Annotated in this window: 37 protein-coding genes and 2 pseudogenes (1 of these 39 running past the window's edge); 23 read left to right on the top strand and 16 right to left on the bottom strand. The window is 41.4% G+C overall.

The genetic code is table 11. From position 1 onward, the window contains the following. Positions 1-81 precede the first annotated feature (81 nt). Both FE394_RS04830 and ydgH read right to left on the bottom strand, forming a co-directional pair. Positions 82-1,473, bottom strand: a complete 1,392-nt coding sequence (locus tag FE394_RS04830; protein ID WP_319925268.1) for a basic amino acid/polyamine antiporter — start codon at positions 1,471-1,473, stop codon at positions 82-84. Between the two features lie 318 nt (positions 1,474-1,791). After that, positions 1,792-2,745, bottom strand: coding sequence for a DUF1471 family protein YdgH (gene ydgH / locus FE394_RS04825; protein ID WP_319925267.1), 954 nt, complete (start codon positions 2,743-2,745; stop codon positions 1,792-1,794). A 551-nt stretch (positions 2,746-3,296) separates the two neighbouring features. Here ydgH and FE394_RS04820 point away from each other — a divergent pair. The 11 genes and pseudogenes from FE394_RS04820 to FE394_RS04770 all read left to right on the top strand — a co-directional run bounded on the left by FE394_RS04820 (position 3,297) and on the right by FE394_RS04770 (position 23,039). Next, complete coding sequence (locus FE394_RS04820) at positions 3,297-4,094, top strand: Thoeris anti-defense Tad2 family protein (RefSeq protein WP_319925266.1); 798 nt, start codon at positions 3,297-3,299, stop codon at positions 4,092-4,094. A 508-nt stretch (positions 4,095-4,602) separates the two neighbouring features. Then, on the top strand, positions 4,603-6,135 hold the full coding sequence (gene pntA, locus FE394_RS04815) for a Re/Si-specific NAD(P)(+) transhydrogenase subunit alpha (protein WP_319925265.1): 1,533 nt from the start codon (positions 4,603-4,605) through the stop codon (positions 6,133-6,135). A 10-nt stretch (positions 6,136-6,145) separates the two neighbouring features. Continuing rightward, positions 6,146-7,534, top strand: a complete 1,389-nt coding sequence (gene pntB / locus FE394_RS04810) for a Re/Si-specific NAD(P)(+) transhydrogenase subunit beta (protein ID WP_319925264.1) — start codon at positions 6,146-6,148, stop codon at positions 7,532-7,534. 575 nt (positions 7,535-8,109) lie between these two features. Beyond that, positions 8,110-8,325, top strand: a pseudogene (locus FE394_RS04805) (DDE-type integrase/transposase/recombinase); the annotation flags it as partial. 53 nt (positions 8,326-8,378) lie between these two features. Then, positions 8,379-8,531: pseudogene (locus tag FE394_RS04800) on the top strand (IS256 family transposase); the annotation flags it as partial. Positions 8,532-9,005: 474 nt separating this feature from the next. After that, positions 9,006-13,016 carry a C-type lectin-like domain-containing protein gene (locus tag FE394_RS04795; protein WP_319925263.1) on the top strand — a complete coding sequence of 1,337 codons (4,011 nt, stop codon included), beginning with the start codon at positions 9,006-9,008 and terminating at the stop codon, positions 13,014-13,016. 9 nt (positions 13,017-13,025) lie between these two features. Continuing rightward, positions 13,026-13,454, top strand: a complete 429-nt coding sequence (locus FE394_RS04790; protein ID WP_319925262.1) for a hypothetical protein — start codon at positions 13,026-13,028, stop codon at positions 13,452-13,454. Next, the gene (locus FE394_RS04785) at positions 13,447-14,697 is read left to right on the top strand and encodes a hypothetical protein (RefSeq protein ID WP_319925261.1); all 1,251 of its coding nucleotides are present in this window, start codon (positions 13,447-13,449) and stop codon (positions 14,695-14,697) included. The genes FE394_RS04790 and FE394_RS04785 overlap by 8 nt, the downstream gene beginning before the upstream one ends. A gap of 15 nt (positions 14,698-14,712) precedes the next feature. Continuing rightward, entirely contained in the window at positions 14,713-15,369 is a 657-nt protein-coding gene (locus FE394_RS04780) for a hypothetical protein (RefSeq protein ID WP_319925260.1), read from the top strand. Positions 15,370-15,373: 4 nt separating this feature from the next. Then, the gene (locus FE394_RS04775) at positions 15,374-17,848 is read left to right on the top strand and encodes a pentapeptide repeat-containing protein (protein WP_319925259.1); all 2,475 of its coding nucleotides are present in this window, start codon (positions 15,374-15,376) and stop codon (positions 17,846-17,848) included. Positions 17,849-17,912: 64 nt separating this feature from the next. Then, entirely contained in the window at positions 17,913-23,039 is a 5,127-nt protein-coding gene (locus tag FE394_RS04770; RefSeq protein WP_319925258.1) for a type I polyketide synthase, read from the top strand. A gap of 294 nt (positions 23,040-23,333) precedes the next feature. Here the strand turns inward: FE394_RS04770 and FE394_RS04765 are convergent, their stop codons facing one another. Further along, a complete protein-coding gene (locus tag FE394_RS04765) occupies positions 23,334-23,861 on the bottom strand; it encodes an AAA family ATPase (RefSeq protein WP_319925257.1) in 528 nt (175 codons plus the stop codon). Positions 23,862-24,226: 365 nt separating this feature from the next. On the opposite strand from FE394_RS04765, the gene FE394_RS04760 reads away from it, so the two are divergent. Next, complete coding sequence (locus FE394_RS04760; protein ID WP_319925256.1) at positions 24,227-25,186, top strand: SDR family NAD(P)-dependent oxidoreductase; 960 nt, start codon at positions 24,227-24,229, stop codon at positions 25,184-25,186. Positions 25,187-25,268: 82 nt separating this feature from the next. Here the strand turns inward: FE394_RS04760 and FE394_RS04755 are convergent, their stop codons facing one another. Next, positions 25,269-26,552, bottom strand: coding sequence for an arsenic transporter (locus FE394_RS04755; protein ID WP_319925255.1), 1,284 nt, complete (start codon positions 26,550-26,552; stop codon positions 25,269-25,271). A 62-nt stretch (positions 26,553-26,614) separates the two neighbouring features. After that, positions 26,615-26,968, bottom strand: a complete 354-nt coding sequence (locus FE394_RS04750; RefSeq protein ID WP_319925254.1) for a metalloregulator ArsR/SmtB family transcription factor — start codon at positions 26,966-26,968, stop codon at positions 26,615-26,617. Positions 26,969-27,263: 295 nt separating this feature from the next. Here FE394_RS04750 and FE394_RS04745 point away from each other — a divergent pair, with 295 nt between their 5' ends. Then, positions 27,264-31,475, top strand: a complete 4,212-nt coding sequence (locus FE394_RS04745; RefSeq protein WP_319925253.1) for an amino acid adenylation domain-containing protein — start codon at positions 27,264-27,266, stop codon at positions 31,473-31,475. A gap of 155 nt (positions 31,476-31,630) precedes the next feature. Here FE394_RS04745 and FE394_RS04740 read toward each other — a convergent pair whose 3' ends face one another. Then, complete coding sequence (locus FE394_RS04740) at positions 31,631-31,795, bottom strand: hypothetical protein (protein WP_319925252.1); 165 nt, start codon at positions 31,793-31,795, stop codon at positions 31,631-31,633. 435 nt (positions 31,796-32,230) lie between these two features. Here FE394_RS04740 and FE394_RS04735 point away from each other — a divergent pair, with 435 nt between their 5' ends. The 3 genes from FE394_RS04735 to FE394_RS04725 all read left to right on the top strand — a co-directional run bounded on the left by FE394_RS04735 (position 32,231) and on the right by FE394_RS04725 (position 35,564). Beyond that, positions 32,231-32,980: an SDR family oxidoreductase gene (locus FE394_RS04735; protein WP_319925274.1), complete on the top strand. Its 750-nt coding sequence runs from the start codon at positions 32,231-32,233 to the stop codon at positions 32,978-32,980. Between the two features lie 597 nt (positions 32,981-33,577). After that, positions 33,578-34,495, top strand: a complete 918-nt coding sequence (locus FE394_RS04730) for a tyrosine-type recombinase/integrase (RefSeq protein WP_369292843.1) — start codon at positions 33,578-33,580, stop codon at positions 34,493-34,495. Positions 34,496-34,685: 190 nt separating this feature from the next. Then, a complete protein-coding gene (locus FE394_RS04725) occupies positions 34,686-35,564 on the top strand; it encodes a DMT family transporter (protein WP_319925251.1) in 879 nt (292 codons plus the stop codon). A gap of 75 nt (positions 35,565-35,639) precedes the next feature. Here the strand turns inward: FE394_RS04725 and uspE are convergent, their stop codons facing one another. Next, complete coding sequence (gene uspE, locus FE394_RS04720) at positions 35,640-36,584, bottom strand: universal stress protein UspE (protein WP_319925250.1); 945 nt, start codon at positions 36,582-36,584, stop codon at positions 35,640-35,642. Positions 36,585-36,711: 127 nt separating this feature from the next. After that, complete coding sequence (locus FE394_RS04715; RefSeq protein WP_319925249.1) at positions 36,712-37,467, bottom strand: FNR family transcription factor; 756 nt, start codon at positions 37,465-37,467, stop codon at positions 36,712-36,714. Positions 37,468-37,735: 268 nt separating this feature from the next. Between FE394_RS04715 and FE394_RS04710 the strand changes: the two genes are divergently transcribed. The 4 genes from FE394_RS04710 (at position 37,736) to FE394_RS04695 (ending at position 43,401) form a co-directional block, all read left to right on the top strand. After that, positions 37,736-38,632 (top strand): dimethyl sulfoxide reductase anchor subunit family protein, encoded by an 897-nt coding sequence (locus FE394_RS04710; protein ID WP_319925248.1) that lies wholly within the window; start codon positions 37,736-37,738, stop codon positions 38,630-38,632. Positions 38,633-39,005: 373 nt separating this feature from the next. Further along, the gene (locus FE394_RS04705) at positions 39,006-40,955 is read left to right on the top strand and encodes a pyridoxal phosphate-dependent decarboxylase family protein (RefSeq protein WP_319925247.1); all 1,950 of its coding nucleotides are present in this window, start codon (positions 39,006-39,008) and stop codon (positions 40,953-40,955) included. A 600-nt stretch (positions 40,956-41,555) separates the two neighbouring features. Continuing rightward, positions 41,556-42,401 (top strand): TauD/TfdA dioxygenase family protein, encoded by an 846-nt coding sequence (locus tag FE394_RS04700; RefSeq protein ID WP_319925246.1) that lies wholly within the window; start codon positions 41,556-41,558, stop codon positions 42,399-42,401. Position 42,402: 1 nt separating this feature from the next. After that, entirely contained in the window at positions 42,403-43,401 is a 999-nt protein-coding gene (locus FE394_RS04695) for a hypothetical protein (RefSeq protein WP_319925245.1), read from the top strand. A gap of 91 nt (positions 43,402-43,492) precedes the next feature. Here the strand turns inward: FE394_RS04695 and FE394_RS04690 are convergent, their stop codons facing one another. Together FE394_RS04690 and FE394_RS04685 are read right to left on the bottom strand one after the other, a co-directional pair. Then, a complete protein-coding gene (locus FE394_RS04690) occupies positions 43,493-44,272 on the bottom strand; it encodes a class I SAM-dependent methyltransferase (RefSeq protein ID WP_319925244.1) in 780 nt (259 codons plus the stop codon). Between the two features lie 25 nt (positions 44,273-44,297). After that, a complete protein-coding gene (locus tag FE394_RS04685; protein ID WP_319925243.1) occupies positions 44,298-44,912 on the bottom strand; it encodes a LysE family translocator in 615 nt (204 codons plus the stop codon). A gap of 121 nt (positions 44,913-45,033) precedes the next feature. Here FE394_RS04685 and FE394_RS04680 point away from each other — a divergent pair, with 121 nt between their 5' ends. Further along, positions 45,034-45,951, top strand: coding sequence for a LysR family transcriptional regulator (locus FE394_RS04680; RefSeq protein WP_319925242.1), 918 nt, complete (start codon positions 45,034-45,036; stop codon positions 45,949-45,951). Here FE394_RS04680 and FE394_RS04675 read toward each other — a convergent pair. Further along, on the bottom strand, positions 45,944-47,152 hold the full coding sequence (locus tag FE394_RS04675; RefSeq protein ID WP_319925241.1) for an MFS transporter: 1,209 nt from the start codon (positions 47,150-47,152) through the stop codon (positions 45,944-45,946). The genes FE394_RS04680 and FE394_RS04675 overlap by 8 nt on opposite strands. A gap of 241 nt (positions 47,153-47,393) precedes the next feature. Further along, positions 47,394-47,945, bottom strand: coding sequence for a GNAT family N-acetyltransferase (locus FE394_RS04670; protein ID WP_319925240.1), 552 nt, complete (start codon positions 47,943-47,945; stop codon positions 47,394-47,396). A gap of 331 nt (positions 47,946-48,276) precedes the next feature. Here FE394_RS04670 and FE394_RS04665 point away from each other — a divergent pair, with 331 nt between their 5' ends. Continuing rightward, positions 48,277-49,137, top strand: coding sequence for a helix-turn-helix domain-containing protein (locus FE394_RS04665; protein ID WP_319925239.1), 861 nt, complete (start codon positions 48,277-48,279; stop codon positions 49,135-49,137). A 23-nt stretch (positions 49,138-49,160) separates the two neighbouring features. Here FE394_RS04665 and FE394_RS04660 read toward each other — a convergent pair whose 3' ends face one another. Then, positions 49,161-50,060, bottom strand: coding sequence for a LysR family transcriptional regulator (locus FE394_RS04660; RefSeq protein WP_319925238.1), 900 nt, complete (start codon positions 50,058-50,060; stop codon positions 49,161-49,163). Positions 50,061-50,178: 118 nt separating this feature from the next. Between FE394_RS04660 and FE394_RS04655 the strand changes: the two genes are divergently transcribed. After that, complete coding sequence (locus FE394_RS04655; RefSeq protein ID WP_319925237.1) at positions 50,179-51,354, top strand: MFS transporter; 1,176 nt, start codon at positions 50,179-50,181, stop codon at positions 51,352-51,354. Between the two features lie 196 nt (positions 51,355-51,550). Here FE394_RS04655 and FE394_RS04650 read toward each other — a convergent pair whose 3' ends face one another. The 3 genes from FE394_RS04650 to FE394_RS04640 form a co-directional block, all read right to left on the bottom strand. Further along, a complete protein-coding gene (locus tag FE394_RS04650) occupies positions 51,551-52,120 on the bottom strand; it encodes a DUF7000 family protein (protein ID WP_319925236.1) in 570 nt (189 codons plus the stop codon). 397 nt (positions 52,121-52,517) lie between these two features. Then, positions 52,518-54,014 (bottom strand): trypsin-like serine peptidase, encoded by a 1,497-nt coding sequence (locus FE394_RS04645; protein ID WP_319925235.1) that lies wholly within the window; start codon positions 54,012-54,014, stop codon positions 52,518-52,520. Positions 54,015-54,202: 188 nt separating this feature from the next. Continuing rightward, positions 54,203-55,618, bottom strand: partial view of an autotransporter domain-containing protein gene (locus tag FE394_RS04640; protein ID WP_319925234.1) — the 3' portion only. 1,635 nt of this gene lie beyond the right edge of the window; the window shows 1,416 of its 3,051 coding nt (coding positions 1,636-3,051); its start codon lies beyond the right edge, outside the window; the stop codon is at positions 54,203-54,205.

Here is a 55,618-nt window from a genome sequence, read left to right as displayed (position 1 = left end):
TGGCTAAAGCCATAAAATAAGAGGAGAAATTTTACTTCTCCTCTTATTAAATCGGTTTGGTGTTGTTTGGTGTTGAAAAAATTATTTCATTAACAACCAGCTAGCTGGGATAGTTGTTAGAAACAGAACCACAATAGCTGATACTTCCATCATATTTAACGGTGTTCTTGCTTTGTTTTGCTTGCGAGCATATAGAAAAACTAATAATCCGGGAGCATATAGCACAACAGAAAGCAGTAAATTCATTAAACCTGATGCATAAAGCAACCATAAGCCATAAGTACAAGCACCGATAGCTATTGCTAATAAAGCTCGGCTACTGCGTTCAAAAGCCACTTTCATTAAAAAAGCGCCCACCAGAAAATAGGGCACAAGGATCATTTCTGAAGCAATAGAAAGTAATGTGTTGTAATTACTGCCACTTAACCAGATTAAAACCAAAAAGATCTGAACTACACCGTTTGTTATCCAAAGTGATGACTCAGGCGCTTTTTTGTTGTTTTGTTTATTAAATTCCTTCGGAAACGAACCGTGTAAAGAAGCAATGAAGGGGACTTCTGCGGCCATAATCGTCCAGCTCAGATAGGCGCCGCAAACAGAAATAATCAAACCAGCAATAATCACGATTTTGCCTGTAGCCCCCATTAATCCAACCATTAGATTAGCCATCGAAGGATTACGCATATCAGCTAATTCAGGACGAGTAACTAATCCCAATGAAAGTAGGGTAACGAGCACATAAACGCTTAATGCTGAAATAACGGCCATAATAGTTGCGAGACCGATATCTTTACGTTTCTTGGCTCGGGCTGAAACCACAACAGCACCTTCAACGCCAATGAAAACCCACAAAGTGATTAGCATCGTATCTTTAACTTGCTGCCAGACAGGAACGTCCATTTCAATACCAGTGAAATCAAAAGAGAACACATCCATTTTGAAAGCAATGACAGCCAAAACAATAAAAATACCTAGCGGCAATAGTTTTGCCATCGTTGCCAACTGGTTGACTACCGCAGCAGTTTGTACCCCGCGTAATACCAACCAATGAACAAACCAAAGTAAGATAGATTCACCAATCAACGATTGCCATGTATTTCCATCACCGAAAATCACTGAATGTTCGGTATCCGTAAAAAAACTTAATGCCGCAAAGACAATAACTAAATAAGAGACATTAGCGATAATGGCGCAAAACCAATACCCCCAAGCAGAACAAAATCCAACTAACTCCCCAAATCCTTCCTTTGCATAAGTAAAAATACCGCTGTCCAAATCAGGGCGAAGACGTGAAAGCAAAAGCAAGGACGTGGCTAAAAAGAGAATACCTATGCCTGTTATTCCCCAACCAATCATTAATGCAGAAGGACTGCCAACCTGTGCCATGTTTTGTGGCAAACTGAATACTCCGGCTCCAACCATAGAGCTGAGTACTAGTGCTGTCAGAGACGCTAGGCCTAATTTCTTTTCCAAAGATACGTTCCCAAAAATAATATAATCAACGCGATTAGCCAGAACAGTTGTCCTGAATACCGAACACATATTGGGCATTTTTAGTCAATAAACCTAAAAAAACAGGGGGATTCTACGGAGTGAAAGGATTGTATGCAATGGGTGACTATGCAAAAAAATATAAATTTTATGCATAAAGCTATGGTCCTCGTAAAATGTCACTTTGTTAAAAAATGTTTCTTCGAAGACAATGGTCACAAGAAATAATGAAAGGAACAGAATAAAAAAAGGCACAAAAATCTTTATGCCTTGTTCATAATCTGGAAAAGAGAGTTCTGATTATTTGAATAAATCAGCACTGATGGTGACATTACCACCATTAGACTGCCATTCTCTCGTAACGTGATAGTATTTTGCGCCTTTCTCTACCGCACGCTTTGCAACCTGATAAGAAACTTCCGGTGCAGTAGTGTAATAGCCAGAAAAAGTGATGGAATCAAAGGGAACCATTTGAGCAGCAGATGCTTTATTCAATTCTTGAATTTTTGCTCCGTTAGGTAGGGTTACAGTGTAGCGTCCACCTTTTGATGTCTGGGTTTCAAAAAAGCGTCCAATCACATTGCTTGTTGAAGTTGAAGAAGCAACACCCGGGATCTCCACTTTTTTAGCCTCTTCACCACCTTGTGCCAGAGCTTGGCGTCCAGCGTCAGAATCGGCAGGGATGACTGCATCATTAGATTGAATTTCACGTTTTGGTGCGTCTTCTTTATAGACATAGGCTGTGACTATCTGGTTTCCACCATTATTTGGGGCAATGTCACGAACTATAAAGAAAGATACCGCATCTTTCTTTTTGGCTGCTTTGGCAATAGCTTCTTTCATATCAGGGTCAGTAGGGTAATAACCATTTACTGTTACTGTATCGAAAGGTTCCAAAGTGGTCGCTTCTGTTTTAGGTAACTCTTTGATACCAAGATAGATACGGTAATTTGTTGTTTTATCTGCTTTTTCTGCATCTTTATGATATAAATCAGCTACAACACGCAAATTACCACGTCCATTGAGATCGTCTAGGCTTTGGATATAAAAACTCTCAGCGCCTTTTTTATCCGCCTGACGAGAAACAGCATCAGCCGCTTCATAAATTGCATTAAAACGACCAGTGACTGCGATTCGCTCAAAGGGTTTAAGCTCTGCGGCTTGTTCTGGGGTCAATTCTTTAGCCGCATGTGCAGCAGTAATCGAGGTTAATGAAAACACCGCTGTAGCGATGATCGTTGTCTTCAGCTTCATAAAAAATCCTTTCGCCTTGCGCATTAAAATATTTATAACGTGCTGAACATTGTTATGTATCACATAGAACGCAATTATTTACATGTAATAATGCCATACATTCTCATATTCACATAATTATTCACGGAACTTCATTTATTCTCGTGATTTTAAATGATTATTTTTCCATTGCTACCCCTATGACATTCAATGTTATTCATGAATTTTCATCTTGTTTCATGAGAAATGTGCAGATGATTGCATACATGACCTACATTAAAACCAATATTATTTTTTGAGGGAAGTGTTATGTCAATAACTGATTAATGATCAATGACAAACCCCAAGGAAAAATGGTCACTAAATCCGATAGAGACGACTTGTCTGTTCGTGTTTAACTCGACAACATACCGCCTGTGTCGCCTATAAATCACTCACCACCTGTCAAATTATAAGCCTTTCTGTGGATGGAGATTGATTGAGATAATGCCTAAATTAAGTAAAATTTCAGTGGCTTAGCCGTAGGATGAAATGGCCTTTAACTTTATTTAACAAATATAAATGAGGTATTTATGTCTGAAATTAATAAGCCAGAGAATACTGATCCTAATAACCCATTCAATCAAAAGCAAAAGCAATATCAGGCCAACGATGACAATAGCAATGTACCTTGGGGATCTTTCCCATGGGCGCTACTCCGGGTGTATTCGGGAAAATCTGTTACCCGTTTTGGTTGGATATCTAAAGTTAATTATATAAAGCTTATTCCAAGGTCAACGCGTGATAATGGAACCTATACTCTACCTCAGATTTGGATATGTGACGCATATAGTGAACAAGTTTGGACGCCAACCCAAGAAGATTTGATGGCGAATGATTGGGAACAGTTATCAGAATCAAAAGAGTATGAGATGAGTTTCGATCTCACTGTGGGAAGTGATGGTTCTAGATGGGGATATTCTTATGACCCCCGCGGTAAGCCTTTACATGGTTATTTTGGTAAGTTTCAGATACTTCCAAATAAGAATAAGGATGATATCACGAACAATATTATAGGTTCTTTTGCTTTCTACTACGATGTGACATCAGTAGATCCTATTATTCGGTGGAGTATAACAACTGAACCGAATAACAAAGCCTTAAATACAGTACTGGAACTGTTTAAATATAATTATCTTGCTATAAAAGCCGACAATGTATTCTATTATTTAGGTAAGTCATCAGATCCATTGATAGATAAAAATAATGTTCCTGGTGATGTTTATCTAGCTGCCAATATATATGATGAAAGTGATGACATAGACAGATTCGGTAGTTTATTGGAGAAATCAGTAGGAAAAACCATCCGCATTTATTGCTATTGGCGGTAACTATAAACTTATTTACAGGGCTTACCTTTTTCCTGAACTCAAGGCTGCGCTCCGGCATGGCCTTTTTCGTATTTACCATCGCAATCACCCTAATCATATCCCACCTCCGTATCCACACTGTACATCAAAGCCAACTATCCAGCGTCTAAAACCACTCCCAGCTCCAGCATGGATCCTACAGTGGTAACAGCTTTTGCATTTCTACTTTAAATTTTCCTTCATTTTTTCTATATAACCAGCATAGAATCAATTTCTATAGAATGTATTGAGTGTATTCTTATAGTTTGTACAATTGCGATTTTTACATACACGTGTACTTTTTTGTATTTATTAAATTTTATTTTTTATGACATTATTATGCTAGGTTATTGATATTATTTTTTGGTTGTTACTATTTTTTGTTTTATTGATAGGTCTTGCTGATTGAAGCAATAAAGTCAATCTAATCGTTAAATAGGCTTCAGCAGGTAATAATCGGTAATATTTCATTCTTATAGAAGGAAAAATTATGCATATTGGTGTACCAAAAGAGCGATTTTCCAATGAGGCTCGCGTTGCTGCCACTCCATTAACCGTGGAACAATTGCGTAAGTTGGGATTCATCGTTACTGTTGAGACGGGAGCAGGGCGGCTTGCCAGTTTTGATGATATCGCTTATCAAAAAGCAGGCGCCGAGATTGTAGAACATCACCAAGTTTGGCAATCAGACATTATTTTTAAAGTGAATGCTCCTGAAGATAATGAAATCGCCTTAATGAAAGAAGGGGCTACGTTAATCAGTTTTATTTGGCCAGCACAGAATCCGGAATTAATGGAAAAGTTGTCCGAACGCCAGATTACAGTTATGGCCATGGATTCCGTCCCGCGAATTTCCCGCGCTCAATCCTTAGATGCCCTCAGTTCAATGGCGAATATTGCGGGTTACCGTGCCATTGTTGAAGCCGCCCATGAATTTGGACGTTTTTTCACGGGGCAGATTACAGCAGCAGGTAAAGTACCACCAGCCAAGGTCATGATCATCGGAGCGGGTGTTGCAGGTTTGGCCGCAATTGGTGCTGCGGGTAGCCTCGGTGCAATTGTTCGTGCTTTTGATACACGTCCGGAAGTGAAAGAACAAGTACAAAGTATGGGTGCTGAATTTCTGGAATTGAATTTCAAAGAAGATGCCGGTAGCGGTGACGGCTATGCAAAAGTCATGTCAGAAGCCTTTATTAAAGCAGAAATGGAATTGTTTTCTGCGCAGGCGAAAGAGGTTGATATCATCGTTACTACCGCGTTGATACCGGGGAAACCAGCACCACGGCTTATCACCAAAGAAATGATCGATTCCATGAAGCCTGGCAGTGTGATTGTCGATCTGGCTGCCCAAAACGGTGGTAACTGCGAATATACACAAGCGGATCAGCTCATCGTGACACCAAATGGTGTAAAAATTATCGGTTACACTGATTTACCGAGCCGTTTACCTACTCAATCATCACAACTCTACGGAACCAATCTGGTTAATTTGCTGAAGTTACTGTGCAAAGAAAAAAACGGAGAAATCACCATTGATTTTGACGATGTCGTTGTGCGTGGTGTCACAGTGATTAAAGAAGGAGAAATCACATGGCCGGCTCCTCCGATCCAGGTTTCTGCCCAACCCGCCACCACACCAGCATCGCTGAAGAAAAATGATAAACCAGCAGAAAAACCGACATCTCCGTGGCTGAAATATGGAGTGCTCGCACTGGCTATCATTCTGTATGGTTGGCTGGCACATGTTGCGCCAAAGGAGTTTTTATCTCATTTCACCGTATTTGCTCTGTCTTGTATCGTAGGTTATTACGTTGTCTGGAACGTCAGTCATTCATTGCATACACCATTAATGTCTGTCACCAATGCTATTTCAGGAATTATTGTCGTTGGAGCAGTATTACAAATTGGTGAAGGGGGATGGGTAAGTTTCTTCTCATTTATTGCCGTGTTAATTGCCAGCATTAATATTTTTGGTGGCTTTACTGTCACTCAACGTATGCTGAAAATGTTTCGTAAAGGATAAGGGGTAACTTATGTCGAACGGAGTGGTTACTGCGGCATATATTGTTGCCGCCATTTTATTCATTTTCAGTCTTGCAGGGCTTTCCCGTCATGAAAGTTCCAAACGAGGGAACATTTTCGGCATCGTCGGGATGGCGATCGCGTTGGTTGCGACTATTTTGGGGCCTGACGCCGGTAAAGTTGGCTGGATTATTTTGGCAATGGTCATCGGTGCTGTCATTGGTATTCGGCTTGCTAAAAAAGTCGAAATGACTCAGATGCCGGAATTGGTTGCTATCCTGCACAGTTTTGTTGGTTTGGCAGCGGTTTTAGTGGGATTCAATAGCTTCATCACCCATGATATTTTTGCCACTCCGATTATGGAGAATATCCATCTGACGGAGGTTTTCCTTGGCGTATTCATTGGTGCGGTGACATTTACCGGTTCAGTTGTGGCATTTGGTAAATTGCGCGGAAAACTCTCTTCCAAGCCATTAATGTTACCACACCGGCATAAACTCAATTTGGCCGCGTTAATCGTATCCTTGATATTGATGTTCACCTTTATCAGAACCGAAAGTATTGGTTTACAGGTTTTCACGCTGTTGTTAATGACCATGATCGCACTCGCTTTTGGCTGGCATCTCGTTGCCTCTATCGGTGGTGCAGACATGCCCGTCGTTATTTCGATGCTGAACTCGTATTCAGGTTGGGCAGCGGCAGCGGCCGGATTCATGCTAAGTAATGATTTACTGATTGTCACTGGTGCCTTAGTGGGTTCTTCAGGGGCAATTCTTTCTTATATTATGTGTAAAGCGATGAACCGTTCTTTTATCAGCGTCATTGCCGGAGGTTTTGGTTCTGACGGCATTGCAACAGATGAAGAACAAGAAATGGGTGATTATCGTGAAACAACGGCGGAAGACGTCGCTGAACTGTTGAGAAACTCCACGTCAGTGATCATTACTCCGGGCTATGGTATGGCAGTTGCTCAGGCGCAATATCCAGTTCATGACATTACAGCGAAATTGCGGGAGAAGGGCGTGAATGTTCGTTTTGGCATTCACCCAGTTGCAGGACGCCTGCCGGGTCATATGAACGTATTGCTTGCTGAAGCTAAAGTTCCTTATGACATAGTTTTGGAAATGGATGAAATTAATGATGACTTTGCTGAAACAGATACAGTCTTAGTTATCGGCGCCAATGACACTGTAAACCCTGCTGCCCAAGAAGATCCTTCCAGTCCTATTGCCGGAATGCCGGTATTGGAAGTTTGGAAGGCCCAGAATGTTATTGTCTTTAAACGTTCTATGAATACAGGTTATGCCGGGGTACAAAACCCATTGTTCTTTAAAGAGAATACTCAGATGCTGTTTGGTGATGCCAAAGATAGCGTAGGAGCAATCCTTCGGACTTTATAGCTGAATAACATCACTCCTTAATAATCACCTAGGGCTTTGTGTTATAACACAAAGCCCTTTTTTACTAACATGAGGTAACCTAAGTCCGTAGAACGTAGAACGTAGAACGTAGTTTTAATCTGAGGCTAAATATTTTTGAGGATGATGATGAAATTGTATTAAATAATATTTTCAGTGCGATATGACTATTTGTATTTAATTGTTTTTTGACACACAAATAAAAAAAGCAAATAATGACCACTAACAATAATGTGTTAGTATGGTCATAAATGACTTTAATTCTATTTTTATAACTATGATTACTCATTATAATTCAAGGAATTTTTATTTAAAGGCTAAAGCCCTACCTTACTTTCCATTTCAAAAAATATTTATTGAATAGTGTATATCTAAAATATAGATATGCTGTTTCCCTGTATTAAAAAATAATAGTTGGGAACATACATTATCTAATATCTCATTTTCTGTATAAAAACATTTTCGGAACATTTATTTTTTCCTCTCTGTGAAAGTAAAGGGTTTAAGGTGTTTTACAGTAGTTAATAACAGAATGAAAATAAATAAATCACTTCCAAATCCGGCAAAACAAATACCTGAATAATCTGATAGAGCAAGACCATCGAAATATCAAACGACGGGTGCGAGCGATGCTTGGGTTCGGCTCGTTCAGAAGAGCCCAGACCCTGCTGGTAGGAATTGAATTGGTGCACATGATACGCAAAGGGCAGTTTCAACATCCACAAGGGCAAGGATTGTCATCGGCACAACAATTCTATCTGCTAGCAGCCTAAAAAATCAGCAAGCCGACTTTCTGATAACTTTCAAACCTTAATGCAACACAACCTTTCCGAATGAAAACAGTCTGATGAAACTGCTTTATCTGGGGCTTCGCAATGCACAGGAAAAATGGACAATGCCAATACAGAGCTGGAATCTAACGCTGTCGCAACTCTATATTTACTTTGAAGGGCGTTTGGATAATGTGATAACGTTGTAACCGCTAAATTAACGTGACACAGAATTCTGAACGCACTCTTAATTTAACTCATGCTAATAACATCGGATAATAAAGATTTAAAATTGAAACCATTAATTAGCTAACATTATTACATGTATAACAATGAGTTGAAGGAGTCTATGTGTAGCATAATTATGAATTGTTATTTAGCTATGCGTCACATGAATATCTTTTTTAACTGATGAATATCTTTTTTAACTGATGGAAAAAGCTTGAAATTGCATTAATATTATTAATTGTATAGCTTAAATGTCACATTCAATTGATTTTTGTAAAGTAGATAAATCTTTTTTCACTTAGTTTCAGGTATTTATCATTTAAAAAATAAGTTTATAGGCGGATGTATTCATTCTCATGGGAATTATTTTTCGGGGTTTTCCGCCGAATTATTTATACGGTTATTGAGTATTTATTGTGATAACAAAAATAGTCATTTAGAGAGATAAAATCCAAATGAAAACGCATATTCTACATTTTGACCTAGCTCAAGGCCATTTACGTACCCAATCCAGTCAATTAACCCTTTGGGTTGGTGAATATAATATACCGTTACAAGAACATGATGAGTCAAGTTTAGCCAGAGCAGCTGGAGAAAATCCTGCAATAGATATGGTTCTGCGTTACGGTTCACACAATATTAGCCATTTCGCGGAGGTATCTGAACACTATTTTTTACCTCATCACGTTACGCTAATTAAAGTGGTTGGTGATAAATCCGGGCCTTATCGTTCTTCGTTACCGGTTCTTTACCATCTTTCTTACCATATCCCTAATGCTCATTTACGTCGTTATGCCAAACGTAACATAGAAAAACTGGCCGTAAATAATATAGCGGCGGCTTTGCCAGGTAAACTTAGCGCTCTCGGTGTTAATAGCCAACATTTAGCACGAAACCCTATTCATTGTAGCGATTTGTTGGTTGCGGCTAATGAAGTGAAAACACCATGGGAGGTTGCCTGTTCTATTGTGTTTTCCCACCCGGAATTGTCTAACAGTCAGGCTTATGCAGCATCAATTGTGATGAATGCACATATTGCCCCACCGCAGGAAATAGACCCACAGCAATATAACCGGGTTTATGAATTGGCTATATCAATATCGAGTCAGGGACCTGCGACAGAGACAAGCGGTTTTGCTACTTATGGCCAATTGGTTGACCCTGATGGCAACAAGATGGTTTACGAATTTGACTGGGTGGGTCAAGATGGGCAGGTGATTTTCGCCGAAGGTGATCCGGTGATGCAATATAATCTATCGGATGAAACAGAGAATTATTCAGGATCACCGGCCTCTAATGCGCTGAAAACTTCACATAATGATACCCGTTTGCAAAATCATAACTGGAGTGTCAGCCAAAGTGCGTCTCTCGACGTTACCGAATTCAAAGATCAAGCTTCAGTATTGAATGCTCCGCGAAATACCAGTCAAATTTGGACAGCCACTAACCGTACACCTAATCATGGTATGGATGTGTATCCTGACAGCATCCATTACGATCCCGGCCAGAGCCATTTTTCCATTGATTTTAAGAATAAATATTTACGTCAATTAGGTGTTTATATTCAATTCTTTAAAGACACTCAGATGAAACAGCCGATCGATAATCCAACAGTTGATGGTGATTGGCCGTTTTATTTCCCTAAAGAATTGGCGGCATTATTCGAAACGCCATCGCAAAAAGCCCTTGGGGTGTTGGCTAACGTCAATACGATCATGGGAATTCCGATGCCCACTGATCCCACTAATTTTGGTTTGCCTTGGCCGGCTGAAGCCCAAGCCGCTAAGTTCTTGTTTGGCGGTTTGGGAACTTCCCGTTGGGATAACCCGATTGTTTGGCCGGGTGTGATTTTAACCGGTATGTTCCAGTACGGTATTCCGTCTCTGATTATGTTGGCTGGCGCCGCAGTGACCAATACTCAGTGGTATAAAGATTTTATTTCTAATAAAGATAACGTTGCCATATTAGCAGGTATTGCTTTCCCATTGATTGTCGGTGGTGCCGCTGTCGGTTCAGCGTTATTCAATACTAAAAAAGCACTCACCATTTTAGCCAGTATTGGCATTGGTATTTTGGCTAAAAAAGGGCTGGAAGAGTTAGCCACTTATGTGACAGCCCAGATAGCAGCCAGTGCAGCGGCTCAGGCGGTTCCTGTGGTGGGTTGGGCATTTAGGATTGCTGCAATTGCGCTAGATTTGGCTCAGATTGCAGTGACTACAGGGGAATTGCTCTCTACGCCAGCCACTTTGGAAGTGGATATCAAGCGCCAGATGACGTTGGCTTTTACCCTGCATCCCGATCCAGCTCATGGTGAAGTGGGGCGCCCAGAAACCGCAATCTGGCCGCCGGTGGGAGTGCAGTGCCAGGTGACAGTCGAATATACCAACGGCACCTACTACACCCAGACTATTCCATTACCTACAACCGGTTCCAATACGCCGCTAATTTTTAATTTCAATTCGGTTGGTTGGGGTGGAACCCTGAAAATTAAGGCTAATGTTTATTCCGCTACTGGTTGGTTAGCGGGGAGCTACGTCAGTGAGCTGCTGAATGCGCAACCAGACGATCATAATGAAGGCATTATGCACGTCAGTAACAATATAAAAGAGATGTTGGTGCCTCTGACTCAGGTGACGCAATACGAATATTGGGAACAGCTGTCTTACGATAGCGATAAAAAAGAGTATCAGTGGATTGAAGGCAGTGTGCCGTTGGAAACCCAATCTTCAACCAATTGCAGCAATGTAGGTAATAACATCTGCAAGCTGGTCAATATGACAATACTGAATTCAGATTATCAGGTGGGTTATTGCTACCAGGCTTCCGGTCAGAATATCCCACTGGAAGATCCATCAAGCCCTCCAAATAGCGGTCAGATGTATGTGTTGCAAAACATTTCCACTTTGAGCAACGACATGCTGAATGAGCGTTTGAAATTATCCGAGGTGGGTTTCAAAGTACAACCCCTGATCAGCTATAACAGTTTTAGCGAAGGGCCGGACGACAAAACCATCACCCCTTATAACTTTATTATTGACTCACGATTCGGCGAATATCACTTGCGTCGAGTGGACCTGCGCGACGGCAAACATGATTTTAGTTTGCCGGATAATCCGCTGTCTTGGGGATCGTTTACGATTCCTCATCTAGATGCAATGGTGGTTCATCCGAGCGGTTATGTTATTGCAGTCAGTTGGCAATACAGCAAGATGCAGATCCTGCCGTTGGGTGATCAGGGTTACCAGGATGCTCAAGCACCTGCGGCCCAGATTGTCTCTGGCGAGGGGATTCGACAAGGGCTCATGCATGGGCCAATTGCCCTGACTGTCACGCCAGATGGTCGCATCTTATTATTGGAAACAATCAATACCCGTATTCAGGCGTTCGATACTAAAGGGAACCCATTCCCAAGTTTTCCAGGGGCAAAACTGTTTAAACTACCTACTGCTGAGTACCAGGCAACACTGGATGCCCAGATGTTCTCTCCTGCATTACAACAAGCATTTCGTGAACAAGGGCTGACATTCTTGTTTAGTAACAGTGATCCGAGCTTTATTCATTCACTGGATGCCGGAGTGCTGGATGAGCAGATTATTGCTGCCTTTGCTGAGGACGGGATCTATCTGAGTTATAACCAGACCGCAGACGGTAATATTGACCCAGTTGGTAGCACAACGGTTGATGTGATACAGCAAGGACAGAGCTGGTTGGTATATGATCCGCAGAAACCCGCAACTTACACGCTAACGGCTCAAGGGCCAACGGTATCCGTATATAACGATTTGAGTAACGTGCGGGTCATTGCTATCGGTCAAGGTGTCAAATGGCAAATTGATGATCTTGCTGGCGCCCGCTCTTGGTTGTTAACTCTTGATGTAACGAATCCTGCTGAAATTATAGTCGCTGATTATCTGTCCTATATGCCGCTGAATAAGCCAGCCGGAATAACTTATCTGGATATAGCGGTTGAATCTAAGGGATATATTTATATTTTGTCGCACCGTAATCAAGGGCGCGATCCAACAGACTATATCCTTGATATCTATGAGCCTGACGGTAAGTTCCTGGTCACTGTCCCTGATTCAACGCTGGTACCTGATCCGACTAAACGCCAGCATATTGTGGCGGCGCATTTGGCGATAGCTCCCTTCCGTACCTTGGTGGCGATGAATTACGGCAAGTTCCTGGGGGAAAATCAACGTACTCAACCGCAAATCAGCCAGTGGACACCAACCACACCGATATTCGATCTGGGTATCGATCAATTACCGATATTCCAGCAACCCGATATGGACAAAATCCATGTAGTCTTTGCTGAAAACAAACATCCTCTTAGTCATCAGGCAACTATCGAAACTATCAATAAAAATGGTTATTTCATCATTACCGATGTTGATACCCGTTACCCGGTCATTTCTACAGTAGATGGCAATAATTTGCAGATTATTTCTGTCTACAGTTTCTAGGAGAAAAATATGTTATTAAAAAGTTATAGTTCAGGATTTAAAACGATCTTGCAATTATTAGGTCTCTCGGAGAACGATGTAACGGAGAAAGTCGTTATTCCATCTTCGTCGCAAGGCTCTTTACGGCCTGACGACCCACAATCGTTGGCTCATTCTTACCAGTCAAAAGTGTTGTCAGCAAAGGATCTGTTAACCCTTTCTGGTATCCCCCCGGTTGAAGCGCCGATAAAATTTCCGGCAACCGTTGATGTTTTTGCGATTGGAAAATTGGTGATTGCTAATGGTGAGATTTTGGAAATTAGCAGCTCAAATTCACAGCCGATTGTAGTAGCGGTAGACACGCTGGTGCTTGAACAGGGTGGACAACTGATATGTGACGCTAATGTGATCTTAAATGTGCAAACTTATACCCAAACTGAGGAGAATACCCATGAATAAAATGAAATCTGTTGACGAAACTTTGGCTATGTTGCGTGAGCATTATCATTTGACCGATACAGAACGGCAGCCAAAACAATTGAAAACTTCGGACTTTGACGGGCCGGTAATATTTTCTCACGATCCAAAAATGGCTACGGTGCCACCCGCGTTTTTTACTGTACAGACTATACAGGAGTTGAAGGAGCTTGGCGGGGTGCCTGACAGTGAGTATGGCCCGGGCGGAATGGAACCCCATCATCCATTACCTGAACCCTATTCAGCTGAACGGTTGGCGAATGTCACCGGTAATCATGCTGATATATGTAAAGCTTTCCGTGCTTATATCTATGGTTATTCTCCTTTGGTCAAAGATTATGAAGATATTCTGAACGCTAAACGTTTTCCGATGAAAGTCGCGATATACAGTGGTAAAGATATCGTTGTCACCTCGAGTAACCAATTGATTGTTGGAGATAAAAAGAGTCACGGCACGCCTGTTATCTTGGTGTTTAATAAGATAACGATTGAACCTGGCGGTAAGATTATTCATTTGACTAATAGCACCATTAAAGCGAACGAAATTGTCATAACAACTCCAGATGATAATGATGATAAACCCATTGTAAATATTGGAGGTGACGGAGGCAAGGGTGGAAGCGGAAACAACGGTTCTGATGGAAGAGACGGCAGCAATGGTAATGCTGGTAAAGATAATAAAAACTCCTGTGCAACTCAGGCTACGGACGGTACCGCAGGTGGCAGTGGCACTGATGGCGCCGGAGGAAGTGATGGCAGTAACGGTGAGGATGCGGGTGATGTTCATTATAACTTAGTTGTCGTTAAAGGTTTTGTGAATATGATGACACAAGGCGGTAATGGTGGTGATGGCGGTAACGGTGGTAATGGTGGTAATGGTGGAAAAGGGGGGAATGGCGGCTCTTCTACCAGCGAATGTAGGGCTGGTAATGGCGGCAATGGTGGTAATGGCGGCAACGGTGGTAGATGTGGTAATGGTGGTAATGCGGGCGCTGGCGGTAACATCTATTTTACTTATAAGGACGAGAGTGCGACGTTCGGGGCTGAGGCGCTTGGCGGTACCGGTGGTAAAGGCGGCAATGGTGGTTCTGGGGGAGCTGGTGGTGGTGGTGGTTCGGGTTATATCGGTGGTAGCCCAGGTAAGGGTGGTTCATCGGGGACCACAGGAGCTGCCGGAAAAGCCGGTGCTGTAGGTTCAATTTATATCAACGGCAAAAAACAATAACCGCAAGGAGGAGTTATGGTCGCAGATATTCAAATTTTGGGTACTAACGGTGTGAATGGTGCCTATGGAGCCAATGGCGCTGATGGTCAACGAGGTGCTGATGGCCAGAATGCTTCTCGTCGTAAGCCACCCACTGCCGGTAGCTCTGGTGGCGATGGTCAATCTGGTCAGAGTGGCCTGGATGGTCAATCCGGTTCTAGCTGGTGGTTTGCCCTGCGTTGTACCCGTTTTGACGTACAGAGTGTCGTACGCATTGGCAATAATGGCGGTAATGGCGGTGATGGTGGCATAGCGGGTTACGGTGGCAATGGGGGGGATGGCGGTAATGGTGGCCGTGGTAATTCGTTATCGTCAGGCAAGCCGGGGGGGATCGGCGGTAACGGTGGCAATGGTGGCAATGGCGGCAATGGAGGGGATGGCGGCGATGGCGGTCATGTTTGGGTTAGATATAACCAGACTAGCTTACCAAAACCGGTATCTGCCACTTCTAATGGCGGGAATGGAGGACTCGGTCAGCCCAGTGGTGCCGGGGGGATTGCCGGGCGCGGCGGGGTAAATGGTGACGGTTCTCATGCATCCGATGGAGAATATGGTATTGGAGGGATTAGCGCCAGCGGTGGTCAGGCTGGGAGTGCTGGAAAGGTTTCTGTAAATCAATTGCTGCGAGGATAATGACATGAGTGAATCCAGATCTTTTGCTGGCAAATGGCAATTTGCATCGGCTTCTGGCCAACTGATTACTGTTCAGGCGGATGGTACGCTTGGGCTGTCAGCCAAGCAATCAGGGGCGATTAATCAAATGATTAATGCTTATGGCGTTACTGGCTTTTGGTTACAGGTGGGCAATGGTCGATATTTGGCTGCGAGCGGTAATACTCCTCAAGCTAATCAACCGCGCGATGGTACGGTTGCTGAGATCCGGTTGGAAGAGGTAGGAGGATCTGGATTTCGCCTGCGCCGTATCAGTAATAGTGGTGACAGCTATTTGGTGGCGCAACAATCTGGGCTGATTTGGCAGGCAGTCACTAGCAGTCCGCCTCTGTCAGCCCAATTTACTCGTACCATAGTGACAAACAGCCTGGAATATCTTAAAGACTGGGGAGCAATAAGATCCGATCTGCGTTTTGCCTATCTCGCCGGAGAGAATTTGAATGAAATGGTGATGATGGCTGTCGATTTGTCCAATGCCGATCTGCGTGGTTCGACATTGCTTGGCGCTGATTTAACTAATGTCAAAGTTGATGATTGCAATTTGAGTGGTTGTGATTTAAGTAAGACTGATCTAACGCATGTTCATGGTAAAAATGCGCTTTTTGAAAAGTGTATCGTGGGTAGCGATACCAATATGCCTGATGCTGAGCTGCCAAATGCCATTTTTCGCGGCTGTAAAAGCAGTGGTGGTCAACCGGTATTGAATCGTCTAAAAGCGCCGGGTGCGGATTTCTCTGGTGCGTTGTTACCTTCGGTGATAATGGAGGATGCTGATTTATCTCAGGTGAATTTGGTTAATGTTGATCTAAGCGGCGCCAGTCTGGCTTCCTGCAATTTTACCGGGGCGATTATGATGCTGGTAAATTTACAAAATACCACTTTGCAGACTTCGAATTTTAGTCAAGCCACGTTAGTAGGGACGGATTTTACTGGGGCGAATATCAATCATGTTAATTTCAGTGGCGCTAATCTGACCAACGCCCGGTTATCGTTAACCACCGGTTATAGTCAGCTTAACCTTAGCGACAGTACCTTATTAGCAACGGTGCTGACAGGGATGGATCTGGTCGATGCCACGATTACCGCCAAAACTGATTTTACTCAGGCACAGATGGATGGGGTCAATCTGAGTAAGCAGAAGTTGGATCAGGTCGTATTCTTGATGGCGTCAATGAAGAAGGTAAATCTGAATTATACATCACTCAATGGCGCCGTTCTGGTCGGTGCTAATCTGGCCGGTGCCACTGTTCTGGGGAGTGTCTCTTTAGTTGGCGCGAATTTGTCTAACGCGAGTCTGGAGAATGTTAATTTAACTGGTGCTCAATTTGGGTCCTTATCCACAGTGACATATCTGGATGAAGCTGAGGCTCAATCGCTGGATAATCAGCAACTGCCTGAACAGTTACATCAAATGCTGTATCAGGGAAAGATGTTGATCAACGGTCAGGCAGAGGTGTTGGTTCGTCAGCCGGGTCAGAATTGGTTGGTGGAACATGATGGTAAACCGTTATTTATTCACTATCAGGATGGGCAATTAAACGTTGCGCAAGATAATGGCGGTAATGCGGCAATTCTTGCCAACACATTTATGCCTAATGCTATCCTGACTGACGCTAATCTCTATGCGGTTGATATGTCCGGCGCTCATTGGTACGGCAGCGACGCCAGAGCTGATAACGCTAATCTGGAGCAAGTCAACTTGTCGAAGGCTAACTTAGCGACCATGAATTTCACTCAGGCACGGTTACATGGTGCAAATTTGGCTTATGCTAATCTGATGAATACCAACTTCAGCGGGGCGAAGTTGACACCAACTGATGGTTTTAAACCGGCATCTCTGGCCTTTGCTTCAATTCAAGGCACTATTTTCACTGAAGCTAAATTGACTGGAGCTAATCTGACTAATGGCGCGGTAGCTTTGCCGCTTGAGGAAGCAGGCAAGAAGCTGACAGGTGTGCCTTTATTCAGTGCGGCGCTTGAGTTGGTGAGTTCATTAGATAGTGGCGTGATATCAAAGGAATTGCGGCAGGTATTTACTGATAACGGCTATAACCTGTTGCCTAATGCCAAAATCATCGAAAAACAAAATGATCAATATTGGATTGTCTCTAACCAGCCGCAGGATACCGATCTGAGTTACCGAGGATATTGTAACTTTGTTGTAATTCGGGTGAGCGAGGTCGGCAATAACCATCTGCAAGTTTGTGGTGGATCGCCATTACGTATCATCCGCATTGCGGCTGACAATACATTACAACCGGTTAATGTCGCTTTTGGGGTGACGGTTGATATTACTCAGGCAATGAATGGTGCCACCACCTGCCCAAGTGGTTTGCGTTATCAGTTACTCAATACGGGTATTAGTTATCAATCATTGATGACGCCGGGATTACCGCCTCATCCACCGAAATGTATTCCTAGCCCAACGACTTGGTGTTGATAAGTAAGAACAATGATCTGACAAACGACTAATCGGAGTAAAGAATACCGCTATGGATATCAATATGATGAGAAACGAAAGTATGCCGATTGCTGTTATCGGTATGGGTTGCCGTTTTCCGGGGGGTGTTAGCTCCCCAGAGGAATTCTGGCAGCTGTTATGTGGTTCAAGTGACGCGATTACCCCAGTTCCCCCTGAACGTTGGTCAACTCAGGCTTATAGTTCCCGGGATCGCAATTTGCCAGGGAGAATGGTAGCGCGAGAAGGCGGATTTATCGCTGATGTTGCTGGTTTTGATGCGGCGGTGTTTGATATCAGTAATACAGAAGCGCCTTTTATCGATCCACAGCATCGTCTGATGTTGCAGGTGACATGGGAAACGCTGGAACGGGCGAGAATAGCGCCAAAGTCGTTGGCGGGTCAGGCGGTTGGTGTTTATATCGGTGCTTTCACTCATGATTATATGCACTTGCAATTGACTGATTTGCGTCAGACTACCGGTTATACCTCAACCGGTGCGATGGGAACCATGTTGTCGAATCGGATATCCCATATGTTTGATTTTCGAGGTCCGTCTCTGACTATTGATAGCGCCTGTTCATCGTCCCTGTTGGCGGTACATTTGGCTTGTGAAAGTTTGCGGCGCGGAGAATCACAACTGGCGCTAGCGGGTGGCAGCCAGTTAATGCTGATGCCTGATTTTTCAGTAGTGGAAAGTCGTACCGGTTTTTTATCACTCACCAACCGCTGTCATAGTTTTTCGGCTAATGTTGATGGTTATGTGCGTAGTGAAGGGGTAGGAGCTGTTTTGCTGAAACCGTTAAACGCAGCTTTACAGGATGGCGATCCCGTTCTGGCAGTAATCCACGGTTCGGCAGCAAATCAAGATGGTCATACTCCCACGATTACCCAGCCAAGTAGTGCGGCACAACAACGAGTAATTCGGATGGCCTGTGCTCAGGCGGGGATTTCTCCAGCAGAGATTGATTATATTGAAGCTCATGGTACTGGGACCGCGGTAGGCGATCTGATAGAAGCAGAAGCACTGGGGCTGGTGTGTCAGCCAGATCCAATAGATCGCCCATTATTAATTGGCGCGTGTAAATCGGTGATTGGTCATACGGAAGCCGCAGCAGGTATTGCTGGATTAATTAAAGCGGTATTGTGTTTACAACGAGGGCAAGTGCCGGGCAATTTACATGCCGATCCCCCTAACCGCTACATTCGTTTTACTGAATTGGGATTGCAAGTTCCACGGCAGTTAACTCCATTGCCTGAAGGAAAAGTGATAGCTGGGGTGAATTCCTTTGGTTTTGGCGGAACGAATGTTCATGTCGTGCTGAGTAATCATGCTGAATCTTCCGTACAACTTCGGACAACGCAAGGGCAAGCTTTCATGCTGCCATTGTCTGCGCAGTCTGAGTTTTCTCTGAAGCAACAAGCGCAGAGCATTGCTCATTTGCTGCAACAGCAGCCAGATATTGCCCTTGATGATTTATGCTATAGCCTGGCGACGACTCGTCACCGCTTTCCGTTACGTAAGGGGGTAGCATTCAGTAACCGAAAACAGTTACAGCAGCAGTTGACTAATCTGAATGTGTCGTCGAAGCAGAATCATAAAAAAGTTGATCGTCTGGCTTGGATATTTGCGGGTATTGGCAGTGAAGATTGGAAAGATGCTATAGCTTGGTTTCAGCAATTTCCCGAGTTTACGGAACAATTCGAGCGTTGTGAGGCAATTTGGACGGGATTTTCTGCACCTTCCTTATATGCGGCATTGATCTCTGCCGATGAATTGACAGAACCGCCAATGCAGTTTGCCGTGCAGATATCAATGGCTGCGCAGTTGCAGAAGTGGGGATTCAAACCAGCAGCATTACTTGGTCATAGTTCCGGTGAAATGGCGGCTTGTTATCTGGCGGGAATTTATGATCTGACGCAGGCGCTGACACTTTTACATCAACGTTATCATTATCTGCAACGTGTACTGAATAAAGGCGGTGGATTATTAATCGTAGCAGCGACAGTTGAGCAGATATTACCTCATTTGTCAGCTCCCGGTGCCGAGCCTGCCGTGGTGATAGCTGGGCGTAATAGTATCGACCGTTGCTTATTGTCCGGGCCTATAAGTGAATTAACCTCGGTTGCTGAGCGCTTAAAGCAGAAACGTATCGCCAGTAGTTGGCTCAATTATAGAATTGCTTCTCATTCCCATTATATAGAGTCAATCAGGGCTGGGCTGACTGCGGATGCGGCAGCCGTTCCCGCGGCAGAACCTTTGTTGCCAGTGTTTTCATCAGTCACTGGGGAGTTGATTAATGGGAAGTTGAGTCCCGAGCATTGGGCTGACAATGTCGTCTCGCTATTCCGTTTTGACGATGCGGTAGAAAACATGCTCAAAGCGGGTTTTCACCATTTTCTGGAAATTTCACCTAAATCCCTACTGAGTGCAGGATTAAAGGATTGGAGCCAGCCTTATCGAGGACAGGTGTTTGCTTGTCGCTCAGGACAGAACTGGCCACAACTGTTAGGACAGCTGTTTGAAGCTGGGGTTGAACCGGACTGGCGGACTCTGATGCCTACCGCTTGCCCAATTGATCTACCCATTTACTCCTGGCATCAGCAATCTTATTGGTATGAGCCAGAGATTAGCCGTCGCCGCCGATTACGTATATTGAGCGGTGTATTATTGGGCGAAGCTCAGCCGGGCAGCGAGAGTTGGCAAGCTGAGTTGGCTGTAGAACAAGTGCCTTGGTTACTCGATCATGTTGTCATGGGAAATGCAATGTTTCCGGCTGCGGGCTATATTGAAATCATGTTGGCGGCGGCTCGTATCTGTTTTCCTGACGTTGGATTAGCGCTTGATAATATTGTGTTGCAATCGGCTTTATTGCTAGAGCCAGGCATAGAATTCAGGTTAAAGACACAGCTAGATCGCCAGCGAATGGAAGTGCAAGTACACATTACCCGTAATCTGGATGATAGTGTACATTACCAACTTGCAGCCAGTGCACAGGTGAACATCGTTGTACCGGGTGCTACTGCTTGTGCTATTCCTCCATTAGCGGTAAATGATCGCTATCCTTGCATGTGGAACCAAGAGATGTTGTATCAGGCATTTCAACATCTGCATTTCAGTTATAGTGGTGTTTTTTGTACTCTGCGCCATGCGTTTGTTGGTAAAGAAGAAACAATCTGTGAGATTGAATTACCACCTGCACCGGAGGGAATGAATTTTCACCCAGCGGCTTTGGATGGCATCTTCCAATCATTGTTGGCGATTCAGTCTGCTGATATTCACGCGCCAATTCCTGCCAACGAGTTCCGTATCCCGGTCAGTATTCAGCATTTGCGTATCAATGGTAAATTGTCAGGTCGGGTTCATGCCCATGCCCGAAATACTAAGCAGACACAACAACAATGGCTTGGTGATATTGACGTCTATACTGATAGCGGTATGTTGCTTTGTCAGATCAGCGGGTTTTGCGTTCAGCTTGTTGGTAATAGAAAAAACAGCTTGTCTGCCAAACTGCACAATCTGGTTGTCGGCCAACCACAGTGGCGTAAACTGCCCGCTCAGCCATCAACAGAGTCTGTGACGCAATGGGCTATCCTTGGGGGTGAAAACGCTCTGGCAGAAGAGTTAGTTGATGAGTTGCAACGCCGTGGTGGGTGTGCCTCGTTGTATTCTGGTCTGCCTGACAGTTATCAGAAAATTCAAGAATTAGTTGATACTCTTCCTGTTGAAACCGAAAGGATCCTGATCCTCTGGCCGTTGCAGGCTCCGCGGATGGCTTATCATTCGTTGATCCATTTGTGTGCGGCGCTGGCCGAACGGTCGATAAAACCACGTTTGTGGATAGTGACTCAACGTGCTCATCAAATCACTGAGCAGGATCAGCCCGATCCATTTGCCGCCGCATTATGGGGAATGATGCGCGTTATTGGTCAACAGGAAGCAACTGCATTATGGGGTGGATTACTGGATATTGACAGTACCACGGCTCCAGCCAAATGGTGGGACGCGCTATTGATAGATGATGGCGAGGATCAATTAGCTCTGCGCCATGATCAGCGTTATGTGCTACGCCTTGTGCCATTACCTGAAATACCCGCGCTACCACCAGTGCGTTTTCGTCCAGATGGCTGCTATCTGCTGACTGGTGCTTTTGGTGATATGGGGCGTCAATTGATCCCCTGGATGGTACAGCATGGTGCTCGACATTTGTTATTGATCGGGCGTCGTCGTGCCCTTGATACGGCTGATCAAGAGTTATTGAAAATGCTGCATCAACAAGGGATCGAGGCTAATTATCTGCCGGTTGATCTCGGTGATGTGGAAAAGACCCACATTTGTTTGGCTGAGTATCGACAACAAGCCAGCCAGCCGCTGCGTGGGGTGATTCATTGCGCTGCGCATGTTGAAGATCAGGGATATCGTGAACTCAGCCCCGAGGCGTTTGATAGAGTATTTGCCGCTAAAGCATTAGCTGCCTGGACATTGCATCAAGCGTTGGCTGATGCACCTTTAGAGCATTTTGTTATGTTTTCCTCGTTGGGGGCATTATTGGCTTTACCGGGTATGGCATCTTACGCAGCGGCTAACGCTATGTTGGATAGTCTGGCCTGTTTACGGCGTCAGCAAGGTTTACCTGCGTTAAGCCTTAATTGGGGGCCATGGGAAGCGGGGATCGCTTTGCGGGATAGTCGAACGCTGCCAATACTGGAAAATAGTGGCTTACAGCCATTTGGTTCAGAGGAAGGATTAGCTGTTTTAGAGCGCTTGTTTGCTCGGATTGAGCCGCAACTGGTGCCGTTCTTGACGAATTGGTCAAATTTACTGTCCAGCCAGATGCGTCACCTACCGCTATTGCGTGATATTCAGCAAGAAAATGTGGTTCAGACTTTACCCATAGAAGCGGCGCTTGCAGTGAGTGATCTGGACGATATCGTTAGCTTGCTACAAACCTTTTGTGGTGAGATTGTTGGGACGTCAACAGAAGTATTCCATCCCGATCTACCTTTGACTAACAACGGTATTGATTCATTGAATGGTTTAATGTTGGTACAAAAAATCAACAAACAATTACGTTTGGATATTCCGCTGGAATTGTTGTTAAGTGATAAGCCGCTGGCTGAACTTGCATCATTGATTACATATCGATTGCAAGTTAAGGCAATTGCGAAGTAGGAATAACCTTCGAATTGTTTAAGAACAGCCAATTCAGAGACACGTAGTTACGATTTAGTTTCAATAGGAAACTTATCGGACTAGGAGAGCATAAAAAAGTGTGGGGCATTTATGCTCCCTTGTTTCACAAAACCGCTAAAGAAGTCTCGCTTGATAGCCTGAAATTGCACCAGACCATAGAACTGATACCCCGAAGTGCCACTTTAACGACATAGGCTTTCATGGTGAGGTGCATGACAAAAGTACGTTTAGTTGCTCATTTATCACGAACTGAATAAAGCGCCCCACACTTTTTTATGCTCTCGAATTAATGAGTTCAAGATCGGGTTTATACTCCGAATCTATCAAAATATAATCACAACCATGTTCATTGCACATTCTTAAATTGTATTCATTTTCTTCAATCATTGATTCAAGTGTGCAATGCGAGTCATCTAACCGCAATTCAATAGCATTCGCATATTTTTTAACATCCGAAAAATGATTCTCTATATATTTTTTAGTCATCACAAGGCAGTGAAATTGGATTTTTTTCAGATAGTTATCTGGAAAATATTTTTTCCAATCAAAAGGAATGTATCCTCCTTCAATGATAATATTCTGATTATTTTCGACTGCTGTCTTGATGATTTCTTTAACAATAGACCAAAGATACGATTCAAGCTCCTCATCGTCTTCTGGCGTTAACTTTGTATTCCCACTTCTTATCAGACCCATTTTCAGATGGTCAATTGATAGGTATGTTATATTGTATTTCTCTAATAACCTCTGTGCCAGCAAGGTTTTTCCTGTATGTGAGGCACCAGCAATTAAAACAATCATTATTTAATACTCTTTTTTATCGGCATTCTTTTTTCAAGACGGCGTTTCACCGTAAGATATCAGGATAACATAAGGTACGCCGGAATACCTCAGACCCTGCTCGGTTTTCATGCTGATGCAGTAAGGAAAATGCTTGGTATGAGCCAACAAGTCGAGCAATTTTCGGCAGATTTCACCTGTTCAGAGACCAAAGACATGGGCTATGACTTATTTTCTTTTCGTATCAGAAATATACCAAAATCAATGACGTTGTTTTTACGAATCTGCAAAGCAGATTGATGCCATTCTAAACGAAATTGCATCTCGTGGAGTACAAGCCCACCTCGTGGAGTACAAGCCCACATATAACAGAGTTTGGAGATTTTATGATAATACAAAAGCCAATTAATTCAGGATTCAATTCATTATCTTCAGCTTCTGACGTGCTTGAAGATCTAGATCTTCAGGGTAAAACAGCACTTATCACGGGTGGACACTCTGGACTGGGATTTGAAGCAACTAAAGCACTTTCAAAAGCAGGTGTACATGTAGTTGTAGGTGCGCGGAATGTAGAAAGTGCTTCTAAGGCTCTAAGCGAATTGTCGAATGTTACAATTTTTCAGCTTGATCTTTCAGATATCAGCTCGATAAGGGATTTTGCGTCTTTTGTAACTACCTGCAGCTATAATTTCGATTTTGTGATATGCAATGCTGGAATCATGGCTTGTCCCGAAAGAAGAGTTGGTTTGGGTTGGGAGTCTCAATTTGCTACAAATCATATCGGCCATTATGTGCTGGTAAATTTGATATGGAATAATATCCGCTCTGGAGGAAGAGTAGTATGTGTTTCATCCGCAGGGCATCATAATTCTCCAATCAGATGGGATGATATCCATTTCACTAATGGTTATGACAAATGGATCGCTTATGGTCAGTCCAAAACTGCTAATATTCTTTTTGCTTTGCAGTTAGATATTTATGGTCAAAGAAGGGATGTCAGGGCATTTTCTTTGCATCCAGGTAAAATCTTCACCCCTCTCCAAAGGCACCTGACAAATGAAGAAATGACAAACGAGGGATGGATGGATAAGAACGGTAATCCGATTGATTTAACCTTTAAGTCCCCAGCTCAGGGGGCTGCAACTGGGGTATGGGCGGCAACAAGTCCAGAGCTAAAAGGACTAGGGGGACTTTATTGTGAAGATTGTGATGTCACAGCTCTCTCATCAGAATATGAAGAGCCCTTTGTCGGTGTTTGTGAGTACGCGGTTGATCCAACTGAAGCCTTAAAGTTGTGGAATTTCACAGCGGACCTCACAAACATAAATGCGTTTTCAGGCCATTAATTGCACTCTATTATTTAAAATGAGATGACTATCCATCTTCTGTCGCCCGCAGAGCCATCGCATTAGGTGATTGTATGCCATATTAAAATGATAACCGGATTGCCAGTGCTACCAGAGTGACAAAAAGTACGGGCAGGGTCATGATAATCCCCACGCTAAAATAGTAACTCCATGATATAAAAATGTTTCTCTGCGACAAAACATGTAACCAAAGTAACGTTGCCAGACTACCAATCGGCGTAATTTTGGGTCCCAGATCACTGCCAATAATGTTGGCATAAATCATGGCGTCTTTGACAACACCCGTAGCAGCGCTGGCATCAATAGACAATGCACCGATAAGTACTGTAGGCATATTATTCATGACTGATGACAGTATTGCTGTCAGGAAACCAGTACCCAATGTTGCTCCCCAGACACCTCCTTCAGCGAAAATATTCATAACGCCAGACAGGACATCTGTAAGACCGGCATTGCGCAGTCCGTACACGACCAAATACATCCCTAATGAAAAAATAACAATTTGCCAGGGAGCCTCTTTCAGTACTTTCTTTGTGTTGATCACATGACCACTACGAGCAACCAACCAAAGGGCGAAGGCTGCAACCGCCGCAACAAGACTAATGGGTACTCCTAACGGCTCAAAAGCAAAAAAACCAATGAGCAATAAAATCAGAACAGCCCAGCCTGCTTTGAATGTTCGTACATCACGAATGGCTTCACGTGGCATTTTCAATTTGGCAACATCGTAGGCGAGTGGGATCTCTTTTCGGAAGAAACAATGAAGCATGGTTAATGTGGCAATAATGGCGACAATATCAACCGGAACCATAACTGATGCATAGTCATTAAAAGAAAGGTTAAAAAAATCAGCGGAAACGATATTAACCAGATTAGAGACAATCAAAGGTAAGCTGGCGGTATCCGCAATAAACCCAGCGGCCATCACAAATGCAAGTGTTGCTCCACGACTAAAACCGAGAGCCAATAGCATCGCAATAACAATAGGTGTCAGTATCAACGCGGCACCATCGTTCGCGAATAGTGCTGAAACAGCGGCTCCAAGAAGAATAATATAGGTAAACAACCAGCGGCCTCTGCCATTTCCCCAGCGGGCGATATGCAATGCAGTCCATTCAAAAAAACCTGCTTCATCAAGTAACAGACTTATGATAATTACAGCAATAAAAGTCGCCGTCGCATTCCAGACAATTTGCCACACGACTGGAATATCATCGAAATGGACTACGCCAGTAATCAAGGCAAGCATAGCTCCCATCATAGCGCTCCAGCCAATACTTAACCCTCTCGGCTGCCATATCACAAAAATCAAAGTTAGAATAAAAATTGCACCTGCCAGTAACATAATTTCCTCCAAAAAAAACATATTTGATTTGTCACATATATCTGAATAAATTTTTTAATCCATTATTGACAGAAAGATTTACCACCCGTTGCTGTATTCACCTGCTGAAGACGCTTATTGAGTTGAGCGATCTCTGCATACTGGCATTGTGAAGTCAGTTCGAGAATATTTTCTGCCCAAACAGGAATATGTAATGAAAGACGATAGTAGATCCATTTTCCTTCCCGTCGATCTGAAAGTAATCCCGCTTCTCGCAGCATTGCCAGATGGCGTGAGGTTTTGGACTGTGGTTCTTGAAGGGCTGTTGATATATCACAGACACATAATTCTCCAGTTTTACGCAGTAATAGCATGATGTAGAGACGGGTTTCATCGGAAAGAAATTTGAAAAATTGAAGTGGGGTAAGTTGAATCATAAACACTCTCAATATTGAGTTGATTAACTGAAGATAATACTCAGTCGCAACGTAACGTCAATAACATATTTGAAAAAGTAAATGTGTCTGTTTATAGGAAGACCAGTCTGCTTGCTTAGGTGGTGTCGGAAAGGTAGAAATTTGTAAAATAGATCTCTAATTATGTTTTGGTTTTTCATTTACTATGTGAATCCGAGATGCTCTACTATTCGAGTAATCTTTCATTACATCTTATTTTCATAAAGAAAATTTCCATTCCGAACAGGAAATAACAAAATATATTTAAAGGCGATATATGAAAACTGCAATGCAAATTGTCAATGAAGCTTTAGAAAACGGCATTACGCTATTTATTATGAATGGAAAATTACAATATGAAACCAATCGTGACAGTATTCCGTCGAAATTGTTAAGTGAATGGATAAATAACAAAAACCAATTAATAACTTTTCTGTCCCAGTCTTATTCAAAAGAAAATATATCGTCAGGAAATATTCTGGATAATCAATTAAATTATTGGGAAAAACAATTGATTAGCATCTCTCCTCTACATCATTTCCCATTGGATAACCCACGTTCAGAAAAACAGAATTTCGAAAAAAACACACATCAACAACGTATTTCAAATAATATTACACAAGGAATAAAAACGTTATGCACCCAACATGAAGTCACTTTATTTACATTTTTAGAAACTGCCTTTGCTGTATTGCTTAGCCATTACAGTAATGAAAAAGACATTATAATTGGTACGCTGATTACAAGAAAAAAACGTTATGACATTGAGTCTTTAATCGGTACTTTCGTCAATTCATTGGTTATCAGAACAGATTTATCCTCTCAGCCGACTTTCAGTGAATTATTAAAACAAAATAGCCATACGATTTTAGATGCCGATGCACATCAGGAACTTCCTTTTGAAAGGTTGGCAAAGAAAATCAATCCTAATCATAATGTAAACTATCATCCTATTTTTCAAATCGCTTTTACACTAGGAAATACTAATCAGCAAAATATAGATTTAGAGCAGGAAAATAACATTAAGAGTGAAGAATACCTGCATCTGAAAACCCTGCTTGATTTAGACATCCACATTTATGAAGAAGAGGGGAAAGGATTATCTCTTTTATGGAACTATGACACTGATCTATTTGAAAGTGCCACAATTGAAAGATTAAGTGCCAATTACGAAACCCTGCTTTCCAATATTGTTGCAATGATGACGCAAAATGTTGATGAACTACTGCCGGGTCAAGTATCCTCTGTTCATAACATTCCATTTCTATCTGATACTGAAAAGCACACTTTATTGCATGAATGGAATGGACCACAGAAACATTATCAAACAGGACGTTGTTTCCATGAATTGTTTGAAGAGCAAGCCGAACGGATTCCTGAAAATACCGCATTGATTTTTGGTAACGACTCGATGAGTTATCGAGCAGTCAATGAACAAGCCAACCAACTGGCACATTATTTGATAGAACTGGGTGTCAAACCTGATACGTTGGTCGCACTTTGTATGTCGAGATCATTACAAGGAGTGGTGGCGTTACTGGGAATTCTTAAAGCAGGGGGTGCGTATGTACCGTTAGATCCCGGTTACCCGCAGGCACGCCTTCAGTATATGCTGGAGCATAGTGAAGTTGAGTTCATCCTTACCGAAACACATCTGGCAGAAAAATTGCCTATCAGCCAGCAAACAGTGATCTATCTGGATACACCGGCTGTACAATCACACCTGCAAAATATGCCAACCGGGAATATCACCAAACGCCCAACGCCTCTGACAGAAGATCATCTGATCTATGTGATTTATACCTCTGGCTCTACGGGCAAACCAAAAGGTGTGATGGTGAAGCATAAAGGCTGGGTTAATCTTGCATTATCTCAGGCCGATCTATTTGGGATTGATGCAAACAGCCGGGTATTACAGTTTGCTTCCTGGAGCTTTGTTGCTATGACCATAGAGATGGCGATGGCTTTTCCTTGTGGCGCAACGCTGTGTTTGATTTCGGAAACGCAGCAACGTACTCCTGAGTTACTGGATGATGTGGTTGAAAAATATCAGATTACCCATACTATGTTGCCGCAGGCACTATTGCCCCATCTGAACTTCAACAAATGGCAATCCGTCTCAAATTTATTATTGGGAGGAGAGGCTGTGCCACCACAAATAGCGACTCGCTGGAAACCGGGCAGAAAACTATTTAACGCATATGGCTCTACAGAAACTTCCTCTATGGTAACCGCTGGTTTATTAACCGATGACCGGATTACAATTGGAAAACCATTACCGAACATAGTGGTTCGTATTCTTGATCCGGAGGGTAATCTAGTACCAATTGGGGCAATTGGGGAACTGCATATCGGTGGGGTTCAGCTGGCACGGGGTTACCGAAATTCACCGGAAATCACAGAAAAACAGTTTATCCGCGATCCATTAAGCTCATCATGTGCAGGTTCTGATACAGAAAATAGACTTTATCGGACGGGAGATTTAGTTCGTTGGACACCGGATGGTCAATTGGAGTTTATAGGACGTGTTGACTCATTGGTCAAAATTCGCGGTCATCGCATCGAATTAGGTGAAATTGAAGATGTCTTGAGTGGACATGATGCCTTAAGTAGTGCCGCTGTGATCGCTTACGGCGAGGGCAATGAAGATAAGAGACTGGTTGCTTACGTTTGTCCGAGCGCTGAGTGGCTTGGAGCAAGAGGAGCAGCCTTTGATGCCTCTGCTCTTGGCAGTGAACTCTCAGAGTTATTTCAATCTTTTCTGAACCAACAATTGCCTGAATATATGGTTCCCCGTATCTATATCCTGCTGGAGCGGATGCCTCTCACACCTAGCAACAAAGTGGATAAAAAAGCCCTGCCTGTTCCGGATAACAGTAAATTACGTCAGCAAAATTATGTTGCACCAAGAGATGAAATAGAGGAAAAACTGTGCCTGTTATGGCAAAAACATTTGAAAATTAATCAGGTAGGAATTCATGATAATTTCTTCGCGCTTGGAGGACATTCGCTTTTAGCCACTAAGATTACGGCATCCATTAAAAATATACTGAACAATAGTCTTAGCATGTATCAATTATTTACAAATCCGACCGTTGCACAAATTTCAAATGTGATTAAGAATACTAAAAGACCTGAAATATCGATATCTGAACCAATACAAAATACCCTTGATGGAAAGACTCTACTTTCTTATGGGCACAAACTGCTTTTACCTCTGATACAAAAGGGAAGGATGGAGCAGTGTTTTCATGTTCCCGTTGTTTTGCTGATAAATGGAATACCTGATCGTAATGCCTTGGAAAAAAGTTTGAATACTCTTTTAGAACGGCATGAAAGTTTGCGTTTAAAATTCCATCAAGAAAATGAACAGATCTTCGTGAAACCAGACAATAATCTGACGATCGATTTACAAATTGTCAAATTACAACCAGAAGGAATAGAAAAAGAGAAAATACTCAGTGAAATTGAAAGGTTCTGGCGAGAAGAACAAAAAATACCTTTTGATATTTATAATAAACCGTTAATTAGAGCATTCTTATTACCTATTTCTGAAAAAAGCACAGGATTATTGTTTGATATTCACCATATAATTTTTGATGGTTGGTCAATCAATATCTTTTTGAATGAACTTGCACAATTGTATACGGCTTATTCACAGGGACAAGAGCCTGTTCTTCCCCCCATAGCTATGAAATATTCTGACTATATCTATGATTCGCAAAGAAGTCATAAAACAGATGAGTATCAAACGCAGCTTAAGTTTTGGCAGAAACAGTTTGCTAATGTCAGTATGCAGCATAATTTTCTGGTTGATTTCAGCAGGAATGTAGCTTCAAATGGCCACTTTAATATTCACTATATCAATATACCTAATTCAGTAACTAAAGCATTTTCAAAATATTGTGAATCTAATAATACGACACCATATATGCTATTTATGGCTCTATTCCATACTTGTATATTTATGTATTCAGGCGTATCACAGACTATTACGGCTTCGCCGCGACTTGAGCGTAGCAGTATCGAAAGCCAGCAAGCGATAGGATTGTTTTTGAATGGACTATTAGTCAAATCCTCGATCAATAAGGAAATGAGCTTACACGATATCATTCAGCAAATCAGGCAGTTTATCTATGATGCTATGCAAAACTTGGACGTTCACGTATCTTTGGTTGTTGATTCTGTCGGTGAAAAAGTAAGGGATGCTCTATTTAACATTGTATTTAATTACATGGACATAGATGATGATGAGACAGAATCTTTCGCTAACCTCGACGTAGAGTCCATACAGATTGTTCCAACTCCTTTCGAATCACTTGGGATGACTTTTTTCAACAAGCCAAAAAGTATCATATGTGAATTTACCTATAATCCAGAGCTATACTCCAAAGAGGCTATTGATAGCTTACTTCGGTATTACGAGCGATTAATGAATGCCATCGTATCTGGTCAGGAAAAAGAGAATATCCGTAATTTTTATGACTAAGGTTTTTTCAGACAGATTCGATTTTAATCCTTATCCTGTTAGTAATGAGCTGATTTAGTGATTTGTCTAGTCCAGATATACGTTGACACTTATTTTACTCATAACGCCTGATGCACTACACCGGGCGTTTTATTTTAGGGCTAAGTGGGGTCTATTCAGCGCAATGCTGCCAGACTGTGCTCAATCTTGTTCCACAGAATTTTCAATCTGGGCCCGATATCAGGGTGATCAACCAACATATGCTCTGTGGCATCAGGGATAACGTAAGGTGCAGCCAATGTTGCGCGGGGACTACACTCATCTATTAGGCGGCACCCCATAGTTTGCAGCGTTTCAGTTAGTTGTGACTGCGCGAGTTCGGAACGAATCGAGATGTTGGGGAACGCAGTGGCTTGTCGATCAATTCTCCACCGCTAACTATCCAGTCAAGCGCATTTTTCATCACTCCTTTGTTGACCAATTTTTATCTCCAATTTAACTTCAGTGATGTATGCATGGTTTTATACTCATAAGATTTATATTCTGTCTTGGATCCCGTTTTTCTGTGATCTCTATAAATTTGTCTTATTTTCGAAAGCGGTACATCATTAATTAGATAACATCGATGGGATTGTTGCTAGGAAGTATTCATTGATGCCGTGGTTGATGTAATAACATATTTTTTCCTTGCTTTTATTATAGTTACATGCCAATAGAAATCGCGTTTGGTTATTTCAAGTTAGTTTTGTCAAGTAATACTACTAAATAGGATAATGATGAAAGAAAAAATACTTTTAGTTACAGGGTCTAGTCGAGGTATTGGAGCGGCTACCGCTATACTGGCAGCAAATAAAGGATACTCTATATGTTTAAATTATTTAAACGATGAAAAGTCTGCTTTTAAAGTGCGTGATGAGATTTTGAATCTGGGTGCCAAATGTATCGCTGTACGTGCTGACGTTTCCAATGAGCATCAAGTAAAAAAAATGTTCGACAACATTGATACTCAGTTAGGAAGTATTACTCACCTTGTCAATAATGTTGGGATCTTAAAACAAAAAATGCCCTTAATTGATATGGATGGGGAACGATTTCAACAAGTATTATTGACCAATGTAATGAGCCATTTTTATTGCTCTTCTGAGGCGATTAAGCGTATGTCGATTTCTAGAGGAGGCTCTGGAGGCTCAATTGTTAACGTTTCATCAGGTGCATCGAAAAGTGGCTCACCTTTCGAATACATTGATTATGCTGCGTCGAAAGGGGCAGTTGATACCTTTACTACAGGATTATCTAAAGAAGTCGCCGCTGACGGCATACGAGTCAACTGCGTTCGTCCGGGCGGCATTTACACCGATATTCATGCTGATGGAGGCGAACCTTATAGAGTTGATCGTATTGCCAAGAACTTCCCGATGCAAAGAGGTGGAACGCCTGAAGAGGTTGCAAATGCGATTATTTGGCTACTTAGTGACGAAGCTTCATTCGTGACTGGAAGCTTTACAGACTTATGCGGTGGTTTATAAATTGGAAACTAACTTAGCAGCTATCCAGAATGAAATTTCGCAAACGACTACACCACGAGTTTGCAGCTGATAGTGTTCAAGGTGAAGAGTGTCGTTGCTGCAATAGCCCTTCCATCCACTGGCGATGTCTGATCCGCAGTGTATCAAGGAAGGGCGTTTAAAAATGGAGAAAGGATAAAAGTAAGCAATACACCTGATGTCAAAGATTCTGACCTTGTGTACGATTTTGTATTGGCGGCCCATCGCGTCAATCGTGATGGAAGGATCTTCAATATTCTATTTTATTGTATTTTAAGTATTATTTTTTCTACTTATTAAAATATACATTTGAAAAAGTAAGGTTTATGAAATAAAATGGCATGGATGATTACCCCCATTTTTTACAGAGCGCAACCCGTAAAAGGCTTTGAAATTGGGTTGAAAATAGTCAATCAGGAATAGGTTTATCTATGAGTTACGTTTTTGGCAGATTGTAGGCATTGAAGTCAGGAGGCAGTTTTGACCCGTCATAATCAAAATAAAGATAACAGCGAACAAGATGATGATAAAAAATCAGCGATTGTATTGAAGGGTTCTCAACAAAAAAGAGGGATGGTGATGTCGGTATCCGTTCCGGGAAGGCAAATATATGACAATCCTGCAATTGCATATCTTGTTAGTCTTGGTTCAAAACGTAGTCGTCAGACCATGAAATCATTTCTGAATATTGTGGCCAAAATGCTCGGATATCAAAATGTTCAGGACTGTACTTGGGGAGCACTTCGACGTCATCATATTCAAGCCATCATGGAAATGCTTTCAGATTCGGGAAAAGCTCCAGCAACGATCAACACTTATCTTTCTGCTTTGAAAGGTGTTGCATTGGAAGCATGGACAATGAAACAAATCGATACCGATAATTTTCAGCATATAAAACAGGTGCGTTCTGTCAGGGGAAACAGGTTACCAAAAGGCCGGGCACTTGAGCGTTATGAAATAAAAACCTTATTTTTTACCTGTGAAGATGATATCAGTACAAAAGGTTTACGTGATGCTGCCATTATTGGTGTACTTGTAGGATGCGGACTGCGTCGTTCAGAAATTGTTTCACTGGATATAAAACATATAATTCGTCGTGAACAAGCATTAAGAGTGATGGGAAAGGGCAATAAAGAACGTTTGTCCTATATGCCGGAGGGAACATGGGAACGTTTGAACCGATGGGTAGATGAAGTACGTGGTGATCACGCCGGACCACTTTTTACTCGTATTCGTCGTCATGATGACGTGACTGATACCCGTTTATCTGATCAGGCAATTTATCATATCCTTGAGACACGCAGATTAGAAAGTGGTTTGGAAAAATTTGCACCTCATGATCTGCGCAGAACATTTGCATCAGCCATGCTGGATAATGGTGAAGATATCATAACTGTCAAAGATGCTATGGGGCATTCAAGTATTACTACAACCCAAAAATATGACAGGCGTGGAGATGAACGTCTGAAAAATGCAGCCAGAAATCTGGATTTTTGATAAGGAAAAACTTTTTTCCTTATTTGTCATGTTTAACAAACTTAATATCTCTTTCTTTATACATCCTAAAAGTCATTCCAAGCAAAAGACGTGATATGAAGAAATTCTCAGAAAACGTCTTTTTAATAGATTGCTTAATTATTCGCTAATTATTACTCTCTCACATATTACGATGACAGGTGTACTTATTATGACCTCAAAAACACTTTGGAATACTTACGGTTCAACGTCTTTGTTCGTTTTATTATGGAGTAGTGGCGCTATTTTTTCCCGTTGGGGACTAGACCATAGTTCTTCTTTTGCCATTTTAACTGTGCGTTTTGCTATTGCTTTTCTGTTTCTACTATTGCTTTGCATGTTTAGAAAAAGCCATCTCCCTACACCGGAAAATATCAAGAAAGTTGCCGGAACGGGTTTGTTAATCATCGGCGGATACTCAATTTTTTACTTTCTTGCATTAGAACACGGAATAACGCCCGGAATTTTGGCAACAATAATGGGAGTTCAGCCCATCATTACTCTTTGGGTGATCGAGAAACATTTTTCCGCTCGGCGTTTAATGGGGTTATTATTGTCTTTGATGGGATTAATATTTGTTGTATTTCAAGGACTAGTCCTGACCAAGTTTTCTCTTTCAGGAACTTTTTTTGCCTTAGCCGCTTTAGCTTGTATAAGTATTGGTGCCATCTTTCAGAAACAGATTAAGCAATCGCCTTCTGAAGTGTTACCCTTACAATATGGCGTAAGTTTATTACTTTGTTTATTATTTGTACCTTTTAAGCCTTTCCATATTGAACCGACCATTGGGTTTATTATTCCGGTTCTATGGCTTGGTTTAGTGATTTCAGTAGCCGCTCAATTATTACTTTATCGGCTTATCAGTGCCGGTAATTTGGTTAATGTCACCAGCCTGTTTTATCTTGTTCCGGGAGTGACAGCAATAATGGACTATTTATTCTTAGGCAATGCCTTATCTATTTTAAGTATAGTAGGCATGGTGGCAATAATAGTGGGTCTTGCTCTTATCTTTCGCGAAAAAGAAACCAAAAGTATTAAAAATGTAGAATGAGTTCAGTAAATTGCCCGAAAAGGAATTCGGGCAATTTTTTATCAACCGTTTTCCTATATATAATCATCCAATTGATTAATCTTCATTCACCTTAATAGGGCAGGAAAATCCATCGGGTTTAATTGCCAGAAGATCACATTTCAGCTTATCGATAACATGCTCGGCTGTATTGCCAAGAAATGCAGCGGATAATCCAGTCCGACCCAGAATGCCTAATACAACTACTCCTGTATTTAATTCATCACAAATTTCAGGAATGACTTTTTCTGGCACTCCTTCATGAACATGAGTATGTTGCTCATCAATACAAAATTTTTGTCGCAATCCTTTCATTGCAACTAAATGCTGACCTCGCAATGCCTGGTTATACACATTGGGATCAAAATCGGGGAGTTCAGTTGCAATATTTAAAGGTGCAACAGGATATGCACTAACAAGATGAATTAACGGCTCTTTTACGATGCGATTAGCAAGATCTTGCGTTTCGCGCACTAATTTCAGATTGAGTTCATTATGATAAGCTTCTTCATTGGATAAATTGACCGCAACAACAGTAGACGCGTTTTCCGGCCATATTTGATCTTTCACCATCCAGACAGGACACGGACATTTGCGTAATAAATGCCAGTCAAGCGGAGTAAAAATCATAGATTCCAATTTGGAATGTTGATGAGCCATTTTCAATAGTAAATCATGATTTCCAGTGATAACTTCTTGAATAATCGCCTCATAAGGACGATTATGCCAAATCACTTTGATCTCAATATCAATTCCTGATTCAAGATAGTAATGGGCCTGTTGTTTTATCCAAGCGACTCTTTGACCAACCACTCCTTTGCGCATGGCATTTCTTTCTTCAGGAGAAAGTAGGGTAGTCATTTCATAAGAGAGATCATAGATAGATAAGAAAGCTTTAATCCGACCACCATTACGTTGCACGATATAAACTGCCCGCCTTAATGCGGGTTGATCATCCTGATTGGGGTCAATTGCAACTAAGATATTTTGATAGTTTGCCATATTGAGTTCCTCGCAGAGACTGGGTATCTCTTTCGTACAAAAGATAAACCAATATAGATAACTATAACAGGATAAAGGAAAGCCAGATCAGCAAAATATAGTGATCTGGCTTAAATTTTAGATAATGTTAGGCGATGTTAGCAGGTGCTTTACCCGCTAACTCAGTCAATTTATCCATACCTTCAACGGCAATATACTTACCTTTAACGGCTAAAATACCATTTTTCTGGAAACGGCCGAGCAGGCGACTGATGGTCTCAACGGTCAAACCAAGATAGTTGCCGATGTCACCACGTGTCATAGTCAAGCGGAATTCGCGAGGTGAAAAACCACGTTGGGCAAAGCGACGTGACAGATTGTAGATAAATGCAGCCAGCCTTTCTTCAGCATTCTTTTTAGACAGCAACAAGATCATTTCTTGATCGCCTTTGATTTCCCCACTCATCAGACGCATCATTTGCTGGCGGAGATTAGGCATTTTGCCTGAAAGGTCATCCAGAGTTTCAAATGGAATTTCACATACCATTGAAGTCTCCAGCGCTTGGGCAAAACTTGGGTGTTCAGTATTAATGATGGCATCAAAGCCGACTAAATCACCAGCAAGATGGAAACCCGTGATCTGTTCGTCACCTTCTTCAGTAATCGTGTAACTTTTGATTGTCCCAGAGCGGATGGCATAAAGTGATTTCAGTGCATCACCAGCCTTAAATAAAGTTTGCCCTTTCTGGATGGGTTTTTTACGCTCGATGATATTATCAAGCTGGTCAAGTTCGTGTTCATTTAAGGTGAAAGGAATGCAGAGCTGGCTAATGCTACAATCCTGACAGTGGATTGCGCAACCACCAGATTGAATCCGACGAATAATACGTTTTTCCGGGATCATAGGGAAATGCTCATTAGAAGTGATTGATATGAGTAAATTTAACATATTTATCTGGTCCTGATAAGAGCCAGATAATCCCATTAATTTACGGTATTTATCACTACTAACGAAAAAAAAATGAAATTTTTTTTGGATTAACGCTGAACTTGCGTAAAATTTTAGCCATTCAATATAACATCTCAATCAAACTGAAATTGAGTCAATAATATATGGGTACAATACGAGTCGATGATGTTGTTTGGTTACGGATAAATGGAATAGGGTTGACATGGGTGAATGGTTGTTAATTGCATTGACAATGCTAGTACAAAGCTCCGTGGGGCTGGTATTGATGAGCGCACTTTTTATTTACTGGTTTAAGCATGAATCAAAAACATGGCAGCATTCAGTGGCCGTTGTCGTAGAAAAAACATTATTAAGAACGCTATTAGTCAGTAGCGTGCTTGCAGGGATAGGGTTGCTTGCTTCTCTAAACATTTTGGAATATCCATTTAATTTGTATCATACATTACATAATGTTATGCAGAGATGGGTAAACATAGAAACAACCTTTGCTGCCATTTATTTTGGATTGCTTGTCTTATGCACATTTATTGTTGTGTTCATAAAACGTGCCCATGCTTATGTCATGCTTGGGATTGGTGTCATTGGCCTGATCGATCTCCATTACATGGCGATTATTTATGTCAATAGCATGATGATTACATGGAAAAATATTAATACGTATTTTCTGTTCTATGGTGCAGTGTTTACGCTAGGGCCAGCGTTAGCACTATCATTTATCTGTTGCCCGCTAAGAAAATACATTCAAGGAAAGTTCCTCATTAAATTTCTGATGGCAGCTTTGCTTGTTGTTTTTGCCAGTGTGACCCTGCGACTGATCGAGCATCCTGCCTATATGGGGTGGTTGGCAGAAATCACAACAATCAATGAAAATGCTATTTTTCCGCATCAAGTCGAATTTAATATCAAAAGCGCTTTTGGGATGAGAATGATTTCATGGTGCTTATATATTGTTGCAATGACAATTTGGATTTATGCGTTATGGAAAGGAAAAAATGGTCTATTGAACCATAAAAATTATTCTATTCTACTTGGCGCAATTCTCATGTTCATTGCTGAGTTGGTTAATCAATATACATTTTTTATTATGTGCAACGTATGATAGACCTGAATTGATTATCCAATTTATTTCATTATTCATTAGCCGAAATGCATGGCAGAAACAGTGACAACGTCATGCTTTCTGCCATGCATGGGCGTAACTAATTTATAGTTCCATATAAAAATATTTTCATTTCGATATGACGAGATAATCTTCTCACTTTCCCTCATTTTTCCTCTCACTTATTTGTAGTAGCGCACATTTTTAAAGTTATTTGTTAACTTGTTATTAAAATTGTGAATATAATGTTTTTTCGACTAAAAAAACAGAATAATATGGCTGAAAATCAGTCAGTAACATAATAAATAAACTATTAATAAACTCTCCATCCTGATTGCATAATATAAAAAATCAGTTAAAAGGTTGCGTAATTATGACTAAGCCACTTCACCCTAATTTAAATATAGATGCGTTGTTTTTAGGTCCAAAATCAGAAAATGCTGTTTTTTTTAGAGAAATGATGGAGTATGCCGTTAGTGAACATATGCACTGGCGCTCAAGTTTTCATCCTGGTGATTCTGCTTTGAACACGTCCGTCGAACGTCATGAACATAATTACCGAGAAACGCTTTATCAGACAGAAGGGATCTTAAATCAGCTATCAGCAAAACTGAAAAACACTTCAATTCCTTTTTTCTCTCCCCGTTATCTTGGCCACATTAACAGTGACACCTTAATGGTTTCTAATCTTGCCTATGTGATGGCCATGATGTACAACCCGAACAACTGTTCTTATGAAGCATCTCCGACAACAACAGAATTGGAACTTGAATCGGGATTGGATCTCTGTCGTATGTTCGGTTACGACCCTAAGAAATCTTGGGGACACATCACTTCTGGCGGAACGGTGGCTAATTATGAAGGATTATGGGTTGCCAGGAATTTAAAAACACTGCCTCTTGCTATATCTCAACACCCTAAAACAAAAGCACTGCTCAGCCATAAATCACCTCAGCAATTGAGAAATATGGCGACGGCTGAAATTTTGGATCTAATAACTGAACTACAACAAATTGGAGTTTTTGAAGAAATTCGCGACATGACCTGTCGGGGGACTGGAATCAAACCAGAAATCCTGGGCAAACTTCTGGTTCCGCAATCCAAACATTACTCCTGGATGAAAGCGGCAGATATCTTCGGTATTGGTCAGGAGAATATCATTCCATTACCTGTTAATGAAAACTATCAAACTGACGTTGCGAAAATGCGTGAAATAACTTTTCAGCTAATTGAGCAAGGTGAAGCAATTTTGGCGATGATTGCTGTGGTGGGTACGACTGAAGTTGGGGCGATTGATCGGATTGATGAAATCATTGCATTGAGACAGGAGTGTGAGGAGCGCTATGGTCAATCATTCTATATTCATGTTGATGCTGCTTATGCGGGATACGCGTGTTCCATGCTTTTAAATGAGCAGGGCGAATTTTTGGAATATGATGATCTGGATAGTAATTACCGTTCTATCGGCATCATGCCAGAAAATATCAGTTGGCCGAAACCCGAAGTTTATGAAAGTTTCAAAGCTTTGAAAGAAGTTGATTCAATTACAGTTGATCCACATAAAGTCGGTTTCATTCAATATGCTGCTGGTTCTATCTGCATGAAAGACAAACGTATTCTCGATTTGATTTCTGCTCGTGCAGCTTATGTTTTTGAAGAAAACGATAATCAAAAAAACTCTGCTGGTAGCAATCGGGGAATTCTCGGTTCATCCATTATGGAAGGTTCAAAAGCAGGGGCAACAGCCGCTGCGCTTTGGGCTGCCCATCGTTTATTACCTTTGAATATTAGCGGATATGGAAAAGTAATTGCTGCCGGTATCGTTACGGCACACCGATTGTTGGAGAAGCTGGCTACTTTTCCACCCATAGAAGTAGGTAAACATCAGTTTGAAGTTCATATCATGCCATCTCCTGATTTCCATATGATTAATTTCACCTTCAAGGAAATCGGTAACGAAAGCCTGAAAAACCACAATGCCCTCAATAAGCGGCTATATGAACTTTGTTCATACTCGACAGGACGTGCCTATGCCAATGATTTCCTTACATCATCAACCATACTGGATTATAAAGAGTATGGTGATACACCGTGGCATTACGCAAAAAAATGCGGTTTCAATCGTGATGAATGGGAAAAAGTTCACCGTATCTATGTCTTACGGGCAGCAGTCATGACCTATTGTTTACGTAATGAGGAGCACTTTGAGGAGTTTTGGAATCAACTTCAAACCATTTTTGTTAAGAAAATAAATCAGCTGGTGGACGAAGAAGAGAAGAAAACACGACTAATGTCCGAGCCTTATACCGCATTTATTAGTTAATAAAAAATGCTTGAACATTAACTAAAAATATATTAACTAATTGATATATAGCATAATCTCTCATAGAGCTTGAATTTTCTCTCAAGCTCTTTTCTTCTGTTCTTCATTTCTCAATATCTACTTATTTATTTCATAAAATTAAATCCGCATTGCAGAATGAATTAACTAAATCATATTAAATACAATGCAATAACAGGCTAGACTGAGCTGTTACTATTTCTATTATCTTTCTTTAAAAAAGAATTCCCTTTATAAGGCTAAGGGTATGTTTAATTTGGATATTATTTTTTTAAATAAGAAACAACTTGTTTGGAATGGTTAGAATTATCAGACAAAATAAATTTAAAACCCATTGAAAAATAACAAGTTAATTGCAATATTTAAATTAAAATAATTTAAAATTTTCATAAATAAATGATAACAACTAAACATTATTATTATGTGACTAATATCTCAAAAGAAAATCAATTTCAATGCGCATAAAAAATATTGATGATTAAATTCATAAACAAAACATAAAAGACAACGAAAACAACAAAGCCAAGTGAAAGATTTTTTTGTTGGATAATTATTTATTTACAAACACTTATGAGGTTCTTTATGTCGATGACTGTCACACCTATTGAAGGGAATTTTGGTGCCTATATTACAGGCCAAGATATCTTTGAATTATCATCAGAAGAATATAAAAAGATAAAATCACACTTGTCTGAATATGGTTTGTTGATTTTTAAAAATCAGCAAATGGATGATGAAGCACTAGTGAATTTTGCCCAGCGCATAGGAAGTGGAAAGTTAGAGGAACCCGCCAGAAAAATATCGTTGTCAGATAACCGTAAATATATTGCTTACCTGACAAATCTTCGTGATAGCAATGGAGAACAGTTAGGTTTTTCCGGAAGTGATACTGATTATTGGCATTCAGATCAGGAATTTCGTGTGAATCCAGCTTCAGTTAGTATGTTATATGGTGAAGTAGTGAAATTCACTGGTGGTAATACATCTTTTGCCTCCACTGCTGTACATCACCTCAGTTTTTCTTTTGATGAACTTTCTATGCTGAATAACTTGTCTTCTACACGCCAGCCAGCATCTACACATGATAATGCACCTCATATCACAGTTGCTCACCCTGTAGTCATTGAAAATAAAAAAACAAAACAAAAATATATTTATGTCAGTGAAAATACTATTGAATTTATTAGCGAAAATAAAATCCTGCCAAACTCAAAAACACTTAAAAAAACCATTTTAGAACAAGTTCTATCATCGGGAAATATTTATTCACATCAATGGGAAGAGGGTGATTTATTGGTATATGACAATAGCCAACTTTTACATCGCCGGGAATGCTTTACTGGAGATAGATTTATTAAAGGATTAAAAATTTATCCTGACGTAACTTATCAACCCGAAATACCGGGTTGGGCTGTTGGAGGTATTTGAAGTGAATATTACAAAAGAAAAAGAAAAATTGCTTATACAGTTAGTCAGAGAAAGCAATAAAGAATATACCAAAAAACATGATTTTAAACCTGCTGAACCTATGTTAATACGTGCAGGAGTAGCAGGGAATTTGCCATTTAACAGCTTAACCACAGATGTAGTTACAGGGTGTTTACCCGAAAGTATGGCTTGTTACGGTATGTGTTTTTCCGCTATATCCAGTTGGGAAAATGGTATTGATTTCGGTAAAAGAATCGATAATAAATTAGATGAAGATATTTTTGTTAACGATCTGAAAGCATTACCCAGCACACAAAAATATATCAGATGTGGGTGGAATAGTGATCCTTCATGGAATTGGTCTGTATCGACTCGAATGGCGGAATTAGCGCAAGAAGAAGGTTTATTGATGATATTTATCACAAAATCCTTCAAGAAAATGCCTGATGAAATTGTCCGGCGTTTAATTTCGGTTAAAGCCGAAATGAGAGTTTCTATCAGCGCACTGGATACAAATGAACAATTAAAGCAGCGAATTGAATTTATTGAATATTATCGTAACGCAGGAGGAGTTGTCATTCCCATTGTATTAACTGCATGTTTTAAAGACATTATATTAATGGATCGACAGCAAAATATTGTCGATTGGATGGATAAACATGACTATCCTGCTGCCGAAAACAGTCTGCGATTCCCTTACGACGCCAAGATTTCTGAGTTAATTAACCCTGATATGGTCAAGCCTCTGAATAAAGGTAATGAATTCTGGAGCGGCCGTTTATACCCCAATCAACTTGTTTTTCCTACCACAACCACTGTCCCGGAACATTATCAGGGTATTAATAGCGGTTATCTTTCCGAATTGGATATGGATAGAATCCATCAATTATTTACCGATCCTGTCAAAACACATCAAGAAGTCATGCAATCTGATTTACCTCTCGCTAGTCCTAAAATGTGCGGAGTCTCTGACACACGTCGCCATGTCGCAAGATATTGAGAGAATGTAAAAATGAAAATCAGCGAATAACGTCGAACTGGCTTGGAATAAGGATACTCCAAGCCAGTCAAAGGAATTTATTATTACGTTTTTACTTTACGCCGACCCAAACAGTCCAAAAATCTTTCTCAACAATATTAGTCTTGGCTGTCAGGGATTTTTCAATATGATTGATAAGATGGATGATCTCTGCATCACTTAATTCATGCAGAATAGAGCGACCTTTACGTGCTTTAAGATCCGCTGCCAGTTGCGAAAAATCTTTGTAGATAGTGCGTTTCTCCAAAAGAGAAATTGCTTTAACTTGTTTAAAACCGACGGTTTTTAATCCATGAATCACTTCAATATTATCTGGTCTGCGTTGATTTTCAAAATTACGCAAATGGGGATAAACATCAAAAATATAACCCCGAATATGTTCAGGTGATCCCGGAAGCTGGATATCCTGCACAGTTCTGTCCTGTAAGATGTACATTCCATCAGGGCGCAATAAACGGTAAGCTTCAGCAAAACATGCAATACGGTTTTCTTGGCTGATATGGTGGATGAGTGCCCTTGCAAAGACGATATCTTGACTGCTATCAGACAAACCTGTGCGTAGAGCATCCCCATGTTTGATAGTGATGTTTGGCAAGCCATAAGTATTTTCTGTGGCATCAGCTAACATTTGCTGAGAAAAATCAACGCAACTGACTTTTTTGGCTCCCATTTTTATCCATGCCAGTGAATAGATACCTCCTCCACAACCAATATCCGCAATTTCTTTATCCTGTGGTTCCACCAGCTTCTGGATTAAATCGTACCATTCCTGTTGCACCTCACGACCAAGATAAGCATACCTGTTTTCTTTGGCATTAAAATTGATTGGCATAATTGATAGCTCCCCATAAATTTTTTTAATTGGCCAGAGGAATGATCCCCAAAGAAGCGCCCAATCCCATCAGAATGATGCCAATGATTCGGTTAAGTATGGTTTGTTTTTCTAACATTGCAGCTCTGAGTTTATGATGAGAAAAGAAAATAGCTACACCCATAAACCAAATAAGATGCATCAGCGACATAAAAATGCCATAACCAACTTGTAGGCCGATATCTGTCGATGGTGAAACAATCTGAGTAAATGTACTGACAATAAAAAGTGTTGATTTGGGATTTAATACATTCGTTATAAAACCTGTTCTGAACGAAGTCATTGAGCCATTTTTTGTTGAGTTAATATCAACATTAATTTCTGTTTTCGATGTGATTGTTTTATAGCCGATGTAAATAAGATAAATCGCTCCTGCAATTTTGATAGCAAGCAATATATTAGGCGAATGGGCAATCAAAATACCAATGCCAAGTAGAGTATAAGAAACATGTACCAATATCCCTGAAGCGATCCCAAAGGCAGCAAGAATGCCCGCTCGTCGGCCATAAAGATAACTGTTTCGTGTAATCATCGCGAAGTCAGCACCCGGGCTGATAACGGCAAGAATGGTAATAACGGCTACAGCAATTAACTCTGTCATTATGTCCCCTGATTGTTCCTTGTCATATTTTGATAACTTATTCTCTTGATTTATTTGACTAAATAATAACGATTAATTTACGCTAAAATGATTGAGAAAAAGTCAACGATAAAGGACAGTAATGAAAAAATTCCCTTCATTAAATTCGCTGCGGGTTTTTGAAGTCGCAGCCCGTTACCAGAGTTTAGTCAAAGCAGCCGAAGATTTATTTGTCACGCAAGGAGCCATAAGTCGTCAGATCAGACAATTAGAAACTGATTTAGATATCATCTTATTTGAGCGCAGGAATAGGGGGATTTTTTTAACACCGGCAGGTGAAAAACTTAAACAGGCCTGTCAACAAGCATTTGGAATGCTCACATTGGCAATCGATGATCTTCAACAAACATCACAAATAACACCGTTAGTTGTTTCTTGTGAACCGACCATCATGATGAAGTGGCTAATTCCTAACCTAATGACATTTAAAGAAAATAATCCTGATATAGAAATTCATTTAGTTTCAGGTGGCGGAAATATTGATTTTTCCCGAAGTTCAGCGAAATTAGCCATCCGCCGCAATGACTTCCTGTGGGACAAGCGTTACTTTGCTGAACGATTGGGAAGGGAGTGGATTGGCCCGGTGTGCCTATCTGACACAGCAAGTCGTATTATCACACATCAGCCACTCACTTTACTGCATACACATACTCGCCCGGAAGCGTGGAACGATTGGATTTCAGGTGCTAATCACGTCATTTCAAAACAGAATGAACACTGGTTTGAGCATTTTTATATTTCATTGGAAGCGGTGATGGCAGGGCATGGTGTCGGGATAAGCTCCATATATATGATTGAACAAGAGTTGCGTGATAAGCGGCTAAGCGCACCTTATGGTTTCATTCCCGATGGTTCAGCATATTACCTGATATCACCCAATATTTTTGAAGCTGATACGCCGCAGGCTATCTTTCTTGAATGGTTGAAACAAGCATTTCATGCGACTCATTCACAATTAGCTACTCTTTGTCATGACAATTCTATCGGCGAGATTAAGTGACATTGTAACGAATATTTTGAGCGATGAGATCTTTTAGTATTAATCCCATTCCCATAATTAAGCAGAATCCCAGTACTATTATTGTTACCGCAATGCCATGTCGCGCCAGCAGCATGGTAGTAACAGGAAGTAAGAACAAAATTGTCAGATTATTCAGACTTTCTGAAACGGCCAATACCTGACCTTTATCCTGTTTTGCCCTATTTGCCAAAATAGAAGTGCTTATTGGAGCGGCAAGACCAAGCGAGATCCCAAACAACATCAGGCAAACAAGGCTAAACAATAGGGAAAAGGGGAATAGCATAAATGCTGAAATAGCAGAGAAAAGTAATATTATCATCAGCAAAAGAATCCACTCATCTCTGATATACAAACGTTTCACTGTCCCCACCGATAGATTACCGAGACCAAGACCGATACCAAATGCAGAAACGGAGATACCAATCGCACCTGTTCCCAATTCATAATGTTGTCTCAGTACTTCTCCAGACAGAATAAAAGTAGATACTGCTGTACCATTCCATAATCCCTTTGCGATAAGGGGACGTAGTAAGTTTCCTTGACGTATCCATTGAAATGTTATCGCTTGATGTTCTGTTTTACGGACATCACTCTGGGGTAGGATATCTTTTTTGCTTACTAAAACCGCGCTTACCAAAAATAATAAAAAACATCCTGTGCCAGTCACCAGAAATGGCATCTTCCAGTAAAATAGTTCCGTTAAAATGCCTGCAAGAATAGGGCCGACGGCAATACCTGCGGTCATGCCGAACATAACAATCCCCATCGCTGAAGCTTGTTTATAAGGTGGAAACATTTCTGCAATTAGTGCAAAGATTGTAGGAATCAAAGCGGCTGAAGCAATGCCGCCAAAGACGCGTAATCCAATCGCTATTTCTAAGTTGGGTGCCAGCGTTAATGCCATCCCATCAAGTGAAAGAAACAGTAAAGATGCCAGAAACAATTTACGTCGACCTATCCTGTCTGACAACCAACCGAAAATGGGGGCAGTAAGGGCATAAGCGAGGGCATAACCGGAAACTAACCAGGATACTTTGTCTGTAGTTGTATTAAATGCCTCAGACAATGGTTTTAGCATGGGTGATAACATAAATTCCATCGTACCGATAAAAAATACAGTGAATGAAAGTATAGGTAATATTGATGAATGAATGGCACGGTGAATAATCTGTGGCGACATATACAAGCCCTCCTTTAATAAAAAGAGTATTAATTAGTAGGAACGAAAGGTGGTAATGGATTTTAGTGGTGAAATTTCAGGCTGTGATATTAGGTATTGATGAAATGATGATATGGAATCAATAAGATTTTGGTGAAAGGCTTAAAATAGTACTAAATTTCATCAGGCATGGCAATTGAGCGATTCTGTCAGAATAGTAAATATCTCAAAATGCACATGCCATTTTAAATCTAAGCTTTAGTTAACCCTCGGTTAATGAATGCCATTCGTCGCGGGTAATTCGGCTGATATGTTCAGTACGGGTTTCATCCAGAATGACAACATATTGATCGTCAATAGTGTGATGATGGCGAAAACCACATTTTCTCTGAGCAATTTCTGATTGAGAATTCTCAGCAAAATAGCCACACCATAAATTGTCCAGTTTCAGCTCTTCAAATGAATGGCGCATTAATTCACGTACTGCTTCCGGAATAAGTCCCCGTCCCCAGAAAGGCACGCCAATCCAATATGATACTTCTGCGTCATTGTCACCGATAGGAAAGTTGCTATTTTGGGACATTAACAGACCGATGCAACCGATAGCCCGATTATCTTCTTTCAGTGCAACGGCGTAGATTTCATCGTGCATAAAGATATCACGGATGATTTGTGCACTTTCTTCCACGTTTTTATGCACCGGCCAGCCTGCGATAGGGCCTACGCGTTCATCTTTGGCATATTCATACAAACTACCTGCATCTGTTTCCTGCCACGGGCGCAATATTAATCTTTCAGTCATCAAGCTTTTCATTGTGTTATTTGCCTTTTTGTTGCGTCATAAGTCTTTGATGTGACCTCAACTATTGAGTGTGCTTATTCTAGAAGGCTGGACTCGATGATGTAATAGCAAAAACAAAGTGGTTTAGGTACTTTTGAAAACTTTCCACATATTTTTCAGTTGATTTATTTTAGGTAATCAGACTGAGAAATAGTTAAATTTGAGCAGGATCAGGTAATTTTTATCTCATTATCATTTGCAATATAAGGAAAAGCACTGAAATATAGCCCTATCGTTTTTTAAAATTCTGACCATAACAATACCCGGCGTATCATTATCGACATGACAAAATGGAAACTATCAAATGTACGGTTCTATTATAAAACAACTGAACGAACAGAAAAATGTGGTGATTGGAGAGTGTGATATTTGTGGAGAAGCTGAGTATCCGTTGCAGCTTTCTTATACCGTTGTGCTGATATGCCTGCAAGGGAGAGCCACTATCAATATCAATTTCAAAAAGTATCCGGTAAAAGCTTACGATATTTTAGTTCTGGCTGAAGACTCGATAGCTATCTGGCAGAAAAAATCCGCTGATTTCAGATTATTTTATTGTTTTATTGATAAAAGCTTTGCTTCTGAAATTGCATATGCACTGCCGAATTCCCTGTTTTCCTTTTTACATAACACACCAGTATGCTCGCCGGCATCGTCAGAAATACCGATGCTGAAAACATGGATAACACAAACTGACCATATAATGGCGCACTATAGGGATTACAAAAAAGTGATGATGTGCAACCATCTTCAGAATCTGTTTTTGGCGATTACTGAACATATTCCGGATAAAAATTATCTGGCAAATAAAGAATTCAGCCGCAAAGAAAAACTGGGCTGGCGTTTTTGGGAGCTAATCAGCAAACATTGTATTCAACAGCGGGACGTGGCGTTTTATGCGGATAAACTCAATATCACCCCGTTTTACCTTTCTCAAATCACAAAAGTTTATTTCAATGACTCACCGAAGACATTGATTAACCGACAGGTTGTTTTAGAGATTAAAGCCTTACTGAATTTATCAGCGATCTCCGTTAATGAAATTGCCGCCAGAATGAATTTTGATGATCCCTCTTATTTATCCCGTTATTTTAAACGGGAAACCGGATTATCTTTGTCAGCATATAGACAGCAGCAGCACGCACGTAATACGAACAGCCAGAGATGAGATAATTCTGTTTATCTTATCTATTATGGACGAATAATTCGTGTACTGTGTTGTTTGATAAAATCGATAAAGCAGCGTAATCGCGGAGAGAGTGCCTGATTACGGTAATAAACAGCGTTGATAACTTGTTTATGATCATAAGTTGCTCTGGTCAGGATTTGTCTGAATTCACCACTTTCCCGCATCTCATAAGTCATAAAATCTGATATACAGGCAATACCAACACCTTGCCGCACCAGATTACACAAAATCTCACCACTACTGGCTGCTATTGTTGGCGTGATTTTTATTCCTTTTTTATCTCCCTGATACAGAGGCCATTCATTAAGAGATTCCGGAGAATCAAAACCGAGTAAACAGTGTTGCTGTAGTTCATCGACGGTTTTCGGCTCCCCGAAACGTTGCAAATAAATCGGGCTTGCCAGTATACGTAACTGACTATAACCCAGCAGAGTAGCATGTAAGGACGAATCTGCCAGTGGCCCGACCCGGAACGCAATATCTGTTTGCTTTTCCAGTAAGTCGGTCACACCTTCATAATTAGTCAGTTCCAGAGAAATCTGCGGATAAATTTCATGAAACTGCCCGATAAGCGGATTAATCACATGCAGAAGGAAAGGTGTTGAGGCGTCTACCCGTAATTTACCGGAAGGAATGGTCTGGCGGGTAAGCAGCAAATCTTCAGCTTCCTGAGTCAGTTTTATGATTTCCCGTGTCTTTTGCAAAAAAGCTGCACCTTCTTCGCTGAGCTTCATTCGACGGGTTGTGCGATAAAGCAGGGTGCTTACCATTTTCTCTTCCAGTCGTGAAAGCGCCCGGCTGGTTGCCGAAATGGTAAGATTGAGCTTCTCTGCGGCAGCCGTTATTGAACCACTATCAACAACCGCAATAAAAACCTGCATTTCTTCCAGTGTAATTTTCATTTTTGCATTTTAATCAAAAGTTTTTTGCAGATTACCGGCTGTTTCTGACAAGGTCAACATGACAAAATCCGTCTCATTCAACAAACAGATACGATTGTTAGAGAGACTGAGGATTTTTATGCGTTCAAATACCGTACTGTTTTCGTTGTCGGTCGGTGCCTTCGCTATCGGCGCAACGGAGTTTTCGCCAATGGGGATGTTACCAGATATTGCTTCCGGCCTGTCTGTTTCGATTCCTACCGCCGGTACACTGGTGATGACATATGCACTGGGTGTTATGTTGGGTGCACCGTTCATGACTTTATTATTGATTAAGCGATCACCCAAAACCGCATTGATTTTCCTGATGAGTCTTTTCACCGTGGGCAATATCCTTTCAGGATTGGCAACAGATTTTACTTTCTTAATGATTGCGCGCTTTATTACCAGTTTAAATCATGGTGCCTTTTTTGGGATTGGTGCACTGGTTGCCACACGAGTGGTAGGAAAAGGCAAAGAGGCGAGCGCGATTGCCAGCATGTTTATGGGGCTGACCATCGCCAATATTGGCGGTGTACCGTCAATTACCTGGCTATCACAAATGATAGGCTGGCGCGAAGCCTTTCTGTTGATCAGTACATTAGGCGTAATGACTATGATTGCATTATTGCTGACTCTTCCCCGGAATATGCAGGGGCAACCGTTGCATCTCAAAAAAGAGTTACAGGTATTGGGCAGACCCAAAGTATTGATTGCTTTGCTGAGTACTGTTCTGGGAGCCAGTGCGATGTTTACGCTTTATACCTATATTGCACCGCTGATGATGGCTATTGCACATATTCCATCGGCACAAATCAGCATTATGCTAGTATTAGTCGGACTCGGATTTACATTAGGTAATTATCTCGGTGGCATATGGGCTAATCGTTCTGTCTCTATGACACTTTTCGGTTTATTCACATTGTTGGTGGTCAGTATGGTGTTGCTTCCGTTTATTGGTACTAACAGTATCAGTGGCGGCATCATGCTAATGATATGGGGAATAGCCAGTTTCGGAGTAGTTCCTCCATTGCAGTTGAGAGTGATGCAGGTTGCTTCTGAAGCTCAGGCACTGGCTTCAGCGGTTAATGTCGGTGCGTTTAATCTGGGAAATGCTATTGGTGCAGGACTTGGTGCGAGCCTATTGTCACAGGGATTCAGCTATCCGGTGGTTAGTTATGCTGGTGGTATTGTCGCGTTATCCGGCTTGATATTATTGTTAATCACTGCCAAAAAACGTGTCTCAGTGAAGACAATTTGCCACGAAGAAGCCTGAGAAGCGAAACACATCGTCAGGTAAGACCAGCGGGAGTATTTGAACAGAAACTTACGGTTTCACCTTGTTAATGCCGTTTAAACCGTAAATTTCGCCGCGAAATCTATATATGCTCTGACGCAGGCAACCAACTGTGCACGCTAAGCGTGAATTGAGAGGCTACTGACCCTAGTCGAGCGAAGAACGGGATAGCCAATCAACATGATCTGTCTTGCCCCTCAAGAACTCTGATGGCGTCAATTATTGTTTCTGATACGCGAGATACTTCCTCATTGATTCGTGCTGTGAGTTCATCTGCTTTTGTGAAGTCCGGGGACTCGACAAGTATCGTCTCCAAAACACTGTACTTTGGCATTGTCAGGCGGTTTGCATTCCACTGACTGTTTCTAAGCAGGTTCCAGTAATCTTTCTGGATAGCGGCGTTTTGTCCCATTAACCACAATTCGAAGCGCAAGTCTTGATGATTTAATACAACGCCCAGGCGTAGTTTTCGGTCCCGCAAAAAAGTATTAAAGAATGGAAAATAGGTGAAATCCATGTATCCGGGCGAGACATTTCCAAAAGAGAACCTATATGACAGGTCGCTTGAGAGTTGAATCTTCAGATGCATGACGTACCGCAGCAAATAATAGTACGCTTTCTGGATATCACCTTGCTCAAGTTGGGTCTTGTACTCGACAATACAGCGTTCAACGTCTTTAATATCGCTGGACAGGTTACTCATCGCATTAACCTCCAAAATCTGCGGTTTGTTGTCATTAATCATGGTATATCCCATAGTCGTATCGTTCTTCGCACTTGGCATCCGCCGTATTATGGGCTGTTGCTTGAACGATTTCGGAGTTGTATCGGACTTTTATTATCGAAACTCATTGAAAGCATAGGTAATTGAGAATAGAGTTTCAAGAAATAGCTAAGCCCTGATGAGTCATGAGAAAGAGTACATATTCAATACTTCAGGAGGAGGTGACAAATGGCCGCAAACGAAAAGAGAGCTTTGGCAGTCCATCGATGAGAAAAAACTACTGGGTTCTGTAGTCATTTCTCATCCGTAAAAATTCAGAGCCCCCAAATGCAGTTCTAAAAAGAAAAACTCACTGTGAGTAATGGCCGACAGTGAGTTTTTTAAATCACCCCCGAAGAGATGATTATTTTAATAGTTCTTATTCAATATCCAGTACATTAATCGGGCCGGCATTTTGTGCCAGATCTGCGCCATATGCGCAAACACGCCATGGACCTTCAGATTTAGCCAGTGATATCGGTCTCCAGAGAGGGCTATAATCTGTTTTATCGTCGCAGTTTGTGGATGCTTTCGGGCCATATTTAACAGACAAGCTTGAAAGTTCATATGGAGCAGATTGAATAGTGACATACCATCTATCACTCCCGTGATCATCCTTGCTTAAAGTCGGTTTAATTGACGGAGGGGTATTGTCAATTTCCCGCAATATGACTGAAGCCTCTTTTGTATTTTGCCATTGTCCACCGTTATTCTGGTTAATAACGCAGAGTTTATAAATACCCTCATCCTCAGGAACAAGCAGATTTTCCAGTGGTTTCTGACTGGCAGAAACAGGAGCACCATATCCGGATTCCGTCGTACAATCTACGTCACTGATTAAGCCTGTTTTATATCGAATATTTTTGACGTTAGCATCTTCTTTGATAGCAACATTCCATTTTGCTTTCTCGCCGTTGCGTGGATCTATACTTTGAGAGACAAAAGGCGACCAAAATGGATTTTTTTCTAAAACGTTACCACTATTATTATCAAGTTTAGACAGATCGAGTTTGTTATCCGTTGTGATCGCATTGGCAATATTATCTACAGGAATGAAGTAACTGGCTCCTTCTTTCGGAACACCTTTATTGTCCTCAATGATACAAGGTCTGTTACCACCACAACCAGTCATTCCAGGTGTTGTAGTTGTATTGAGCACGCCAATTACGTCATTTTTGCCTTCTTCGAAAACAGGAGAGCCGGACGATCCACCAACTACACCAGCACAGTTAACTGAGAAAACCGGTGACCAAATCCACGGAGAACCACCTTCATACAATACAGGCGATTTTCCGGTAATATTACACTCAGACTTTCTGAAATATGGGTTTTCAGAGCTAACAGCGTCCATAATTGGAATATGTGTCAACACAATAGATTGATGCTTCACCTGAAGGTTTTTCTTCAATTTCAGAGGATGATAACCTTTTTTAGCGAGATCACCGTATGTCGCATCCAATTGTAAGACCGCAACATCTTCGTATTTCATTGTTGAATACAGGATATGCTTAACTTTTATTGGTGAAAAACTGTCTTTTTTATCAACAAAATAATCCGGAGTATATTGCCAAAACCCAGGGGCGGGTTGATCAACAATCACATCATTTGTACCTACATTGCTATTCACACAATGACCTGCGGTAAGTATCAGTGCTGGTGTATCTGTTCCCGGGGTATTCTCACCTGAAATCAAAGTAGCAGTACAATGTGACTCTCCGTTGAATTTACCAACTGTTCTGTACTTTTCAGCATCAGGATCGGTTGATTTCATCAATGGCGCACCATTATCATTTGTGTTTGCTGTTACGGCAGATAAAGCGCTTGCACCTGCTGAAGCAGATAATAAACCGATTAATAAAATTTTATGATAAGTCATGATTTTCCTCCTTTGGATGTTTTAATGACTTAAATCCATTATCTTATTTCATCATTAATCGGTGCTACCGAAGTGACTTGTATTAAATTTGATACAAATTGCCTAAAAAGAGCATCAAAAAGAAAACTCACTGTCAGCTATTGCCAGCAGTGAGTTTTGTTATCAGAACCAGATGAAAATTTTATTGATTAGAACTTCAGATTGGCATTCAGTAACACGCCGTTATCTTTATGGCTGCTTGACAATACACCGTTATATCCCAGTGACAGTTTAGTTTTGTCGTTAATCTCTAATTCTGTACCTACTTTAATTACAGCGGCGTCGCGGGATGCTGAAATACTATTGACAGTAAACGTTGCATCGCTATTGTTGAAACGCAATTTGGTGCTGCGATCTACCTTGCCAAACTGATGCTGCCAACCTAATTCACCGTACAAGCCGACGGTAATTTCTTTCTCGGTCTGCCATTTTTGATCGACACGCAGACCGACTGTAGAGAAGGTTGCATTTTTCGATTGTTTACTACCGTTCAATGCAGCAGCTCCACCATGTTCACTAATACCATCATTGCGGAAGTTAACATAAGACACGTTGGCGAACGGTTCTAAATTCAGCCAAGAAGTATTTATGCCATAAGCTGCTTCAGTAAATAATTGACCGGTTTGTGCCCCATATTTAGCTTTCAGGTTGTCGGATTGACGACCAAAGGCAACCGAACGTTCTGTGTCAAAACGATGCCAGCTATAGCCAGCTCCGGCACGTAACGCTAAATCATCAATTTGCTTACTACCATACAGAGCCAGATGGAAATTATTGCTGCGTGCTGAAGTGCTATCACCGCCATTCAGAGAAGAACGGGTATAGCCGGTAGCCAGACCGAGACGCCAATCATTACCCAGTTCTCTATCTGCACCCAGTAACACACCATAGTTGGAAACACGATAACCATTGGCATCACTGTTACCATCCGCACGTTGCCAGTTGCCGACCATCTGCACCCAAGTTCCGTTTTGGTCCGCTTTGATGTCTTTTCCGGTAATTCCACCATTGGCCTGACGTAAACGGGTATTCAACGTATCACGCAGATAACGGCTGCTATTGATTTGTGCCGCAGCGATATCAGCATGGATCTGGGCGGAAGAAAATTGCTGGAATGCTTTATGTGCCTGTACAGCCGTATCAGACATCAAGATACTTTCATAAACCGGATGGCCCAGATTCAGTTTATCCGCAGCATTAGCCACAGCGCGTTCATTAGGGGTCTTACCCAGACTGGCAAATGAAGTTGAATTACGTTTTATGTCCAACATCACTCGTTTTGGCTGGTAACTAAGCTCAGTACCCACGAATAAATAGTTTGGCACTACAGCCGCAAATTGCCCGTTGATATCTTCGTTGGCCTGTAAGATATTGTATTGCTGACCCAATAAACTACGAACCTCTTGTTTAGATAGTAGGTTCTTGTTGTTTTCCAAACTGACCTGAACTTCACCGCCTTTCAGCGTTACTAAGCCATTACTGCGAATACTATCGCCATAGCCTTGGCTATTTGGTGCAACTTCAACCAGATAACGTGAGCCGGCTTGGAAAGTAACATTGCGATC

The sequence above is a fragment of the Xenorhabdus littoralis genome, assembly GCF_033949345.1.
Taxonomy (GTDB): Bacteria; Pseudomonadota; Gammaproteobacteria; order Enterobacterales; family Enterobacteriaceae; genus Xenorhabdus; species Xenorhabdus littoralis.
This window is presented reverse-complemented; position numbering and strand designations above follow the sequence as displayed.

Excerpts from the sequence above, each read along its gene's own strand:
- FE394_RS04650 (WP_319925236.1), bottom strand. The coding sequence starts at position 52,120 with ATGATTAATGACAACAAACCGCAGATTTTGGAGGTTAATGCGATGAGT.
- FE394_RS04785 (WP_319925261.1), top strand. The coding sequence starts at position 13,447 with ATGAATAAAATGAAATCTGTTGACGAAACTTTGGCTATGTTGCGTGAG.
- FE394_RS04645 (WP_319925235.1), bottom strand. The coding sequence starts at position 54,014 with ATGACTTATCATAAAATTTTATTAATCGGTTTATTATCTGCTTCAGCA.
- FE394_RS04715 (WP_319925249.1), bottom strand. The coding sequence starts at position 37,467 with ATGATCCCGGAAAAACGTATTATTCGTCGGATTCAATCTGGTGGTTGC.
- FE394_RS04725 (WP_319925251.1), top strand. The coding sequence starts at position 34,686 with ATGACCTCAAAAACACTTTGGAATACTTACGGTTCAACGTCTTTGTTC.
- FE394_RS04755 (WP_319925255.1), bottom strand. The coding sequence starts at position 26,552 with ATGTTACTGGCAGGTGCAATTTTTATTCTAACTTTGATTTTTGTGATA.
- FE394_RS04700 (WP_319925246.1), top strand. The coding sequence starts at position 41,556 with ATGTCGATGACTGTCACACCTATTGAAGGGAATTTTGGTGCCTATATT.
- FE394_RS04770 (WP_319925258.1), top strand. The coding sequence starts at position 17,913 with ATGATGAGAAACGAAAGTATGCCGATTGCTGTTATCGGTATGGGTTGC.
- FE394_RS04775 (WP_319925259.1), top strand. The coding sequence starts at position 15,374 with ATGAGTGAATCCAGATCTTTTGCTGGCAAATGGCAATTTGCATCGGCT.
- FE394_RS04670 (WP_319925240.1), bottom strand. The coding sequence starts at position 47,945 with ATGAAAAGCTTGATGACTGAAAGATTAATATTGCGCCCGTGGCAGGAA.
- FE394_RS04780 (WP_319925260.1), top strand. The coding sequence starts at position 14,713 with ATGGTCGCAGATATTCAAATTTTGGGTACTAACGGTGTGAATGGTGCC.
- FE394_RS04665 (WP_319925239.1), top strand. The coding sequence starts at position 48,277 with ATGTACGGTTCTATTATAAAACAACTGAACGAACAGAAAAATGTGGTG.
- uspE (WP_319925250.1), bottom strand. The coding sequence starts at position 36,584 with ATGGCAAACTATCAAAATATCTTAGTTGCAATTGACCCCAATCAGGAT.
- FE394_RS04760 (WP_319925256.1), top strand. The coding sequence starts at position 24,227 with ATGATAATACAAAAGCCAATTAATTCAGGATTCAATTCATTATCTTCA.
- FE394_RS04735 (WP_319925274.1), top strand. The coding sequence starts at position 32,231 with ATGAAAGAAAAAATACTTTTAGTTACAGGGTCTAGTCGAGGTATTGGA.
- FE394_RS04765 (WP_319925257.1), bottom strand. The coding sequence starts at position 23,861 with ATGATTGTTTTAATTGCTGGTGCCTCACATACAGGAAAAACCTTGCTG.
- FE394_RS04685 (WP_319925243.1), bottom strand. The coding sequence starts at position 44,912 with ATGACAGAGTTAATTGCTGTAGCCGTTATTACCATTCTTGCCGTTATC.
- FE394_RS04750 (WP_319925254.1), bottom strand. The coding sequence starts at position 26,968 with ATGATTCAACTTACCCCACTTCAATTTTTCAAATTTCTTTCCGATGAA.
- FE394_RS04710 (WP_319925248.1), top strand. The coding sequence starts at position 37,736 with ATGGGTGAATGGTTGTTAATTGCATTGACAATGCTAGTACAAAGCTCC.
- FE394_RS04660 (WP_319925238.1), bottom strand. The coding sequence starts at position 50,060 with ATGAAAATTACACTGGAAGAAATGCAGGTTTTTATTGCGGTTGTTGAT.
- FE394_RS04820 (WP_319925266.1), top strand. The coding sequence starts at position 3,297 with ATGTCTGAAATTAATAAGCCAGAGAATACTGATCCTAATAACCCATTC.
- FE394_RS04680 (WP_319925242.1), top strand. The coding sequence starts at position 45,034 with ATGAAAAAATTCCCTTCATTAAATTCGCTGCGGGTTTTTGAAGTCGCA.
- FE394_RS04690 (WP_319925244.1), bottom strand. The coding sequence starts at position 44,272 with ATGCCAATCAATTTTAATGCCAAAGAAAACAGGTATGCTTATCTTGGT.
- pntA (WP_319925265.1), top strand. The coding sequence starts at position 4,603 with ATGCATATTGGTGTACCAAAAGAGCGATTTTCCAATGAGGCTCGCGTT.
- FE394_RS04730 (WP_369292843.1), top strand. The coding sequence starts at position 33,578 with ATGTCGGTATCCGTTCCGGGAAGGCAAATATATGACAATCCTGCAATT.
- pntB (WP_319925264.1), top strand. The coding sequence starts at position 6,146 with ATGTCGAACGGAGTGGTTACTGCGGCATATATTGTTGCCGCCATTTTA.
- FE394_RS04675 (WP_319925241.1), bottom strand. The coding sequence starts at position 47,152 with ATGTCGCCACAGATTATTCACCGTGCCATTCATTCATCAATATTACCT.
- ydgH (WP_319925267.1), bottom strand. The coding sequence starts at position 2,745 with ATGAAGCTGAAGACAACGATCATCGCTACAGCGGTGTTTTCATTAACC.
- FE394_RS04795 (WP_319925263.1), top strand. The coding sequence starts at position 9,006 with ATGAAAACGCATATTCTACATTTTGACCTAGCTCAAGGCCATTTACGT.
- FE394_RS04740 (WP_319925252.1), bottom strand. The coding sequence starts at position 31,795 with ATGGGGTGCCGCCTAATAGATGAGTGTAGTCCCCGCGCAACATTGGCT.
- FE394_RS04745 (WP_319925253.1), top strand. The coding sequence starts at position 27,264 with ATGAAAACTGCAATGCAAATTGTCAATGAAGCTTTAGAAAACGGCATT.
- FE394_RS04790 (WP_319925262.1), top strand. The coding sequence starts at position 13,026 with ATGTTATTAAAAAGTTATAGTTCAGGATTTAAAACGATCTTGCAATTA.
- FE394_RS04655 (WP_319925237.1), top strand. The coding sequence starts at position 50,179 with ATGCGTTCAAATACCGTACTGTTTTCGTTGTCGGTCGGTGCCTTCGCT.
- FE394_RS04705 (WP_319925247.1), top strand. The coding sequence starts at position 39,006 with ATGACTAAGCCACTTCACCCTAATTTAAATATAGATGCGTTGTTTTTA.